This window comes from Caballeronia telluris (genome assembly GCF_001544495.1).
Lineage (GTDB): Bacteria > Pseudomonadota > Gammaproteobacteria > Burkholderiales > Burkholderiaceae > Caballeronia > Caballeronia telluris.
Genome location: NZ_FCNZ02000016.1, coordinates 1 through 53,152 on the forward strand (window position 1 = coordinate 1; position 53,152 = coordinate 53,152).

Below are 53,152 nucleotides of genomic sequence, written 5' to 3' on the forward strand. Positions count from 1 at the left end.
AGAACACGATGTTCGTGATCTTTCTCGGTGAAGGCGCGGCGTTGCTCGGCCTGATGTACTTCGGCCACAACCCGTATCTGTTCATGTTCTTCGCCGCGATGATCTTCCTGTGCTGGGGCGAGATTTTCTCGATCTTCCCGGCGACCTGCGCCGATACCTTCGGCAGCAAGTACGCCGCGGCCAACGCCGGCACGCTGTACACGGCGAAGGGCACGGCATCGATGCTGGTGCCGGTGGCGTCGCTGCTGTCGGCGGTGGGCGGCTGGAACGCGGTGTTCATCTGCGCAGCGGGCATCTCGATCGCCGCGGCGATCGCAGCCAAGTTCCTGCTCGCGCCGATGAGAAAGCGCTGGATCAACAACACGGTCGAACAGACCTCGAATTCGGTCGACGCTTCGTTCCAGGCGGCGTGGTCCGAGGCGCCGCGCAACTCGTCCGCGCGATGAGCACGCTGAGCGAACCGCGTCCGGATGTGCGCGACGCCACGCCGGACACCGCGCAGGTCGCGAAGGCGCTGAGCGTGTCGCTGCATCAGCTGCGTCTTTTCATCACGCTCGCGCGGCATCGCAGCTTCACGCGCGCGGGCGATGAATTCGGCATCACGCAGTCGGCGGTGAGCCGCAGCATCCGCGAACTGGAGGACGAAATTGCGTTGCGGCTCTTCGACCGGACGACGCGCCAGGTCGCGCTGACCGACGCCGGACGCAAGCTGATCGCGCGGGTCGCGCCGCTCGTCGAGGAACTCGAAGCGACCTTGCGGCCGCGTTCGGGCGACAGCGCGGAGCCGGGCATCGTCCAGTTCGCGAGCAGTTCCAGCCTGACGGCGAGCGTCTTGCCGGCGTGGCTGGCGTCGTGCGCGGCGAGCCATCCCGATTTGTCGATCGCGCTCGTCGACCGGCCGCAGAACCAGGTGCTGCAACTCGTGCGCGCCGGCGAGGCGGATCTGGGCGTCGTGATCGCGCCGGACAACGTGAGCGAACTCGTCGCCGAACCGCTCTTCGACGACCCGTTGTGCGCGCTGGTGCCGGCGTGTCATCCGCTCGCGTCGCAGCGCAGCGCCCACTGGCGCGCCTTGCGCGGCGCATCGCTGCTGGTGCTCGACGACGACGCCGACAGCCACGCCGCCACCGAGCGTGCGCTGATGCTGCACGACGTCGCCGGAACGACGCGCCAGCGGCTCGCGCAGGCGCAGTCCGTGGTGCAGATGGTCGAAGCGGGGCTCGGCATCGGCGTCATGCCGATGCACGCGTGCGCGGCGTGGGCCGGGCGCGGCGTGCAGGCAGTGGTGCTCACGCCCGAAGCATCGCGGTCCATCATGCTCGTGCGGCGCAAAGGCCGCGCGCTACGCGCCGGCGCGGCACACGTGTGGGCGCACGTCGTCGCGGCGTCGCTTGCGCGGCGCTCCGCATCGCCGACGCTTCGGGCCGTCCCGGCCTGATCCCTATCCGGCGAAGACGCGCGCCACGCCGCGCTGCTTCGCCGACCCGAATTCCCCGCAGCCAAGCCAGCATTGACTTCATCGACACGCGCGCGAACCCTTCGCGAGCGCGGGTTTGCGCTTGTCTGCGAGGACACAAATCGCCTTGTTTAGTGGCATTGTGGAATGTAGTATGTTGTATATCAGAAGGCAAATAATCACCTTAGGAGACGAGCATGAAGATCTGCGTGTACGGAGCGGGAGCAATCGGTGGCTATATGGGCGCGCAACTCGCGCGCGCGGGCGCGGACGTGAGTTTCGTCGCGCGCGGACCGCACCTCGCGGCGATGCAGGCGAACGGCGTGCGCCTGCAAATCGACGGCCAGGAGCACACGGTCAAGGTCCGCTGCACCAACAATCCGGCGGAACTCGGCCCGCAGGATTACGTGATCATCGCGTTGAAGGCGCATTCGGTGCCGGGCGTCGTCGATCTGATCGCGCCTCTGCTCGGGCCGGATACGGCGGTCGTCACCGCGGTGAACGGCTTGCCCTACTGGTATTTCTACAATCACGGCGGCGAGCTGGCCGGCACGACGTTGCAGTCGATCGACCCGGGCGGCAAGCAGTGGAAAGTGCTCGGACCGGAACGCGCGATCGGCTGCGTGCTGCTGCCGGCGGCCGAAATCGCGGAGCCGGGCGTCATCAAGCATGTATACGGCAAGAAATTCCCGATCGGCGAGCCGAGCGGCGAAGTCACGCCGCGTCTGCAGGCGTTCCACGACATCATGGCCGCCGCCGACATGGAAGCGCCGATGCGCAACAATATCCGCGATGAAATCTGGCTCAAGCTCTGGGGCAACCTGTGCTTCAACCCGATCAGCGCGCTGACGGGCGCCACACTCGACGTGCTGACGAGCGATCCGGGCACGCGCGCGCTGTCGAAGTCGATGATGCTGGAAGCGAAGGCGATCGGCGACAAGATCGGCGTGAATTTTCGCGTCGACGTGGAAAAGCGCATCAACGGTGCGGGCGCGGTGGGCGCGCACAAGACCTCGATGCTGATGGACTGCGAGGCCGGCCGGCCGATGGAAATCGATCCGCTGATGACCGTCGTGCAGGAAATCGGGCGGCTGGTTCACGTCGAAACGCCGATGCTCGATGCGGTCCTCGCATTGATCAAATTGCGCGAGGGCGTCAATCAGGGCACGGCGGTCGCGCAACCGCCGACGGAAACGCAAAAAGCCGCCTAAACTGCTTGTAAGCGGACGCTGTTGTTTCTGATATACAAGATGCAAAATATGTTGCGTCGTGATGCGACGCAACATATACTGGAGGCTCCTAAGTACTTACCCGGAGCATTCAAATGAGCATCGCATTAGTCGTCGTGTTGGGAATCGCTTTGATGGCCATTGGCGTGAGCGTTACGTTTATGATTGCATCGTCGGTGCCGCAGTCCATGTTGCAGCGCGCATCGGATCACGGTCGGTTTGCCGGCTTGGCGGCGGACGATCAGAACGGCGGATCGGGCAAGCGTGTGTCGACCGGCCAGCCGCAATTGGGAAATCGAACCATCAATGCCATCTGATACTCAATCTGTAGACAGACCCGAGCTTCGTCCCGCAGGACTGACGCTCTCGCTAGAACCGATCAATGCCACGGTTTCGCTGCGCGATCAGGCGTACGCGAAACTGCGGCAAGCGATCGCGGAGGCGGATATCTATCGCTCGCGCGAAGAAATCCGGCTCGACGAAAAAGAATTGACGGAGGCGCTCGGCGTAAGCCGCACGCCCATCCGCGAAGCGATGACGCTGCTCGAGCAGGAAGGCTTCCTGCGCACGGTGCCGCGTCGTGGCGTATACATATTGCGCAAGACGAAGCGTGAAATCGTCGAAATGATTCACATGTGGGCGGCGCTCGAGAGCATGGCCGCGCGCCTCGCCACGCAGCGCGCGACGGACGCGGAAATCGCCGGGTTGCGCCACATGTTCGACAATTTTCGCGACGCGACGCCCGCCGAACACATCGACGAGTATTCGGAGGCGAACATCGCCTTTCACCAGGCGATCGTTCAGCTGGGCAAGTCGCAGATCATCTTCGACACCATCAAGAACATCTTCGTGCACGTGCGCGCGATCCGGAAGATGACGATTTCGCAGAGCGACCGCGCGTCGCGCTCGATCGTCGATCACATGCGGATCATCGAAGCGCTTGAAAAGCGCGATACCGAACTGGTCGAGCGGCTGGTTCGCCAGCATTCGCTCGATCTGGCCGCGTTCGTCGAGGCGAATTGCGACTTTCTCGACTGAAAGCCGAGCGTTACGTAGAAATGGAAAGCCGTCCGGCCTCGCGCCGGACGGCTTTTTTGTTTAGCGCATCGCGTGCAGCATCGTTTCGCCCAGTGCGGCGGGCGAATCGGCGACGTAAATGCCGGCCGATTTCATCGCGTCGATCTTCGCGCCCGCCGTGCCCGCGCCGCCGGAAATGATCGCGCCCGCGTGGCCCATGCGCCGGCCGGGCGGCGCCGTCTTCCCGGCGATAAAGCCGACCACCGGCTTCTTCGTGCCCGATTCCTTCAGGAACTGCGCCGCTTCCTCCTCCGCCGATCCGCCAATTTCGCCGATCATAATGATGCCTTCGGTGGCGTCGTCGGCGAGGAAGAGCGCGAGGCAATCGATGAAATTCGTCCCGTTGACCGGATCGCCGCCGATGCCGATGCACGTCGTCTGGCCGAGGCGGGCTGCCGTCGTCTGTGCGACCGCCTCATAAGTGAGCGTGCCGGAACGCGACACCACGCCGATTTTCCCGGGCAGGTGAATGTGTCCCGGCATGATGCCGATCTTGCATTCGCCCGGCGTGATGACGCCCGGGCAGTTCGGCCCGACGAGCCGGCTCGCCGACCCCGCGAGCGCCCGCTTCACGCGCAGCATGTCGAGCACCGGAATGCCCTCGGTGATGCAGACGATCAGCGGCACTTCGGCATCGACGGCTTCGAGGATCGCGTCGGCCGCGAACGGCGGCGGCACGTAGATCACGGACGCGTCCGCGCCCGTCTTGTGGACGGCCTGCGCGACGGTATCGAAAACCGGCAGGTCGAGATGCGTCGTGCCGCCCTTGCCGGGCGTCACGCCGCCGACCATGCGCGTGCCGTAGGCGATCGCCTGCTCGGAGTGAAACGTGCCCTGCGCGCCGGTGAAGCCCTGGCAAATCACCTTCGTGTTCTTGTCGATCAATACGCTCATGATTTTTCCCCTTATTGGCGTGCGGCGGCGACGGCGCTGACGATCTTGTCGGCGGCGTCGGCCAGGTTTTCTGCGGGAATGATCGTGAGGCCGGACGTGCGCAGGATGTCGCGGCCGGCGTCGACGTTCGTCCCGGCGAGCCGCACGACGAGCGGCACGTGCAGGTTCACCTCGCGCGCCGCCGCGACCACGCCTTGCGCGATCACGTCGCAGCGCATGATGCCGCCGAAGATGTTGACCAGAATTCCTTCGACTTTCGGATCGCGCAGGATCAGCTTGAACGCCGTCGAGACGCGTTCCTGCGTCGCGCCGCCGCCGACGTCGAGAAAATTCGCCGGTTCGCCGCCATAGAGCTTGATGATGTCCATCGTCGCCATCGCGAGGCCGGCGCCGTTCACCATGCAGCCGATATTGCCGTCGAGTTTCACGTAGTTCAGGCCGTGCTTCGCCGCTTCGATTTCGGCCGGTTCTTCTTCGTCTTCGTCGCGCAGCGCTTCGATGTCGGGATGGCGGAAGAGGGCGTTGTCGTCGAAATTGAGCTTGGCGTCGAGCGCGATCACGCTGCCTTCGCCCGTCACGACGAGCGGGTTGACCTCGACGATGGACGCGTCCAGATCGACGAACGCCTGATAGAGCGCCGCAATAAACTTCGACGCCGCGCCGACCTGCTTGCCCGACAGGCCGAGTCCGAACGCGATCTGACGCGCGTGGAACGGCTGTAGCCCGGTGGCCGGATCGATAGCGACCTTGAGAATTTTCTCGGGCGTCCGATGCGCGACTTCCTCGATTTCCATGCCGCCTTCGGTCGACGCCATGATCGTGATGCGCGATGACGCGCGATCGACGAGCATGCCGAGATACAGTTCGCGCGCGATGTCGCAGCCTTCTTCGACATAAAGCCGCTTCACTTCCTTGCCGGCGGGCCCGGTTTGCTTCGTCACGAGCACCGACGACAGCATCTGCTGCGCGTTCGACCTCACGTCCTCGACCGACTTCAGCACGCGCACGCCGCCTTTGCCCTCGGGATCGTTGGTGAAACGGCCGGCGCCGCGTCCGCCCGCGTGAATCTGCGATTTCACGACCCACACCGGCCCGCCGAGCGCGTTCGCCGCATCGGCGGCTTCCTGCGCCGAAAACGCGACTCGCCCCTCTGGCACCGCCACGCCGTACTGCCGCAACAGGGCCTTCGCCTGATACTCATGGATGTTCATTGCGTCTCCTGATGTTCTGAACAGAATGAAGCGCCAGGCGATGATGGGCCAAAGTCGAGCGCTGAAATATGATATATCACATTTCACAGAGACCAAAAGGACGATTTGACCGAAAGCGACGATGCCGGAAGTAAGCAGCAGTTTAACGACCAATCGATGCGGATTACGCGCAAGCGGCTTTTGCTGCGACGCAGGATGCTTGTGCCTAAGAACGAAGCCTGATAAGCGTTGCAAACGATGTTGCACCGCACTACAGGGTTTCGGAGATGGCCCGAACGCTTGACTAATACTGTGTGTGGAATATTGTATATCACAACGGATCGACGGCTGGCGCAGCGCGCTGCTGTCCCCAGCGCCCAAAAAACGACGGGCACGCGCGATCGACACATATATAGAACGGATACGAAACGAAAGGGAGACGGCAATGGGCAAGGCACTGGATGGTGTGCGCATCCTCGATTTCACGCACGTTCAATCGGGTCCGACCTGCACGCAGTTGCTCGCGTGGTTCGGGGCGGACGTGATCAAGGTCGAGCGCGCGGGTACGGGCGACATCACGCGGGAGCAACTGCGCGACATTCCCGACGCGGACAGCCTCTACTTCACGATGCTCAACCACAACAAGCGCTCGGTCACGATCGACACCAAGAACCCGGAAGGCAAGAAGGTTCTCGAAGCGCTGATCAAGAAATGCGACGTGATGGTCGAAAACTTCGCGCCCGGCGCGCTCGATCGCATGGGCTTCACGTGGGAGCGCATCCAGGAACTGAATCCGGCGATGATCGTCGCGTCGGTGAAGGGTTTCGGCCCCGGGCCTTACGAAGACTGCAAGGTCTACGAGAACGTCGCGCAATGCGCCGGCGGCGCGGCCTCGACGACCGGTTTCGACGACGGCCCGCCCGTCGTGTCCGGCGCGCAGATCGGCGACTCGGGCACGGGGCTGCATCTGGCGCTTGGCATCGTCGCGGCGCTTTATCAGCGCAAAACCACCGGACGCGGCCAGAAAGTGCTCGCCGCGATGCAGGACGGCGTGCTCAACCTGTGCCGCGTGAAGCTGCGCGATCAGCAGCGGCTCGAACGCACCGGCGTCATGAAGGAATATCCGCAATATCCGAACGGCACTTTCGGCGACGCCGTGCCGCGCGCGGGCAACGCCTCGGGCGGCGGCCAGCCGGGCTGGATTTTGAAGTGCAAGGGCTGGGAAACCGATCCGAACGCGTACATCTACTTCATCACGCAGGCGCCGGTCTGGGGCGAAATTTGCAAGGTGATCGGCCGCGAAGAGTGGATTGATCATCCCGATTACAAGACGGCCGCCGCGCGCCTGCCGCACCTGAAGGACATTTTCGCTGAAGTCGAGCGCTGGACGATGTCGAAGACCAAGTTCCAGGCGATGGAAATCCTCAACAAGCACGACATTCCGTGCGGCCCGATCCTGTCGATGAAGGAAATTGCCGAAGACGAGTCGCTGCGCAAGACCGGGACGATCGTCGAAGTCGATCATCCGGTGCGCGGCAAGTACCTGACGGTCGGCAACCCGATCAAGCTCTCCGACAGCCCGACCGACGTTACGCGCTCGCCGCTGCTCGGCGAGCACACCGACGAAGTGATGGCGGAACTCGGCTACAACGCCGACCAGATCGCGACGCTTAAAAGCCTCGGCGCGATCTGAGCGCGAAAGCCTGAACGTCCCAACCAACACTTTCAAGGAAAGCTTCGTGACCAACTGGATCCGCTTTCGCGATGCCGAGGGCCGCATCGGCTTCGGCACGCTCGATCAGCATGCACTTCGCGTCCTTCAATACGACGGCTCGCTCTTCGAAAAGCCCAAGCCCACCAACCATTCGTTTGCGCTCAGTGAAGTGACGCTGCTCGCGCCTTGCCAGCCGAGCAAGTGCGTGGCGCTCTGGAACAACTTCTATGCGCTGTCGCAGAAACTCGACAAGGCGCCGCCGAAACATCCGCTCTTCCTCATCAAGCCGCCGATGTCGGTGATCGGGCCGGACGCGGACATTCGCCGCCCGAAGAGCTATCAGGGCAAGATCGCCTATGAAGGCGAACTCGGCATCGTGATCGGCAAGACGTGCAGCAACGCGAGCGTCGAGGAAGCGGAAAGCGCGATCTTCGGCTACACGTGCGTGAACGACGTCACCGCGATCGAATTGCTGCAGGAAGATCCGAACTTCGCGCAATGGTGCCGCGCGAAGGGCTTCGACACGTTCAGCTGCCTCGGACCGACCATCGCCACCGGCTTCGACTGGCGCGCCGCGCACGTCGTGACAACGCTCGACGGCGTGGAGCGCCAGAACTATCCGCTCGACGACATGATCTTCTCGCCCGCCGAGCAGGTCGCGATGGTTTCCGCCGACATGACCCTCGTGCCCGGCGACGTCATCATGTGCGGCACGTCGATCGGCGTCGGCTCGATCAAGGACGGCTCGACCGTCGATGTGACGATCGCAGGAATCGGCAAGCTCTCGAACCGGCTCGCGGCATAGCGCAGGCAGACGCGCCATGTTCGATGCCCTCGACGGCGCGCTCTGCGTGCTGGCTGTCGTCGCGACGATGGAGGCGCTCCGCGCGAGCGGCGGCATCTCCGCGGCGCGGCGGCGCGTGCTGTGGGAAATCGGCGCGATGGGCGCGCTCGTCGTGCTCGCGCATGCGGCCGGCGGCGGCACATCAGCCGTGTTGTCGATGATCGTCGCGCTCGGCATCGCGGGCGGTGCGGCGGCGGTGTGCGCGCGCTTCGGGATCGATCGCGCGCCGCGCCTCTCGCGCCTGCCCGGCATGATCGCGGCGGCGGCGCTCGCGTCGACGCTCTTCGCCAAGCCGGACGAGCCGGTTGCCGCGTTGATCGGCGCGAGCGTTGCGGTCGCCGGCGCCGCGCTGCTGTCGCGGCTGCGCTTCGCGATAAAAGACGCGTCGCTCGCCAGCTCGCTGCACTTCGCCTGCGCGGGCGCGTGCGCCGTGATCGGCTATGCGGCGGGGCAGGAGGCGGGCGCGCTGGCGGTGGTGATCGTGAGCGCGATGGGCGCGCTGATCTTCTCCCACCTGACGATGGCGCTCGCCGGGCCGGTGTGGCCCGGGCTCGTCTCGACGCTCGATGGCTTTGCGGCGTGTTCGGTGGTCGCGGTCGGCATCGTCGCGGGCAGCGGCGCGTTGCTCGTGACGGGCATCGCGCTCGCGATCGGCTGCGCGGCGTCGCATGCGAGCGCGATGCAGTCGCGCGCGAGCTATTCGAAGTAGGCGAGCCTCGCCAGCAAACAAAACGGCGGTTCGCCTTGCAGCGGACCGCCGTTTTTACATGCGACGCGCGACTTCCACGCGCCCGAGTTGCTCAGCGATCGCGGTTCCACAACGCGCCGAGCACGAAGCCGACGGCGGCCGCGATCAGCACACCGTTGATCGGCTGGCTGACGACGGCGGTTCGCACGTTGTCGATGGTCTGGCCGTAGCTCTGCTGGAGCGACCCCAACGCCTGGCGTGCCTTGCCTTCCGCTTGCGTCGAGGCATCACCGGTAATCGCGCCGACTGCGTCCTGCACCTTGCCCGCGACGGTCTGCGCCGCGCCTTCTACCTGATCCTGCACCATGGTGCCTCCCGTTGGAATGAATCGTGTGAATCGAATCCTCAGAGGACTCGACCGAAGATTCCGGCGTGACCGGAACGCTTGTTACAGCACGCTTCGTGCCTAGAAAGCTGCCTGCAATCAAGCCTCGCCGATCAGCCGTACGACCGCGGCGAGCAGATCGTCGATGGAAAACGGCTTGCGATGAAATTCGAGCGCCGCGTGCTCGATCTGCGGCGCCCGCGCGGCCGCGCTCATCAGTACCACGGGCACGTGCGCGAGCGCGCGGTCGCGGGAAAGCTCGCGGATCAGCGCGACGCCGTCCATCTTCGGCATCATCCAGTCGGTGATGATCAGATCGGGCACGCGGTGGCGCGCGCTTTCGAGCGCCGCCAGACCGTTGGAAGCCGTGACGACTTCGTAGCCTTCCATCTGGAGCACGAGGCGCCAGGTGGTCAGGATGTCGAATTCGTCGTCGACGACAAGAATGTTCTTCATGTCCGCGTGCCGGCATCGGACACCGAAAGCGACGGACCGATCGAACCGCGCCCCGACAAAAGCCCGGTCGCGCCGATGAAGCTTTCGCTCACGCGCAGCCCGTGCTCGTCGATGATCAAGCGGCGGATCGCCGAATCGTGCGCGCTCTCGCGCTGCTTGACGACCGAGAGCATCCGGTAGAGCCCGGAATTCGCCTCGACATAGCGCAGCAGCACGATGTTCTCGGTCATCGCGGAGGCGCGCATCGCCTGCGTGTGGACCGCGTCGGTGTAGAGCGGCAGTTCCTCGGTCAGGAGCGCCGTGACGCCCGCCTGCCGCAGCCGGTGCGTGAGCGCGTTCAGGAACAGGCCGAAGCGCTCGACGCGGTTCGCCGAATCGTGGAAGCCCTCGATGCCGTCCACGACGAGCCGCGACGCGTTCGTCCGCGTCACGACCGCGATCAGTTCGGCGGCGAGTTCGTCGATCGCGAGTTCCACCGCCGGCTGCCACTGGATCGTGAGGCGGCCGTCCTGCGCGGCGTCCGCGAGCCTGATCGACACGGCCTCGGCCTTCGCGATCAGCCGCTCCGGCGATTCATAGAAGCCGAAATACACGCAGCGCTCGCCGCGCTCGACCCCCGCTTCGAGAAACTTGAGCGCGAGCAGCGTCTTGCCGACGCCGGACGGCCCGATCAGCGTCGTCGTCGAGCCCTTCACGACGCCGCCGCCCAACATCGCGTCGAATTCGGGCATGCCGAAGGCGAGCTTCGTCTTCAAATCCGGCGCGCTTTCCATCAGCGACGGACGCGCTTCGAGGCGCGGGAACGTCACGAGCCCGTCGCCCGTGATCTTGAAAAAATGCTTGCCGAGCAGATGATCGCGGGCGCGCAGCTTGTGGACCTCGATCTCGCGGGCGCGCCGCATGCCGGTGCTGAAGCGGTTCAGTTCGATCAGGCCGTCGACGAGCGTGTGTTCCGGATGCGGCTCGTTGCCGGAGAGCGGCGCGAGGATCACGGTGGTGCAGCGCGCGGCCGTGACGAACGCGCTCAGTTCGTGGATGAACTGCGAGAGTTCGAGTTCCGTCGTGCTGAATTCGCGAGCGCTGCGAAAGCCGTCGATCACCATGAAGCGCGGGCGGTTCGCCTTGATCGTCGCGGCGATTAGCGCGAGAAAGCCCGACAGGCCGTCGCGCATCAGTTCGTGATAGCCGGAGACGAAGAGCATGCGGTCGGAGATCGCGTCGGCGTCGTAGAAGGAGAGCGCGCGCAGGTGGCCGAGGAGTTTCGTGTGCGACTCGGCGATCAGCGTGACGTACAGCACCATGTCGCCTTCGGAGACGCGGTGAAAGCCGATTTGCGACGAAAGAATCGTCTTGCCCGCGCCGGCCATGCCTTCGATCAGGTACAGGCCGCCTTCGACCAGCCCGCCGCCGAGGATGTCGTCGAGGCCCGGAATGCCGGTCGTGATGTTGGTCGCATCGGTCGCGGGCTGGTGAGCCGGCTCCTTCGATGCCGTTTCGTCTTTGATCATTGAATGTGTCTTTGTGTGGCAAAAGCGCCGTGCGAAGGCGAATTATGGCCGAGCAAGCGCCCGGTGTCGCATGGCAATGCGCTTTTGGCGACCAACGCGCAGGCAGAAGCGGTTTGCGCGTTTTCGTTTCCGGTCGACGGCGGTTTGTGCCTCGAGCACGTCCAATCTTGCGGTGGACGCAGCATTTTCTGCGCCCGGCGGGCTCGGCGCCCGTCGATGTCGCACCCGGCGGCGAAGCCGGCAGAGCAGGCAAAGCGATTTGGGACGGCTCCGATGCCCCGGACGCGCCGCGGATGGTCTCATTACGATCCGCCGCGCCAGAACCAAACGGTCCGCGCTTCGCCCACCTTGCCCGCTCATGCACCGGAGACTCGCGCCGAACGCATGCGGTTGCCCAGCCGATCCGATCCATGTCCCCGTCACACCTTGCCGTTGTCGCCGCGATGCTCGTTTCCGGCGCGCTCATCAATATGCCGTCATGCGGGGCGGCCTCGATCGCGGACCCGGACGACATCGTCGATACCGGGATCTTTGCCAAAACCACGCGTTCGGCGGAGCTCGACCGGCACATCGTGGCGAGTCCGCGGGACCTATCGGCAAGTGTGCGGTTCTATTCGCGTCTCGATCGCTGGCGTCACACGGAATCGGAAGATTCCATGCGGACCGATGGGGTCGCGGCCAATCGCTTTAAGGTCCCCAATTAATTCGGGCATTGCGTTAAAACGAGTCGGCAAACTCGTGCCACGCGGTAAAATCTGGAATTCGACGTTTCAAGTCGCCATATCTGAAAAGACCGGGCATTGCTCTCTGAATAGACGGACGCTACATGAATTACAAATCGATCTGCGCAAGCGCCCTGCTGATGACGGGTTTCCTGCTTGCCACCACCGAAGCAACGGCCGCGGGGCCGGCCGGCAATGCGGTCGCCGACATGGGCGGTCGTCGCGACGTTCTTTCGGGCAATACGGACGACGCGCAGCAACAGCCGGCCAGCGGGGATATCGCCGAATTGCAGCAAATGATTCGCGACGGAAAAGTGCGCGAATTGCGCACCACGTATAACGGCAGTTACGGCGCCAGCCTGCTCTACTACCCGGACGAAATGCTTTATTACGTCGCAATGTTTCAACAAAAGAAATTCTGGCGCGTAATCAAGACTCAAAACGATGCCCGCGCGGAATCGGTTTATGCGGATTTTGCGAAGTCGACCATTCAGCTTTCGGACACGGAATTGCGCCGCGTCAAACTGGAAGCAGAAAAGTCTTACGCCGACCGCCTGATCGCCACGCAGCAAAACCGCGCGAGCCGTCTGCAGGCGGACCTCGACGTCGCGCGTGCGCAGCAGAGCCAGGTGGCGGACCGTCAGCAGCAGCAACAGGAGGCGATCCGCGAACTGCGCAACGAGCAGGCGGCGGCGCAGGCGCAACTGCGCGCGTTGCAGGCCCGCGTGCAGGATCTGCAAAAACAGCAGGAAGGCGATCTGCCGACACCAGCGAAGTGAAGCAGATGGGTTTTTCCGGATGACATCCGGGCAGACGAGCGGCCGCCATTGCGGCCGCTCGTCATTTGTGCGCCCGCATCGCTCACATCCGCGCCGTGAGCAAAAAATGCTCGGCAATGAGCTTCGCGGTTTAAGAGTTTTCGCGTGAAAAGGGGCCGATACCCCATGCTAAGATTTCGCGCGATTTTCGGATTCCCGACTAATTCGGTGGTTCGGATCGTCGACAAGAGGCGAATAAGGTGGCTGTGAAGATCGGGTTGCTTTCAAGCGCCCAAGCAGTGCGCATTTGTCTCGATTTTTCAGTCAAGAAATAAGTTCAGAACGGTACCCGAGATGTCCAAAAAACTAGTCATAGCAAGTCTTCTTTCGATCGGCGTGATTGCCGGTTGCACCACCGTCGCCCAAGGACCCAAGTTCAACGTGTATCAGATTCAGACGGCGAACGGCACGAAGGCCTATCGCGCGGAATGCCACGGCGTGTTCGAAGGCGTGGCCGCGTGCGTCGAGGCAGCGCAGCGCGTCTGCGGCGACCAGCCCGCGTACAAGCTCGACACGATGGAGCGCCTGCGCGCCATCAATGAAGATGCCAACGACCCGCGCATCGTCACGTTCCAGTGCGGCGCGCCGCAAGTCGCCACGCCGGCGCCGGTGGCAGCACCCGAACCGGCTGCGCAGCCCGCGCCGGAAGTGCCGCGCCAGATCAACCTGAGCGGCGACGCCAACTTCGCCACCGACAGCGCAACGCTCACGCCGAAAGCCACGGGCACGCTCGACCAGTTCATCCAGGCCGGTCAGAACGTCACGTTCAAGTCGGTGCAGGTCGCGGGCTACACGGACTCGACGGGTTCGGCTGCACATAACCAGCAGCTTTCCGAGCGCCGCGCGCAATCCGTGCTGTCGTATCTGAAGACCCACGGTCTGCGTTCGCAGAACTACGCAGCGCAAGGCTTCGGTGCAGCGAATCCGGTTGCGTCGAACGCGACGTCGGCTGGCCGTGCACAGAACCGCCGCGTCGAGATTCGCGTCAGCACGCAGCAGTAAAGCGCAAGACGCGGTTCGTTAAAAACCCCCGCAAGCCGGTAGGCTTGCGGGGGTTTTTAACATGCGCGTGAGGCGCGATTCAGAACAGGTCGAGTTGCGCGCGTCCCGGGCCGCCTTCGAGGGTGAGCAGATGTTGCTTGCGCTGCACGCCGCCCGCATAACCGGTCAAGGCGCCATCGCCGCCGATCACCCGGTGACACGGCACGATGATCGCCACCGGATTGCGTCCGTTCGCGCCGCCCACCGCCCGCGACGCACCCGGCGGCAAGCCGAGCCGCCGCGCGAGATCGCCGTAGGTCCAGGCGTCGCCGAAAGGAATCTCCTGCAACGCGCTCCACACGCGCAACTGGAACGCCGTGCCGTCGAGTCGCAGCCTCATCGAGAATGCGCGCCGCTCGCCCGCGAAATACGCGTCGATCTGTTCGCGCGCTTCGGCGATCACGCGCGCAGCCGGCGCGTCGTCGGACAAGGTCGGCGCGGCTACGCCCGCCGGGAAATGCTTTTGTCCGATGAAGAAGAGCCCCGTCAGGCTGTCGCCTTCGGCCCGGTACAGGATGTGTCCGAGCGGACTCGGGGCAACATGGCATTCGATCATTTCGCGTCCCCGCGTGCGTTTCAGAGCCGCGCGTCAGATGAACGGATTGTCGGTCTTGCCCGCCGGCGCGGGCGGCTCGTCGGCGATTCGGGCCGGCAGCGACGCGTCCTTCTGCAACGCATCGACGATCGCATTGAGCGCCTTCTGCAACGCGAGCGCCGTCGCGAGCCCGGTTTTGTCGCGCGCGATGCCGATGTCGGCGGCAATCGCGATGTGCGTCTCGCCGTTGGTCACGGTGAATGCGTCGCCGTTGACGTTGAGTACGTCGGTATCGTTGGCAAATGGCTTAAACACCTTTCAGTCCTCCAATTCGTTTGTCCTTCAGCGTGTCGGGGATGCCCGGAAACTGCAGTCCGCTCATCGTCTCCAGTTCGCGCACGGTCTTCATGGTGTACGCGTCGGTCGCCGTATTGTCGACCACCACCGCGAACGCCAGGTTGCGCGCCGGCAGATAGACGACCTTGTACAACTGAGTCGGCACGAACACCCGCGATTCGCCGATCGTCTGCAATTCGCGGCCGGAGAAGAGCGGGCCGGTCACGACATAGGCGTCGCCCGATTCCTCCGCGAGCCGCCGCACCGATTCCTCGATGCGCGCCCAGACGCGCCGGTTGTTCGACGGATTTTGCGGCACGATGTTCGCCAGCGAGAACGACTCGGCCATGCCTTTTTTGCTCCAGCGGTCGCCGGCCGGGCTCATGTGGCCGCGATCGTAGCCGCTCCTCTTGTAGTCGTCGAGTTGCGCGCCTGCGCCGGGCTGGAGCTGTTTCTCGGCGAAAAAGCGGTTGGTGCGCGTGTTGTTCTTCGCGTCGTCGACGTGTTGCGCCGTCAGGTGTTCCGCCGACCACAGCGGACCTTTCGTGATGCCGGAATGCAGTACCGCGAAGTCGGAATAGCAGAGCGTTTGCGTCGACGCGCGCAGCTTCGCGTTGACGACGACCGGCGCGCGCCCGTTCGGGCTGAACTGCGAGCAGTCGTTCGAGGTGATCCACGAAAGCGGCGAAGCCGATGCGACGGCCGGAACGATGGCCGGAAGGAAACAGGAAGCGCCGAGCAGCGCGGCGAAGACTGCCTTGATGCGGATTGTCATGCTTTTGGAATCTCGAACGCGATATCGATACGCGGCGCGAGAGACGCGCCAGGGTGGGGGAAAGGCCGCAAAGTATAAGACGAGTTCAGACGCGCGGAGGCGCTTTCACGCCGAAAAACCTCGCGCGATAGAATCTCCCGCATCATCCCTGTCCGAATCGAACCGATACGCCTCCATGACCCTCACGAGCCGCTCGCTGTCCGCATTCCTTTCGCTCGCGACGCTGTGTCTCGCGATGCACGCATCCGCGCAGGAACCGTCGTCTTCGTCGACCGCCGGGAGCGCGCCTGTCTACAGCAACGATGGTCCCGCGTACGGCGCCGAGTTGCAGGGCTTCGACTATCCGTATCCGGTCGCGCAGTTTTCGATCACGTCGCAGCGGCAAGTGGTGCGAATGGCCTACATGGACGTGCATCCGCCGCGTCCCAACGGCCGCACCGCCGTGCTGCTGCACGGCAAGAATTTCTGCTCCGCGACCTGGCGGCAAACGATCGAGACGCTGACCGAAGCCGGCTATCGCGTGATCGCGCCGGATCAGATCGGCTTCTGCAAATCGACCAAGCCGGCGCGCTACCAGTACAGCTTCCAGCAGCTCGCGCGCAACACGCACGCGCTGTTGCAGGCGTTGAACGTGAAGCAGGCGACGCTCATCGCGCATTCGACGGGCGGCATGCTCGCGGTGCGCTATGCGCTGATGTATCCGCGCGAGACCGAGCAGCTCGTGCTCGTCAACCCGATCGGGCTGGAGGACTGGAAGGCGAAAGGCGTGCCGTCGATCTCCGTCGACGACTGGTACGCGCGCGAGCTGAAGACCAGCGCGGACGGCATTCGCCGCTACGAACAGAGCACCTACTACGCGGGCCACTGGCGCGCCGACTACGAGCCGTGGGTGCAGATGCTCGCGGGCATGTATCGCGGATCGGGCAAGGAAGTGGTCGCGTGGAACTCGGCGTTGCTCTACGACATGATCTACACCCAGCCCGTCGTCTACGAATTCGACGCGCTGCACGTGCCGACGCTGCTGCTCATCGGCGACAAGGACACGACTGCCATCGGCAAGGATTTGGCGCCGCCTGAGATTCGTCCGACGCTCGGCCGTTATCCCGATCTCGCGAAGCTCGCGGCGGAGCGTATCGCGGGGGCGAAGCTCGTCGAGTTTCCGGAACTCGGGCATGCGCCGCAGATGCAGGACCCGGCCGCGTTTCACAAGGCGCTGTTGGATGGGCTGGCAGCGAAGGATGTGAAAGCCCACTGATGGTCAGCGCGTAGCCATCCCGGGTTCGATGGACGGCAGTTGCACCAGCAACGTCACGCCGCGCGCGATCATGAAGATCGTCAGCGCGAGCCACAGTCCGTGATTGCCGAGCGGCCCGGCAAGCGCCCACGCCGCCAGCACGAAGACGGCGAACGAGACGGCCATCGCTTTCATGAGTTCGCGCGTGCGCGTCGCGCCGATGAACACGCCGTCGAGCTGAAAACCCGCCGCCGACGCGACCGGCAGCGCGGCCGCCCAGGGCAGATAGTGCAGGGCGGCGGCACGCACGGCGGGCTGGTCGGTGAGCCGTCCGATGATCCACGCGCCGCCCGCCCAGTAGACGAGCGTGAAGCCCGCCGCGCCGATCGCCGACCACAGCATCGTCACCCTCACGGCCTGCCGGAACGCGTGGCGGTCGCGCGCGCCCGTCGCCGCGCCGACCAGCGCTTCGGCCGCGTGCGCGAAGCCGTCGAGACCGAACGCCATGAACGTCTGGAAATTGAGCAACAGCGCGTTGGCCGCGAGAATCGCGTCGCCTTGCCGCGCGCCGAGATGCGCGAACCACGCAAACGAGCCGACGAGGCAGAGCGTGCGTACGAAGATATCGCGGTTGATCGCGACGAGGCGCCTCATCGCGCGGGCGTCGAGAAGCTGCGTCCACGCGGGCGGCGGCAGACCGCGCGTGCGCACGTGCCACAGGATCGCGATGCCGAGCACGAAGCCGCAAGCGTCGGCGACGGCGGTCGCGGCGCCGATGCCCGCGATTCCCCAGTCGAGCCGGTAGACAAACGCGAGCACCGCGACGATGTTCACCGCGTTGATGAAGACCTGCGTGACGAGCGCGAGCCGCACGCGCTGCGTGCCGAGCAGATAGCCGAGCACGACGTAGTTCGCGAGCACGAAGGGCGCCGCCCAGATGCGCGCGTGGCAGTAAAGGCGCGCGCTCGCCTGCACGGCGTCGCTGCCGCCGAGCGCGGCGACGCCGAAGCCGATCAGCGGCACCTGCAACGCGAGTACGGCCGCGCCGATCGCGGCGGCGAGCAGCAATGCGCGCAGGAGGCTCGCGCAGAGCGCGGCGTCGTCGCGGGCGCCGTATGCCTGCGCGACGATACCGGTCGTGCCCATGCGCAAAAAGCCGAAGCCCCAGAACACGAAGTTGAAGACGAGCCCGCCGAGCGCGACGCCGCCGAGATACTGCGGGCCGTCGAGATGGCCGGCGACGGCGGTATCGACCGCGCCGAGGATCGGCTGCGTGAGATTCGCGAGGACGATCGGAAACGCGAGCGTCAGCACGCGGCGATGCCAGCGCACCGGAACGGGCGACGAGGTAGGGGAGGGGCTCAATGTCGATTGGATGACGGCGGCGAAGGCGTCATTGTCCCGAGCGAAGTGCGTCGACGCAACCGTTCGCGCGCCCGATAATGTGCAGCCTCGACCGACACGTCATCGCTCATGAAAACCTTTCTGCTTTACGTGATCACCGCCGTCGCCGAGATTGCCGGCTGCTACTTTCCGTACCGATGGCTGAAGGCCGGCGGATCGCCGTGGCTGCTCGTGCCGGGCGCGCTGTCGCTCGCCCTGTTCGCATGGCTGCTCACGCTGCACGACGCCGCTGCCGGGCGCGTCTACGCGGCTTACGGCGGCGTGTATATCGGCGTGGCAATTGCGTGGCTGTGGGCCGTCGACCGCATTCGGCCGAGCGCGTGGGATGTCGCCGGAGCGGCGATCGCGCTCGTCGGGATGGGCGTGATCGCGTTTCAGCCGCGCGTCTGACGCGCGATGCCCGACGGCTACGGCTTCTTTTCCATGATCCGCTCCGGGTTCGCGGGCGCGGTGAAGCCGAATCGGGCGTAGAGGCCGTGCGCATCGGACGTGACGAGCATCAGGCGGCGCAGGTCATGCAGGTCGTCGTGGGCGAGGACGCATTCCATCAGCCAGATGCCGAGGCCTTTGCCCTGATGCTCCGGCAGTACGAAAACATCGGCGAGATAGGCGAACGTCGTCGCGTCCGTGATCATGCGCGCGTAGCCGATCTGCGCATCGCGCTCGAAGAGGCCGAACGCGAGCGAATGGCGCGCCGCGCGCTCCACCTTCTCGCGCGCGATGCCCGGCGACCAGTACGCCACCTCGCTCAGATAACGGTGCACGACGTCGAACTGGAATGCGTCGACGTCGGTTGTGACGCGGTATGCGTCTTTCGTCCACTGCATCGGCTTGGCTCAATGCACCTTGTACACGCGTCCGGTTTCGGCGCCCTCGACGCTGCGGCTGTACGCCAGCGCCACGCGCGCGCCCGGCGCCGCTTCGAAGCCGCGGAAGTACGGGCCGAAACTCTCGCTTGCCTCTTCCAGCATCGTCGGCGATACCGCGTTGATGCGCAATCCGCGCGGCAATTCGATCGCCGCGCCGCGCACGAAACCCTCGATAGCGCCGTTCACGGCTGCCGCAGCCGCGCCCAGCCGGATCACCTCCGCGCCGACGATGCCGCTCGTGAGCGTGAACGAGCCGCCGTCGTTCAGATAGTCGCGCGCGCCGAGCACGAGGTTGACCTGGCCCATCAGCTTGTCGTCGAGGCCGATGCGGAATTGTTCGGGCGTCATCTTCACGAGTTCGCCGAAGTGAACGTGGCCCGCGGCCGCGACGATCGCGTCGACCTGGCCGATGGAATCGAACAGGCGGCGGATGCTGTCGGGATCTTTCAGGTCCACGCGATGTGCGCCGCGCGTGGCGCCGATTTCGAGGGTCTCGTGACGCTTCGCGAGTTCGGCGAAGACGGCGCGTCCGACGGTGCCGTGGCACCGATCACGGCAATTTTCATGGCTGGCTCATCCGTAAAAGGAGAAGGCCACCATTGTGCACCGGGGTTTTGCGTTCAGGCGATTCCGGCCGTTTTCGAGGCCGCGACATCCGCTGACGGCGCGAGCAGGAAGAGCGAAGCGGTGAGCCTGCACACGAGCGCCACGCCGGACAAGACCGCCGCCGCCGGGAACGTCTCCCACTGAAGCGCGAGCGTCGGCGCGACGAGCGCAACCGATGCGAACCCGAGCGTCACCGTGACCCAGCGCGCCCATTGCAGCCGCGCGGCGACGCACAGATACAGCAAGCCGACGAGCACGCGCGCGACCACCGACGCCGCGAGCGGGTGGCTACCGGCGTCGCCGGGAAGACCGATCGTCGCGGCGAGGCCAAGTTCTGCCCACGAGAGGGCGTAGGCGAGCGCCAGACTCGTCAGCGCGGCGGCATGCGGCGAATCGCGCTCGATCCGCGTGGTCCGGACGCGGTTGCGCGTCTCGGTGGATGCGTCGCTCGCGTCGAGGGAATGCGCGGTGTTGCCTGAATACGCGTTGACAGTGCTCATGTCCGGCTCCGTGTCAGTGCGGGGTTGATCGGCGCGGGACGTTATCGCAGGAGTCGTGCCCGATCGCTGCGCGCCATCTCTGGAACGACGGTTGCTCTCTCGAATGACCGTAAGACACTACGACCAAGGGAGTCAGCGATGAGCAACGTGAAAGAACAGAACCCGCATTCGGAACGCGACGAGGAGGACGTGGATAAAGCCGTCGAGGACACTTTCCCGGCGAGCGATCCCCCGGCGACGGGCGGCGTGACGCGCATCGAGCCGGAGGACGAAAAGGACAAGAAGGATTGATTCGTCGGCGCAACTGGCACGCTGCAATTGAAAAGGGCCGCTGACTCTTCAGCGGCCCTTTTCGCGGTGGGATGGATGGAAGCGATTATTTGTCGCGTCGCTGCAATTCAATCAGCCGCGACGGACGCATGTGGTTGAGCGCATAGTGCTTGCGCCCGCGCAGCGTGTGGCCATGAGGGTCGCGCGCTTCGAATTGCTGCCGGTGTTCGACTTCGGTCACTTGCGGCGCCACCATGCCCTTGTCGATCATCCGGTAGCCGTGCTCCAGTGCAAGCAGCAGGCCATTGCGGCCAGGCCGGCTGTCGAAACCGCCGAGGCCATCGCCGGGCTCGCCCACGTAGTTCACGAGCGTCGCGTTCGACGTGATCACCGAGTCGGGTTCGCGCTCGCGCATTTCCATGTCGCGCTTCGCATCGCGGTTCTTGCCGTCGGTGTCGACGGTGTCGTCGAGCGATTCGTCGTTCAGCACGTCCTGTCCGACCGGATGCCGCGTCGTGAGGCCGAGCGGTCCGCCGGACACGCCCGCGTCGCCGGACTTCGATGCACCCGAGCCGCGCGCCTGACCAAGCCCCGCTTCCTGCCCGCTGGCCGCTTTCGCGGCGTCCTCGACCTTGAGGTGGGCCGTCTCGGTTTCGGGCACCTTCACAGGGCTTTCGCCCGCGCGTTGTGCCTGCTTGTCCTTCGGTTCGTTGCTTTCCGCGTTGTTCATGATGTGCTCCGTTCTGCAAATGAGAACTTGCGCCCGCAAGACTCGTTCCGGGTTTTTGGCGCCGGAACCGCAAGCCTTGTCGGAGCGGCCACTTGACCGACCATCGAATTTTCACGCACGTTTTTCAACCCAAGGCGCGTTTTCTACAGAGTATGATTTGAAACCTGCCAGCCCGTAAGCCGAGATTCGATCGAGCCTCACCAAGCCACGCAACCGATGCGTGGTTCGCGGCCGGGCTTCGCGCTGGCGCGTTGCCGAATCGAATTAGCAGGGCACTTTCACACAGGTGACTCATGCAACACGATGCTGCTTTTTCACATCGCGGCTATCTACTCAATTGTGCGCCCGCGCGGGCCGGAGATGGCAGCTTCCATCCGTACGTCGTGATCTCGCGAACGAGCGATGGCGAACTCGTCGCGAACCGGTTCTTTCCCTCGGAGCTGCGCTTCCGAAACGCGGACGAGGCCATCGCGCACGCCCGCGACTGGGCCGTGCGATGGATCGACGCGAGCAACATCACGGTCTGAACGAGCGGAAACGATGCATGCACGGCCGAGCCCGACAGCCCGTTCCGCCAGTCAAACTCCGATCCGCAAAAGCGGTTAATCTTGGATAATCGTTCCATTTTGTCCGCTCGTGGCGGCCGTTCCCCTCGTTCATCGTGACCATGCCGAACAAACTGCCCCCGCCTCCCGACGATCCGACCACCGAATGGGGACTTGCCGATATCGTCTCCGGACTGCGCGCGTCGCGCGAGGAGTTGCATCGGACGCGCCATCCGCTCGGTATCCGCGAGTTGCCTTCGCGCGATGCGATCGTGAAGATCGTCAACGGCCTGCGGGCCGCGCTTTTTCCGACGCATTACGGCGCTCCCGATCTGACTGACGAAAGCGTCGACTACTACGTCGGCCATACGCTCGAAAGCACGCTGCGACTGTTGTTCGAACAGGTGCGTCGCGCGCTGCGCTTCCTGCCCGAGTCGCACGACATGCGCGACGCCGACCTGACCAAGCGCGCCTTCGACATCTCGCGCGAATTCGGCGCGCAGTTGCCCGCTATTCGCGCGCTGCTCGTTTCCGATATTCAGGCGGCGTTCACCGGCGACCCGGCCGCGCAGCACATCACGGAAATCCTGCTGTGCTATCCCGGCGTGGGCGCGATGACGCACCACCGCCTCGCGCATGCGCTGCATCGGCTCGGCGTGCCGCTGCTCGCGCGCTTCATCAACGAGATCGCGCATTCGGCGACTGGCATCGACATCCACCCGGGCGCGACGATCGGCCCGAGTTTCTTCATCGACCACGGCACGGGCGTCGTGATCGGCGAGACGGCGGTGATCGGCGAGCGGGTTCGCGTGTATCAGGCCGTGACGCTCGGCGCGAAGAGCTTTCCGTCGGGCAGCGACGGCGCGCTGGTGAAGGGCAATGCGCGGCATCCGATCGTCGAGGACGATGTGGTGATCTACGCGGGCGCGACGATTCTCGGCCGCGTGACGATCGGGCGCGGTTCGGTGATCGGCGGCAACGTGTGGCTTACGCACAGTGTGCCGCCGGGGAGCAGTGTGTCACAGGGCAAGGTGCGCGAAGGCAGCGGTACCGAGCCGCCGGACAACGGCCACAGCTACGGCGCGTAAATGCGCTGTACGTGTGCGTTACGTGCGTTACGTATTCGACACGCTATAAGCGTTCTGATTGCCGACGATCGCGAGAAATTCGCGGCGCGTGGAAGGGTCGTCGCGGAACGAGCCGAGCATGCGCGACGTGACCATCGACGCGCCCGCCTTGTGCACGCCGCGCGTCGACATGCACTGGTGCGCCGCCTCCAGAATCACGCCGACGCCGAGCGGTTGCAGCACTTCATCGAGCGTATCGGCGATCTGCGCGGTCATCTTTTCCTGAATCTGCAGGCGTTTGGCGAATGCGTCGACGAGCCGCGCCAGCTTCGAAATGCCGACGACGCGCTTGCTCGGCAGATAGGCCACGTGTGCGCGCCCGATGATCGGCACCATGTGATGCTCGCAATAGCTCTCGAAGCGGATGTCCTTGAGCACGATCATCTCGTCATAGCCTTGCACTTCCGAGAACGTGCGCGCGAGAATTTCACGCGGGTCTTGCTCGTAGCCGCGAAAAAATTCCTCGTACGCGCGGATCACCCGCGCCGGCGTATCGCGCAGGCCTTCGCGGCGCGGATCGTCGCCGGCCCAGCGCAACAGCACGCGGACGGCGGCTTCGGCCTCTTCGCGGCTTGGACGATCGACGGAACCCGCCGGCATGTCCGAAGCGGAAGTGTTGGATTGACGCGGGGCGCTCATCGATGACTCCTCTGGCTTTCTCTTGGGAAATCCATTGTTCCACGTTTTGGAATTCCAGGAAGCCCGCAGAGGCGCTAGGTCTTGCCGCCCCCGTCGATGCCCGAGCCGGTGCGCCAGACTTCCTTGCCTTTCTCGGACAACTCGCCGCTGCTGCGCTCCTTGTCCGGGTGCGTGCCTTCCCGGGCCATCGCGCCGCCCGGCTGTTCCTGCGCCTTCGGCTTCTCTTCCTTGCGTTGGGCGATGCGGTCTTCCTGTGAACGTCCGGCATAGTTGCTCATGGCGCTTCTCCTTCGGTTTGGACAGGGGAAAAGCGCGCAAGAGACGTTCCAAGGCTTCGTGACGGCGCGCTCCGGATCATGCACGAAGCGCGCCAGCGCGCGAGCGTGACAGTGTGTTCAAGAAGCGCGCGGGGCCGATGGCCGCGCGCGCCGGGCGCTTATTGCGGCGCGCCTTTGTGCAGGCCGCCGAGGATCATCCACGATACGCCGAACTTGTCCGCGACCATGCCGAAGCGTTCGGCGAAGAACGTCGGCGTGAGCGCCATCTGCACCTGGCCGCCTTCGGCCAGCGCGTTGAAGCACTGCTCGGCCTTCGCCACGTCCTCGACTGTGAGCGAAAGCGACACGCCCTGGAAATTCGGTTTGCCGCTGCACATGCCGTCGGAGGCCATCACCTCGGTGTCGCCGATGCGAATCGACGCGTGCATGATCTTTTCCGCCATCTCCGGGCGGCTCGTGCAGGCGTTGTTCTCCTGCGGCCCTTCCTTGTAGCGCATCATCATCTGCGACTGCGCGCCGAGTTTCTCCGAATAGAACTTCAGCGCTTCCTCGCAACGTCCTTCGAAAAACAGATACGGCTGAACTAGCATGACTGCTCCTTGAGTTATGACTCGTCGTCGGGGTCCATGTCCATCATGAGCGGCACCGACGCGTGCTCATGCACGACGCGCCAGTCGCCGCCAATCCTGCGAAAGCCCACGGTAGCGCGCACCAGATTGTCCTGCCCGTCGACGACGACACGATTGACGCTGTGCGCAAACGCGACGTCGCCATCCGCGACCACCTGGATGTCGTTCATCTCGAAGCCGATCGGTCCCTTCATGGAATCGAACCAGCGCTGCCAGTGCTCGCGGTAGCGCTCCGATCCCGTGAAGGATGCGGGCGGCACGACGTCGAACACAACGACGTCGCTTGCGTAATGACGGATCAACGCATTGGCATCCTTGGCGATCACCGCGCGCTGCCATGCGGCGATGAGTTCGCGGATGCGGGCTTCGTCGCTCGCGCGACCATTCGATTCGACCATGCTCGCCTCCTTGACTCGATGCACGACGATAAAGAAAGTCCCTTGAAAACAGGGATTTTTTGTTTGTGTACACCGTCCACAAAAAATACCAGAGATAATGGACGGCGTCCACATTGCAGCGCTTTAAAAGAACAATATGACAAAACCGAAGCCGCGCACGACCTATCGTCATGGCGACCTGCGACGCGCCTTGCTCAATGCGGGCATCGAACTTGCACGCGATGGCGGCCCGGATGCGGTCGTGCTGCGTGAAGCCACGCGGCGCGCGGGTGTCGTGCCGAATGCGGCTTACCGGCACTTCGCGAGCCGTCACGAATTGCTGGCGGCGGTGCGCGCGGCGGCGCTGTCGGCGGTGGCGATGGCGATGGAGGCCGAGCTTGCCGCGCTGCCGAAGAAGCGGCGGCGCGCGGACGCGGCGCGCGCGAGCCTGCGCGCGGTCGGCACCGGCTATTTGCGTTTCGCGCAAACCGAGACGGGACTCTTTCGCACCGCATTCGTCGCGCCGAAATCCGATTGGGAAAGCCACGACCCCGACAGCGCGGGAAAGAGCGGCCTCGATCCGTTTCAGTTGCTGAGCGCGGCGCTGGACCGGATGGTCGAGTCGGAAGTGTTGCCTGCCGCGCGCCGGCCCGACGCGGAATACCTCGCGTGGTCGGCGGTGCATGGCTTCGCGCTGCTGTTGATCGAAGGGCCTTTGCAGCGCCTCGATCGCCGCGCGGCCGAGGCTTTAGGCGAGCGCCTTCTCGACATGGTCGAGAAGGGCATCTGACCGGCGCTCCGCGTCATGAGAGGCCGAGCGCGCGTGCAGTGGCATCGATCGCGGATCTGGCCTTCGCGACCAGTTCGTCGATCTCCGCGTGCGAGATGACGAGCGGCGGCGACAGCAGCATGCGGTCGTCGCTTGCGCGCATCACGAGATTGCCTTCGAAGCAAAAGTCGCGGCATAGCGTGCCGACTTCGTCGCCGTTCGCAAAGCCCTTACGTGTGCGCGGTTCCTGCGCGAGCTGAATGCCCGCGACGAGCCCGGCGCCCGCAATCTCGCCGACGATGGGATGCGCTCTCAACGCTTCGCGCAGGCGCTGCTGGAAATACGGGCCGGTATCGTGCTTCACGCGCTCGACGATCCGTTCGTCGCGCAAGAGCTTCAGGTTCGCCACGGCGACAGCCGCCGCCACGGGATGCCCGGAGTACGTGAATCCATGACTGAACTCGTCATTGCCGACGATGACGTCCGCCACGCGATCATGCAGACCCACGGCGCCCATCGGTACGTAGCCGCTCGTCAGGCCCTTCGCCAGCGTGATGATGTCCGGCTCGAAGCCGAAGTGCTGGTGAGCGAACCATTCGCCCGTGCGGCCGAATCCGCCGATGACTTCATCGGCGGCGAGCAGCACGTCGTATTTCCGGCAGATGCGCTGGATTTCCGGCCAGTAGGTGGGAGGCGGAAAGATTACGCCGCCCGCGCCCTGGAACGGCTCGCCGACGAATGCCGCCACCTGATCGGCGCCGAGTTCGAGGATCTTTGCTTCGAGTTGCCGGGCGCGCTCGAGCCCGAACGCTTCGGGCGTCATGTCGCCGCCTTCGCCGAACCAGTACGGCTGGTCGATATGCACGATGTTTTCGACTTTGGACGGCATCTGCTCGTGCATGAAGTCCATGCCGCCGAGCGTGCCGCCCGCGATCGTCGAGCCGTGGTAGCCGTTTCTGCGCGCAATCACGAACTTTTTCTGCGGCTTGGCCGCAGCCGCCCAATATCGATGGACGACGCGCAGCATCGTGTCGTTCGCTTCCGAGCCGCTGCTGCAATAGAAGAAGCGGTTGAACGGCGCGGGCGCGAGTTCGGCCAGCAGCGCCGAGAGTTCGATGACAGGCGGATGCGTCGTCTTGAAGAACGTGTTGTAGAAGGGCAGTTCCTGCATCTGTCGATACGCCGCCTCGGCAAGTTCGCGGCGTCCGTAGCCGACGTTCACGCACCAGAGGCCGGCCATGCCGTCGATCATGCGCCTGCCGTCCGAGTCGACGAGATGGACGCCCTCCGCCTTGACGATCACGCGGCTGCCGGCGCGGTTGAGCGCGGCCATGTCCGAGAACGGATGGAGGTGATGCGCGGCGTCGAGCGCGCGGTATTCGGCGGTGGTGCGGTCCTGCTTCGATGCGATGGCTTCGATTCGATCGTTCATCGTCTTGCTCCTTTGATTCGCGTTCATACGTGCAGCAGAAGATGCTTGCGTTCCCACGAACTGATCACGCGAAAGAACGCTTCGTACTCGGTTTCCTTCAGCGCGAGATACGCTCGCACGAACTTCTCGCCGAGCATCTCGGCGAGCGGCTCGCATGTGGCCATCGTCGTGATGCCTTCTTCGAGATTGCGCGGCAGTTGATACGCGAGTGCGTAGCCGTCGCTCGCGAGCGGGTCGGTGGGTTCGAGGTGTTGCGTCATGCCGAGATAGCCGGCGGCGAGCGTCGCGGCGATCGCCAGATACGGATTGCAGTCGACGCCCGGTATGCGGTTCTCGATGCGCCGTGCGGCCGGTTCGGAATGCGGCACTCGAAAGCCGACGGTGCGGTTGTCGTAGCCCCACTGAACGTTGATCGGAGCGGCCATAAAGCGCGAGAGCCGCCGGTACGAGTTGATGTACGGCGCGAAGATCGGCATCAGCGCGGGTGTGTACTTTTGCAGTCCCGCGAGATATCCGTAGAAGAGCGAAGTCGGTTCTCCGTCGCGTCCGGTGAAGAGATTGCGCCCGCTTTCTCCATCGACGAGACTCTGGTGCACATGCATCGCCGAGCCCGGTTCGTTCTCCATCGGCTTCGCCATGAAGGTCGCGTACATCTTGTGGCGCAGCGCGGCCTCGCGCACGGTGCGCTTGAAGAGAAACACGCGGTCCGCGAGCTTGAGCGGATCGCCGTGCAGGAAGTTGATCTCCATCTGCGCTGCGCCCACTTCGTGAATCAGCGTGTCGACTTCCAGTTCCTGCACCTCGCAGTACTCGTAGATGTCTTCGAAGAGCGGATCGAACTCGTTGACGGCTTCAATCGAATACGCCTGACGGCCCGTCTCGGGACGGCCGGTCCGGCCTATCGGCGGCTGCAACGGCAGGTCCGGGTCGCGGTTCATGTCGACGAGAAAAAACTCCAGTTCGGGCGCGACGACCGGCTTCCAGCCCTTCGCCGCGTACTTGTCGAGCACCTGGCGCAGCACGCGGCGCGGCGAGATGGCGACGGGCGTGCCGTCGAAGTGCACGCAGTCGTGAATCACCTGCGCGGTCGGATCGACGGCCCACGGAATCAGGCGGATCGTCGAAGGATCGGGCACGCAGACCATGTCGGGATCGGTGACGCCCGTGAGCGTGCCGTCGCCGGGATACTCGCCCGTGACGGTCTGGATCATCACGGCTTGCGGCAGGCGCATCGTTTCGCCCGACTCGAACTTGCTGCGCGGCATGATCTTGCCGCGCGCGATGCCGGCCATGTCGGGAATGATGGCCTCGATCTCGGTGATGCGATGCTGCTTAAGAAATTCGTCGATGCGTTGCATGGTGCGAGTCCTTGAGTTGCCGCATGAACGCGGAGCAGCACTACGCCCCGGCGTCTGCGCGCGGCAAAACCGTTGGATCCGATTCGGGGTCGTCAGCGGCAAAAGAAAACGCAAACGCAAACGCCACCCGCGCTCATGCGCGATGAACGAATCGGATTGAAAGAGGAAGGAGCGGCGAGAGAGGCGCTACGGCAGCAGCGACGACACGCCGACGCAATGAACCGCGATGAACGCGCGTGCAGCCACAGAGTTGTGACGTCGCACCGAGCGGCGCGACAGAACGGTGAACGCAGACTGGAAGCGGCGATCGAAAAGACTGCCGCAGCGACAGGTCATGGAGCGCTCGGCGCGCGAAGGCCCGGTGTACAGGCTTCTGCTCCATATGACCAGAGGGCTTCGGACTCTCACGATTTCACTCGATTGTTGAGGTTTGAGGGAGCCGTGGCGCGGGTCGGCGAAGGCAGCAAATGCTTGACGAAAAGCCGCTCGCGAAGTTGACGATTCCCTGTCGTCGAGGATATACGAGCCAAAATCGGCGTCAATACGTTTTTCCACGGGCGGATGCCGCGCGGGCAAGCCTGCAACGAAACGAAGGACATCGAGACCGGCTGCGGCAATTCATTGATAATTACGCCTCATTCGCCAATCCGCCGCCGAGCCGATGCTTTCGAACCTGCTGGTACAACTCGTCAACGGACTCGCCGACGCCTGCGCGCTCTTTCTCGTCGCCTCCGGCCTGTCGCTGATCTTCGGCGTGACGCGCATCGTCAACTTCGCGCACGGATCGTTCTACATGCTCGGCGTGTATGTCGCCTACAGCCTGACGAGCCGCTTCGGCTCGACGATCGCAGGCTTCTGGCTCTCGGTGCTCGCGGCTGCGCTCGTGATCGCGGTACTCGGCGCGCTGGTCGAAGTGATCGTGATGCGCCGCATCTACAAGGCGCCCGAGCTCTTCAATCTGGTCGCCACGTTCGCGCTCGTGCTGATCTTCCACGATGCCGCGCTGTATCTGTGGGGACCGGAAGATCTCTTCGGCCCGCGCGCGCCGCATCTGGCGGGCGCCGTCGAGTTGCTCGGCCATCAACTGCCTGCTTATAACGTCGCGCTGGTGGTCATCGGTCCGCTCGTGCTCGCCGCGCTCTGGTATGCGCTCACGCGCACGCGCTGGGGCACGCTCGTGCGCGCCGCAACGGGCGATCGCGAGATGCTCGGCGCGCTCGGCGTCAATCAGTCGTGGCTCTTCACCGGCGTGTTCTTCGCCGGCGCGTTTCTCGCGGGACTCGGCGGCGCGTTGCAGGTGCCGCGCATGTCGGCGAACCTGTCGCTCGATCTGGACACGATCGGCAATGCGTTCGTGGTCGTCGTGGTCGGCGGCATGGGTTCGATTCCGGGCGCGTTCATCGCGGCGCTCCTGATCGCGGAGATCAAGGCGCTGTGCATCGGCATCGGACACGTGTCGATCTTCGGGATCGACTTCTCGCTCAGCAAGTTCACGCTCGTCGCTGAGTTCGTCGTGATGGCGATCGTGCTCGTGTTGCGTCCGTGGGGCCTGCTCGGCCGCGCGCAGACCGCGGTGCGGTCGATGAGCCTGCCCGAGCGGCCGCTGCGTCCCGCAGGCAAACGGCTTCGGGTCGTCGCTGCAATCGTCGTCGCGATGCTGGCGGTCGCGCCGCTTCTGGCCGGCTGGTTTCCGTACCTGCCCGTGCTCCTGGTCGAGATCATGATCGCGACGCTCTTCGCGGCGAGCCTGCATTTCATCATGGGCCCGGGCGGCATGCATTCGTTCGGTCATGCCGCGTATTTCGGACTCGGAGCGTATGGCGCGGCGCTGTTCCTCAAGGTGTTCGCGTGGCCGATGGAAGTGGCGCTCGTCCTCGGCCCGTTGCTTGCGGCACTCGGCGCCATCGTGTTCGGCTGGTTCAGCGTGCGCCTCTCCGGCGTCTATCTGGCGATGCTCACTTTGGCGTTCGCGCAGATCGTGTGGTCCGTCGTCTTCCAGTGGGACGCGGTGACGGGCGGCAGTAACGGCATCCTCGGCCTGTGGCCTTCGCCGTGGCTGAGTTCGCCCATCGCGTACTACTACGTGACGCTCATCTTCACGACAGGCGGCGTGTGGCTGATGCGCCGCATGCTGTTCGCGCCGATGGGCGCCGCGATGCGCGCCGCGCGTGATTCGTCGTTGCGCGCCGAGGCGATCGGCATCGACGTGCAGCGCATCCAGTGGGCCGCGTTCGTGATTTCGTCGCTCTTTTGCGGGCTCGCGGGGTCGCTCTATGCGTTCTCGAAGGGCAACATCTCGCCGGAAGTGATCAGCGTCGGGCGTTCCGTCGACGGCCTCGTGATGGTGTTGATCGGCGGCGTGCAGACGCTCGCGGGACCGCTCGTCGGCGCCCCGGTCTTCACCTGGCTGCAGGACACCGTCGCGCGTCAGACCGACTACTGGCAGGCCTTGCTCGGCGCGGCGATCCTGCTGCTCGTGATCGCGTTTCCGCAGGGCATCGCCGGATTCGTGCGCGAGCGGTTCGCGGAGGCCGAGTGATGCTGTTGCGCGTGACGAATCTCTCGAAGTCGTTCGATGGCGTCAAGGCCGTCGACGCCGTTTCCTTCGATGTCGCCGCCGGACGCCTGCTCGCGCTGATCGGTCCGAACGGCGCGGGCAAATCGACGTGCTTCAACATGGTCAACGGCCAGTTGAAGCCGTCGGCGGGATCGATCATCTTTAAGGGCAACGACATCGCCGGCATGCGTTCGCGCGACATCTGGCGGCTCGGCGTCGGGCGCACGTTCCAGATCGCGGCCACCTTTAATTCGATGACGGTCCTCGAGAACGTGCAGATGGCGCTCGCATCGCGTGAACGGCGCCTCTTCGGCTTGTGGAAGCCCGCGGCCTCGTCGCATGCCGACGAGGCCATGGCGCTGCTCGACGAAGTCGGCATGGCGGGACATGCGCGGCGCGCATGCGGCGTGCTCGCTTATGGGGACGTGAAGCGCGTCGAACTGGCGATTGCGTTGTCGAACCGGCCGCAGCTCCTCTTGATGGACGAGCCGACTGCCGGCATGGCGCCGGGCGAGCGCAACGCGCTGATGGCATTGACGCGACGCCTCGTCACGGAGCGCAACATCGGCGTGCTGTTCACGGAGCACAGCATGGACGTGGTGTTCGAATACGCCGACAGACTGATCGTGCTCGCGCGCGGCAAGGTGATCGCCGAGGGCGATGCGAACAGCGTGCGCAACAATCCGCGCGTGCAGGAGGTTTATCTCGGCACGGGCAAGTCGTTTGCACCGCGCGCGACGTTCGCTGGCGGAGTCAGGCGATGAGCGCGCGCGAACCCATGCTCGAAGTCGCCGGCCTGAACGCGTTCTATGGCCGGGCGCAGGTTCTGTTCGATGTGAGCTTCGAGGTCGGACGCGGCGAAGTGGTCGCGTTGATGGGCCGCAACGGCGCGGGCAAGTCGACGGCGATGAAGGCGGTCATGGGGCTTCTCCCGGGCACATCGGGTTCGCTCACGTTCAGAGGACACGGTATCGCCGCGCTGCCGCCGTATCGCATCGCGCGGCTCGGGCTCGGCTATGTGCCCGAGGACCGGCGCGTGTTCGGCGACCTGACGGTGATGGAGAATCTCGACGCCGGCCGTCAGCCGCCGCGCGAGGGCGCGCCGCTCTGGACGCCCGAGCGCCTCTTTCGCCTCTTTCCGAATCTCGGTGAAATGCGCCAGCGTCTCGCGAGCCGCATGAGCGGTGGCGAGCAGCAAATGCTTACCGTCGCGCGCACATTGATGGGCAACCCGCATCTCGTGCTGCTCGACGAGCCTTCGGAAGGCGTCGCGCCTGTCATCGTCGAACAGATGGCGAACATGATTCTCCAGTTGAAGCGCGAAGGCCTTTCCGTGCTGCTCTCGGAACAGAACCTGCACTTTGCGGAACTCGTGAGCGATCGCGCGTTTGTGCTCGAGCGCGGGCAGGTGCGCTTCGAAGGCACGCTAGACGAACTCGCGCGCGACGAAACCGTGCGGCGGGACTATCTCGCTGTCTAGCGTTCGGCAGCGCGGCGGTCCGCTGGCACAATGACGTCTTAACCGAACATTCAACCCGGAGTCATCTTCATGAAGCGCGCGGCAACGCTCTCTCGTCTGACGGTCATTGCAGTAACGCTTGGCGCCACGTTCGCCGCATGCGGCGCGCGGGCCGAGACGATACGGATCGGCGAGATCAACAGTTACAAAGCGCAGCCGGCGTTCCTGGGTCCATACAAGAACGGCTGGAATCTCGCGCTCGACGAGATCAACGCGGCGGGCGGCGTGAACGGCAACAAGCTCGAAGTCGTCTCGCGCGACGACAACGGAAACCCTGGCGACACGATTTGCGTCGCGCAGGAACTCGTTGCGCGCGAGCAGGTGAAGCTGCTGTTCGGCGGGTATCTGTCGAACACGGGCCTGGCGCTCGCCGACTACGCGAAGCAGCGCCGCATCTTTTTCCTGGCTGCCGAGCCGCTCACCGACAAGATCGTCTGGCAGGACGGCAACAAGTATACGTACCGCCTGCGGCCGTCCACATACATGCAGGTCGCGATGCTGGTGCCGGAAGCGGCGAAGCTCAAGAAGAAGCGCTGGGCGCTGGTGTATCCGAACTACGAGTACGGCCAGTCCGCCGTGGCGACGTTCAAGCGGCTCATGAAGGCGGCGCAACCGGATGTCGAGTTCGTGACGGAGCAGGCGACGCCGCTTGGCAATGTCGATGCGGGCGCGGTGGCGCAGGCGTTGGCTGATGCGAAGCCCGATGCGATCTTCAACGTGCTGTTCAGCGCCGACCTGGGCAAGTTCGTTCGCGAGGGCAACACGCGTGGCCTCTTCAAGGATCGTGCGGTGGTGTCGCTGCTGACGGGCGAGCCGGAGTATCTCGATCCGCTCGGCGCGGAGGCGCCCGTGGGCTGGATCGTGACGGGCTATCCGTGGTATTCCGTCGATACGGCCGCCAACAAGAAGTTCGTCGCCGACTATCGCGCGAAGTATCACGACTATCCGCGGCTTGGATCGGTGGTGGGGTATAGCGCGATGATGTCGCTTGCCAATGGACTGAAAAAAGCCGGGTCGGCCGATTCGGACAAGCTGGCCGCGGCGTTCAAAGGGCTGGCGGTGAACACGCCGTTCGGGCCCATTTCGTATCGGGCCATCGACAACCAGTCGACCATGGGAGCGTATGTCGGCGTGACTGCGCTAAAGGACGGAAAAGGAATCATGGCTTCGTATCGGTACATCGATGGAGCCAGTGTCCAGCCTTCCGACGATGAGGTCCGGAAGTTGAGGGCCGCGGAGTAAGGAGGGAGCGTGAGCCGACGAAACCGTATCGAGGCGGCGATCACTCTTTAAAGGGCTTGCTGACGAATTTGGACCCGGCGAGTCCAAACCTCCACGGCACGTCGACAGCCTTGGAGATTCCGATTCGCGGACCGCAGACGATCTCGACCGCTTCGCCGGCCGGCGCCGGCTCCACGGAAAACGGCGCTTCGAGCACCGACATCCCGTTGTTCCGATGCGTCACGCCAAGCGCCTGAGCGACGCGTCCCGGCCCGGAGCACAACAGTCTGAGTGGTTCGAGCCCGCGCCGTTCGCGCATGACGTCGATGCCATGAAGCGGCTCGATCGCGCGAATCAGCACGCCCGCGCCATGACCCGCCTCGCGGCACACGAAATTCAGGCACCAGTGGATTCCGTAGGAGCGGTAGACGTACGCATGCGCGGGCGGGCCGAACATCACCGCATTGCGTGGCGTGGGCCCGGAAAAACTATGCGACGCCGGATCCTCGCGGTCATAGGCCTCGGTCTCGACGATGCGTCCGCCGACGCCGTCGACCGTCAGCACGGCGCCGATCAATAGCCTCGCGACGACGTCCGAGGAAGCGAAAAAGTCGATGGTGGAAGTCACAGGCATTATTCTAGCCGGGCTTGCCCATCCGACCGTCGCGGAGAATGAACATGAAAAAATCCTGGTTCCTCAAGTTCTCGAACTCGCTTGCGCAGATTTCCGGACATGCATCGACGTTCGTGATCGCGGTGCTGCTCGTGCTCGCGTGGGCCATTTCCGGGCCGCTCTTTCACTTCAGCGATACCTGGCAACTCGTCATCAACACGTCGACCACCATCGTCACGTTCCTGATGGTCTTCCTTATCCAGAACACGCAGAACCGAGACACCGCCGCGATGCAGATCAAGCTCGACGAACTGATCCGCGCCGTCGACAAGGCGCACAACGCGCTGCTCGATCTGGAAGAACTCGACGAGAAGGATTTGGGACGTTTTCGCGAGCGTTATGAAAAGCTCGCTAGAGAGGCGCGCGACGATTTGCGCGACGCCAGCAGGGAGATCGATCTGCCTTCGGTGGATCGGGCGCACAAGAATTGACTAACCGGCAAAGGGTTTTCCCGATATTTATGACGCGCCGACTTGCCAACTGCGGGGGGGTACGGGATAAAATGCCGATACTGCATCACCCGTCTTTAGCCGTCCCTCGGCAAAGCAACGGACGCTGCGCTCCACTAGCCATGGCGCTAAACGCTCTCTAAAGAGCGCAAAGCATGATCGACGCGATCTTAGGCCTCGCGAAACGTCGCGTTTAATGCGCCAGGCGCGCAAACGTTTAGCGGCAAATCCTACCTTCATTGCAACCGCATGATTGCGGGCGTCCTGCACGAAAATAAGCGGTTTCTCCCCCCTAAAGATTTTTGATTTTCTGCCGATTAGCGGCGATTCCAACGCGTTTCCAAATGCCCGAAATGAGGCCATTAAGGGCTTCATTTGGCGAGATTATTTCTTTGAACAGTCGCTAGGATGTGTCGTACTCGGTCCGTGTTCTCGTACCGGGTCCACACCTACCTTCTCGTAAAAGGAAATCAAAATGCGCAATTTCTTCAAAGCGTTCGTCCGCGATGAACGTGGCGTGAGCGCCATGGAGTATGCAATTCTGGCGGGCATCGTCGTCGTAGCGCTCACGGCGGTGGGCACGCAATTCAACACCGGCATGGGCACGTTGTTCACGAATCTGTTCAACAACATCCAGGCCGCGTCCAAGCCTTAAGCAACGGTCCGGTGACGCCGAAGATCCGGGCGCCGCTCGCCTGGATCTTTCTTATTCACGTTTCACACGCTCGACCATCGTGCAGACCCTGTCCCTTGCCATTCGCCTTGTCGTACTGTGCGCGCTTCTGTGGCTCGCGGTCATCGACGTTCGTTCGCGGCGCCTGCCGACGAAGATCGTCCTCGCGATCGGTGCTCTCTTTTTCGCGGACGCGCTGCTCTCCGGCATGTCCGCCGACGACGTCCTCGCGCATCTGCTTCTCGCGCTCGGCGTCTTTCTCGTCTGCGCAGCGCTCTTCGCGGCGCGGATGCTGGGCGGCGGCGACGCGAAGCTCGCCTCCGTCATCTTTCTGTGGGCGGGCCTCGGTCTCTCGCTGCCCGCATTGACGCTCATTTCGGTGATCGGGACCTTGGTGTCCCTGGTCAGTCTTGCCACGCGAAAGATGAATCCTTCGCAGCGTTCCCACCCGATGCGGGCGCTCGCGATGTTTTCCGGCGCACGCGGTGTGCCTTACGGTGTGGCGCTTGCACTCGGTGGCGGTGTCGTCATCGTGCTGCCCGCGCTGCTCCCCCTGCTTTCCACGCGATAGGTCGACGTCAGCATGTCCAACATCATCAAATTTGCCGTGTTGCTCGTCGGTGCGATCCTGATTGCCCTGATCGTGCGGGTGGTCATCGCAAGCGCCTCGCGTCCTTCCGCGCCGCCCGTCGTCTCGACCCAGAAGGTGCAGGTCAGCGCCGCCGATCTTCCGCAAGGCCTTCTCTTGCGCGACGAAGACCTCATCTGGAAGCAGCTGCCCGCGACCGCTGTTCCGGTCAATGCCATCGTCGACGGCGCGCCGAATGCGCCCGATCTGAAAGGCGCGCTCTTGCGCCATCCGGTCGCAAGCGGCGCGGTGCTCGTCGCCGACGACGTGATCCTGCCGAGCGCGCCCGGCTTCCTCGCGGCGACGCTCAAGCCGGAGATGCGCGCGGTCTCGGTTGCGGTCGACGACGTCTCCGGCAACGCGGGCCTGATCCAGCCGGGCGACTACGTCGACCTGCTGCTGACCCAGCAGATGGAGCGCCGCACGGACTCGCCGGATCTCGCGGTGTCGAGCGAAACGGTCGTCGAGCATGTGCGCGTGCTGGCGGTCGGCTCGGAGATCAAGCGCCCGAAGAACAACGGCGATGCGCCCGAAACGACCAGCCGCGCCCGCACCGTCACGCTGGAAGTGACGCCGCGGATGGGCGAGGTCGTCGCCGTCGCCGCGCGTCTCGGCAGCCTGTCGCTCGCGCTGCGCAGCTTCGCGACGGTCACGCGCGATCCGGCTGCGTCGGCGGCGGCGTCGTCGACCGAGCGCGCGCCGATCTGGGCCGGCGACATCTCGCGCGCGGTGCGCGATCTGCCGCGTTCGCACACGCCGCATGCCAGCACGGGCAGCGTCGCGCCGCCCATGCCGCGCACGGTGACCATCTATCGCGGCTCCGACAAAGCCGACGGGTCGAGCGTCGCGCAAGTGAGCGGCGCAGCCGACACGGCGCCGCCGCTGCCGACCGTTCCCACTCCGCGCTGAGAGCCGTGTCCACCGGTCGCCGCAGCGTCATATCGCCAGGATTCAAAGTCATGAAAACGCAGTTCAGTTCGAGTTGCACCGATGCAAGGCTCGTCGCGCCCGTCTTGGCGTGCGCGATGCTCGTGCTCGGGGCGGTGTCGGCGGCCGAGGCCGCCCAGCCCGGCGTCGCTGCCGGGAGGACGGTCGCCAGTCCGTTCGCCACGGCGGCCGCCGAGCAGCCGGCGCTCCAGCAAGGCCCGCTTTCGATGGATGCCGGCAAGGGCACGATGCTGCGTCTGAGCGAGGACGCCGTGTCGGTGTTCGTCGCCGATCCGACGATCGCGGACGTGCACGTGCCTTCGCCGAAGACGCTGTTCGTGCTCGGCAAGAAAACCGGCACCACGACGCTCTACGTGCTCGGGCCGAACAACAAGACGCTGTTGCAACGCACGATCGTCGTCGCGCGCGACATGATCACGGTGCGCAATACGATCGCCGGCCGCTTTCCGAATCTCAACGTGCAGGTGAGCACGGGCCAGGGCTCGCTTCTTCTGACCGGCCAGGTTCCGAATTCTTTGGACGCGGATGCCATCGTGCAGGCGGTCACGCCTTACCTCGCCGACAAGGAAGTGCTGATCAACCGCATGACCATCGACCGGCCGTTGCAGGTGCAGTTGCGCGTGCGCATCACCGAAGTGGACCGCAACGTCACGCAGCAGCTCGGTATCAACTGGCAGGCGATGGGCAGCGCGGTCGGCAACTTCTATGGCGGCATCTTCAGCGGCCGCCCGATCTACAACCTGAGCCAGCCAATCGCAAACGGCGCGGGCGGCGTCACCTATCCGGTGAACCTGCCGACCAACAACGCGTACTCGCTGCTCGGCGCATTCAAGACGGGCAACGTGGACATCCGCGCGCTCGTTGATGCGCTGAATCAGGAGGGTCTGCTCACCGTGCTCGCCGAGCCGAACCTGGTCGCGCTGTCGGGCCAGACCGCGAGCTTCCTCGCGGGCGGCGAATTTCCGATCCCGGTCTCGCAGACCAATGGCGCGATCTCGGTCGAATTCAAGCAGTTCGGCGTCAAGCTCGACTTCACGCCGACTGTCCTCAACGAGCGCCGCATCAGCCTGAAGGTGCGCCCGGAAGTGAGCCAGATCGATTCGACCGCGAGCGTGACAACGGGCGGCGTCACCGTGCCGGGCCTCTCGGTGCGGCGCGCGGACACCACGGTCGAACTCGCGAGCGGGCAAAGCTTTGCGATCGGCGGCCTGTTGCAGAGCAATACGTCCGACATCGTGTCGCAAGTGCCGGGCATCGGTTCGATACCGGTGCTGGGCAAGCTCTTCTCATCCTCGAACTACCAGAACAACAAGACGGAACTCGTGATCATGGTCACGCCGTATCTCGTCGAACCGACCGATCCGGCGAAGCTGCGCTCGCCGCTCGACTCGCTGATCTCGCCGTCGAGCGACGTCGAATACAGCTTCAAACGCCAGTCCGGCGACGAGCCGCAGCCGGGCCAGCCGCGTCTGGTCGGCGCGGCCGGCTATGTCTATTGAGCGCGATGCCATGAACCACTCACGACTTCTCATTCTTGCCCTCGTCTGCGCGTTCGCCGCGACCGCGAGCGGCTGCTTCAAGCCGCCGCGCAACATGCCCAACGAATCGGTGATCGGCTACGACGGCCAGTCGGCCGTGCCGCCCGACTGCGCGAAGCTCGCGCGTCCGTCGCTCCTGACCGACGCGGGCTTGCGCCGTCCGAGCATGCAATGGGGCTGCGCAACCTACACGAATCTCGCGGCGCAGCTCGCGCACCCCGAGGACGCCGTCAAACCGCAGACGCTCGGCCCCGCCGATGCAGCGGTGGCGGCGAGCGCGGTGCGCCGCTACGAGTCGGGCCGCGTGATCCCGCTCGACACCACGACGTCGCGCGATTCCAAGTAGCGCGCCACTCTCGAAGAAGAAGACCATGAGCACGACAGAACTGAGTTTCCTGAAGCCGAAGAGCGGTGTGCGCGTCGCGGATTTCATCGCGTTCGTCTCCGATCGCAAGACCGAGCAGGTCCTGAAGAGCTTCGTTCTCGAACAGGCGATGCCGCACGTGCATATCGCGATGGGCGGCGTCGACGATGCCATCGCGTACCTGTCGAAGATCGAACGCTCGCCGCTCTTTTTGCTCGTCGACTTGCAGAATTCGGTGATGCCGTTGTCGGATCTCGGGCGCCTCGCGGAAGTGTGCGAGCCGTCGGTGCAGGTAGTCGCACTGGGCGAGCGCAACGACGTCGGCCTGTTTCGCAGCCTCCTGAAGATCGGCGTGCGCGACTATCTGGTGAAACCGCTGACGGTCGAGCTGCTCAAGCGCACGGTCAATGTCTCCGAGGGCAAGGTGAGCCCGGTGACGCTCGCTCGCGCAGGCAAGACGATCGCGTTCGCCGGCACGCGCGGCGGCGTCGGCGTGACCACGCTGGCGCTCAATCTCGCGCGCCACCTCGCGGAAGACACGCACCGGCGCGTCGCCTACGTCGACCTCAACCTGTGCGGCGGCGCGGCGAACGGCATGCTTGGCCTCACGAGCAACAACGGTCTGATCGACGTGCTGCAGAACGTGCGCCGGCTCGACCCGCAGTACGTCGAGCGCACGCTGGTCGCGAAGGGTAGCCGGCTCTACGTGCTGTCCGCCGATCTCGATTACGGCACGGAGAAGCAATTCGAACCGGGCGCCCTGAAGCGCGTAGTCGAACTGCTGTGCGACAGCTTTCACTACGTGATCCTCGATGTCGGCAACCCGGGCGGGTCGCTTGCGCAAGAGGCCTTCGACCAGGCGTCGCGCGTGTATCTGGTCGTCGACCGCTCGGTGCATTCGACGCGCGAGACGATTCGCCTTCTGCGCTTCATCGAGGATCGCGACAATAATCCGCCCACCTCGCTGCTGCTGAACAACCCGAATGCGGCGAGCTCCGGCAAGGTGCAGGTCGCCGACTTCATGTCGGCGGTCGGTCGCACGGTGCTGCACGAGGTGCAGTTCGAAACCAAGGCGATCGCGACGGCCGAGAACCTCGGCGAGGCGCCGCTCGAAAAGTCGCAGACCGGTTTCAACCAGGCCGTCGCGCGTATCGCGAGCGATCTGACTGGGCAGCATACGGCCGTCGAGCGCAAGTTCCTCCGCAAGTTCAGGCTGGGGAGGAAGTAATGTTCGGGCAGAAGCAGATTTCGCGGAATGCCTTCGACGACGCAGCACCGCCGGCCGCCGAATCCGCCACGGTGACGACGCTCGCGCCGAAGCCGGCGGAGCCTGCGCCGGTACGCGCACCGGCACCGGAAGGCGGCGAGACGCTGGTCCGCTCCGATCTCTTCAAGCTGATCCGCAACGGCGTGTTCACGGCGATGAACGCGTCGGCGGCGGTCGGCAAGACGCGCGAGCAGATGAAGCCGGGCGTCGAGCAACTCGTGCTGGAAGTCGCGGAACGCGAGCGCCTGAACGTCACGCTCGCGGAGCAGGGGCAGATCGTCGGCGAACTGCTGAACGACATGTTCGGGCTCGGCCCGATCGAACCGCTGCTCGCCGACGAAACCATCACCGACGTCCTCGTGAACGGTCCCGATCAGGTCTATGTGGAACGGCACGGCCGGCTCGAACTGACGCAATGCAAGTTCCGCGACAACGCGCACGTGATCAACGTGGCGCAGCGGATCGCGGCGGGCGTCGGACGGCGCGTGGACGAAAGCAGCCCGATGGTCGACGCGCGTCTCGCGGACGGCAGCCGCGTCAACGTCGTGCTCCCGCCGCTTGCGATTCACGGCGCGTCGATCTCGATCCGGAAGTTTTCGAAGCGCAACATCACGCTGCACCGGATGGCGCAGCAAGGCAACATGTCGCAAGCGATGGCGAACGTGCTCAAGCTCGCCAGCACCTGCCGGCTCAACGTGATCGTGTCGGGCGGCACGGGCTCCGGCAAGACGACGCTGCTCAACGCGCTCTCGCACTTCATCGGGCTCGGCGAGCGCACGGTCACCATCGAAGATGCGGCCGAACTGCAACTCGTGCAGCCGCATGTCGTGAGCCTGGAAACGCGCCCCGAAAACGCCGAGGGACTCGGCGCCGTGACGCAGCGCGACCTCGTGCGCAACGCGCTGCGGATGCGCCCGGACCGCATCATCCTCGGCGAAACGCGGGGCGCCGAAGCCTTCGACGTGTTGCAGGCGATGAACACGGGCCACGACGGCTCGATGACGACCATCCACGCGAACACGCCGCGCGACGGTATCACGCGTCTGGAAAGTATGGTGATGATGGCGAACGGCAACCTGCCGCTGCTCTCGATCCGTCGTCAGATATCAAGCGCGGTGCACCTGATCGTGCAGATCGAACGGATGCGCGACGGCATGCGGCGCGTCACGCGCATCACCGAACTTGTCGGCATGGAAGGCGACGTGATCATCACGCAGGACCTCTTCACGTTCCGCTATGACGCGAGCGCGTACAGCGAGGAAGTGAAGGGCACGTATGAATCGGCGGCGGTGCGGCCGGCGTTCGCGCAGCGCGCGGCGTACTACGGCCTCGAAGACGCGCTCCTCGAAGCGATGACGCCATGAACATGGTCAACCTCATCACCCTCTGTTCGTTTGTCGTCGTGCTGCTCATCGGCGTGATGGTGCTGACCGTGCAGGACATGCGCAATCATCAGCCGCACGCGCGCATTCACGCGCGCATGCAACAGTCGTTTTCGCAGCAGGTCGTGCGCGTCAAGGACGGCGCGCGGCGCGACGCCGACCTGTTCAAGATCAGCCGCCACGATAACGTCTTGAGCCGCTGGTTCGGCCCGAAGATGGTGCGGCTCAAGACAGTGGCGTCGACTCAGGGACTAAAGGTCGTGGTCGGCGTGGCGCTGGCAGGCGAGATCGTCGCGCTGCTGATGACGCATTTCATGCCGCTGCCTGCCTTCGCGGGACCGCTGCTGATCTTCGGACTGCCGGTTTTCGGAGCGATGCAGGCCTACCGTTTCCTCGTCGAGCGCTTTCGCAAGCGCTTTCTCGATGGCTTCCCCGATGTGATCGACCTGATCGTGCGCGCCGTGCGCGCCGGTGTGCCGGTGACGCAAGTGATCAGCACGGCCGCGAGCGAATGTCCGGAACCGCTGCGCACCGAGTTCAAGCTGATGGGCGATTCGCTGCAGGTCGGTCTCGATCTCGAAGAAGTGCTCGCGGTGGCCGTGAAGCGCATCGAAATCGCGGACTTTTCGTTCTTCAGCGTCTGTCTGTTGTTGCAGCGCGAAACCGGCGGACAGTTGGGCGAGACGCTCGAAAACCTCGCGGGCATCGTGCGTACGCGCCGCGAAATCCGCCTGAAGACGAAGGCGCTCACCGGCGAAGCGCGCATCACGACCAAGATTCTCGCCGCGATTCCGATCGTCATCATGCTGTCGATGTATGCGACCAACCGCGACTATCTGATGGTGCTCTTCGATACCGAGGCAGGCCGCAAGCTGCTCACGTTCGGCGTGATCTCGATCGTCAGCGGCCTCTTCGTGATCAAGAAGATGTCGAAGCTGGATACCTCGCGATGACTCCGGAAAACGTCGAAACGCTGATCAACCTGCTGATGCTGCTGGCGCTGTTCGCGGTGCTCGCGATCTGGTGGGCGACCAAGCACGGCGGCCGGCGCGGCCGCATCGCCGAGCGCGCGCGTCTCGCCGCGCTCACGCATCGCAACGACCGGTCCGAAGCCGCCGACGCGGACGAACAAGCGGGCTTCCGCACGCGGCTCCTGCGCCGGCTCGCAAGAATCGGCGACAAGATTCCGCTCTTCGACGCCGGCTATCGCCTCAAGCTGCAAAAGGAAATGGTGCGCAGCGGCTATCGCAGCAGCGTCGCGGTGTCGATCCTGCTCGCGGTCAAGTTCTGCGTGGGCCTCGTGTGCGCCGCGCTGACCGTGATGCTCGGCTCGCACATTCCGGTCGTCGGCGAATATCCGGCGGGACGCGGCATCGCGATGCTGATGGTGTTCGTGGTCGGCATGATCCTGCCCGAGTACGTGGTCGCGTTTCAAGCGTCGCGGCGGCGCAAGGCGATGGCCGGCTGCCTGCCCGATGCGCTCGACCTGCTCGTGATCTGCACGAACGCGGGCAACAGCCTCGGCGTGAGCATCCGGCGCGTCGCGGACGAAATGAAGTCCATCTGTCCGCCGCTCTCCGACGAGTTCTCGCTGACCGCAGACGAACTGAAGCTCTCCGGCGACAGCGCGCGCGCATTGCATGGTCTCGCCGAACGCATCGACCTGCCTTCGATCCGCGCGCTCATCTCGACGCTCACGCAATCGATGCGCTACGGCACGCCGATCACGCAGGCGCTGCGCACGCTTTCGCGCACGGAACGGCTCGCGCACATCGTGTCGCTGGAGGAAAAGGCCGCGAAGCTCGCACCCAAGATGGTCGTGCCGATGATGCTCTTCATTCTTCCCGCGATCATCGCGATCGCAGCCGGCCCGGCCGTCATTCAACTTCTCGCCTTTATCGCAGGGCAATCGAAATGAACTCAACCGAAGCAATCCGCCGCATCGTGATGACGGCCTGCGGCGCGGCATTGATGCTCGCGGCCGCGGCGTGCACGACGACGACGCGCCAGGTCACCGACACGCGTCCCGTCATGCGCAACACGGCGCCCAGCACGATGAGCGAGCTGCGCATTGCGGACACCGCGCTCGATTCCGGCAACTTCGAACTCGCGACGAGCCTCTATGAAAAGGCCGTGCAGGCCGACCCGAAATCGGTTCCGGGATTGACGGGGCTCGGCAACACGCTCTACGCAGTCGGCGACTTCACGCGCGCGAACGTCTACTACCAGCGCGCGAGCCAGGGCGATCCGAACGCAACGGCACCGCTCATCGGCATCGCGCGAGTGGCGATCCATCAGCGCCGCTTCGACGATGCGACCGCCACTTACCGGCGCGTGCTTGCCCTGGCGCCGAACGATCCGCTCGCGTCCGCGGGACTCGGCGCGGCGCTCGACCTGAGCGGCGATCACGCCGGTGCGCAGGCGCTGCTGCGTCAGGCGCTGAACGCCAATCCGGGCGATCCGCTTCTGTCGGTCAATCTCGGCCTCTCGCTGATTCTCGCGGGCAATCCACGCGAAGGCGCGAACGTGCTGCTCGACGTGACGCGCTATCCGGCCGCGCCGCCGCAGGCGCGCCAGAATCTCGCGCTGGCCTACGGCCTCCTCGGCAATACGGAAGCGGCGGCGGAAATCCTCTCGCGCGATCTGCCGAAGGCATCGGTACAGGACAACCTGCGCTACTACGAGATCCAGCGCGCGTATCTGAACAGGCCGGCCGGCAACGCGGCGAACGCGGTATCGTCGGCGGCGCCGCCCGCCCGCGTCGCACCGGTGCAAGCCACGCCGATCCAGGCAGCGAGCCTGCGATGACGCAGCGCTTCGTCGCGCGCCTCTGGCGTGACATCCGCGGGGTGTCCGCGATCGAATTCGCGCTCGTCGCGCCGGTCGTGTTCATCCTCGTGCTCGGCACGCTCGAGATGGCGCTCGACATGATCGTCGATGCATCGGTGCAGATCGCGGCACAGCAGGCGTCGCGCATCGGGCTGACGACGGCCAATCCCGCGAGCGGCACGCGCGCCGATCAGGCGCAGACGGTCGTGAACAACGTGCTCGGCCGCTGGCGCAGCATCGGCGGTACCGTGACCATCACGACGCTGAACTACGGCAGCTATAACAACGTGGGCAGCACCAACTATCAGGCCAACATGGGCAATTTCGGCGACGTCGTGTCCTACAACATCGCCGTGACGATTCCGGGCTTCTCGGGCATTCCCCAGCTCTTCGGCGTGAAGTCGATGACGTTCCAACGCAACTACATCGTGCAGAACGAAAAATGAAACGCACGCCTGACGCAAAGCTTGGCCGGCGCGGACGACCTCCCGGAGCCGGAGGGGCGCTTGAACGACTGTGGCGTTCCGAGCGCGGCAGCGTGACGATCGAATTCGTGGTGATCGTGCCGCTGATGCTGCTCGTGCTGCTCGGCTTCACCGAACTCTATCTGTACATGCGCACGGTGAGCATCGTCGAGCATACGGCGTTCACGCTCGCCGATTCGATCGGCCAGATGCAGCAGGTCATCGACGACAACACGACCAGCAATTCGAACAACCTCGGTTCGATCTGGAACGCGGCGGCCGTGCTCGCGATGCCGAACGCGCTGCAGGCCAAGGGCGGTGTGATCGTGACCTCGGTGTGCGACCAGAGCACCGCCTGCACCACGCCGATCCTGCCGCCGAGCCAGACCTGGGGCGCGGGCACGGCCCAGATCGCCTGGCAGCGCAAGGCGCCGTGGACCGCTTCGGGCATGACCTCGTTCGTCACGAAGACGAGCGTCCTGCCGAAGACCTGGCCGTTTCGCAGCGGCGACTCGGCGGTCGTCGTCGAGGTGTTCTATTCGTACACGCCGTTCGCGATGACCGCGCCGTTCTGGACCAACGCACCCGGCAAGCAGACGATCTATCAGCGCGTCTACGTGCGTCAGCGCGACGGGCAGCCGCTCCTGCTCAAGGCCGCCTCATGATGCGAAGCACCGACATGACATCCCGGCGCCGCTTTAAGCCCGAAGGACGCGGCGCCGCTGCGCTCGTGAAGGGCGAAGAAGGCGCGGTCACGATGATCCTCGCGGTCTGCGCGAGCATGATGATCGGCGCGATGTGCACCGCGCTCGACACGATCCACTACGAGATGACGCAGGCGCGCATGCAGATGGCGCTCGACGTCGCGACGCTTTCGGCCGGCGCCGATCTCTCGCACTACGCGAGCACTTCGGGCAGCGATCTCGCGAACTGGCAGAAGGACGCCCGCGCGTACTACGACGCCAACATGCCGAAGGGCTATCTCGACCTCGTGATGCCCGACAACAAGTTCTCCGCGACCGTGAGCGGCACGCCCGCCGCCGGCCAGACGATCAAGCTCTCGGCTTCGGGTTCGATGCCGCTGCTCGCACCGGTCTTCTTCGGCACCAATACGACGGGCAGCGGCTCCGGCTCCGGTTCAGGGTCAGGCAACACGCCGGATGTCTCGACCGTCACGGCGTCCAACGCGGCGCTACGCCTGCCGAAGAGCACGCTCGAACTCGTGCTGGTGCTCGACAACACCGGCTCGATGGCGGACTACGCCAGCAGCGACAAGACGCAGGGCACGAAGATCGCCGGGCTGAGGACGGCGGCGGCACGGCTCGTCGCGAACATCCTCGGCCAGTCGGGCCATGATTCGTACATCGGGCTCGTGCCGTTCACGACGTTGGTGAACGTCAAAGGTGCATTGCAGTCGGGCGGAACCTGGATGACGCCGAAGTTCGCCTACAACCCCAAGAACGTCTCGATGGCGCCGGATTCGTCCATCACGCAGTCGGGGTGGGGCGGCTGTGCCGTCGAGCCGCGCGACGCGTCGGGCAATCTTTATCCGAAGGCTTATGCGCCGAAGGACATCCCGGCCTTCACTCCGTTTTACTACAACGTGCCGAAAGCGGGCTTCACGGTCACGACCTACGACAACAGCACGAAGTGCAACGTGACCGGTACGACGTCGTTCATGGGCGGTCCGCTCAGCTACCAGACCAACGGCTCGCTGACCTACTGCGGCACGAAGAACGGCGCCACGGTCGCGAACCTGTGGGGCCAGCCGAAGACGGACAAGCCCACGATCACGACGCTCTACCAGAACGGCAACACGAATTCGACCGGCACGATGAACGGACCGTGCGGCATCCAGCCCGCGAAGTTCCTCACGCAGGATTCGACCGCGCTCACCACCGCGATCAACAAGATGCAGGCGAGCGGCTCGACGATCATTCCGACCGGACTGCTCTGGGGATGGCGGATGCTGTCGTCGGACTGGTCGGGCAACGTGGCGGGCGCCGGCAACGGCTGGATCTCCACCGACACGAGCATGCCGCGGCCGGAAACCACGCAGGCGTTACAGCGCGTCGCGATCGTGCTGACCGACGGCCAGAACGATCCCGGCACCGCGAGCGGCATCATGCCGATGCCATCGTTCAACGGGCTCTCGGGCGTCGGCAACAACGTCCTGCAGGCGCCGACGCTCAAGCGGACCAACGGCACGTCGCTCGTCAACGGGTCGATGTCGTCGGTGACGGACATCAACGCATTCCAGCTCGGCGTGTGCACGGCGATGAAGAACGCGGGCATCGTGGTGTATGCGATCACCTTCGGCGCCGACGCGTCGAGCGGCGTCGCGCAGCAGGTGATGCAGAGTTGCGCGTCGCCGGGCGACTACTTCCATGCGCCGACCAACGACGACCTCGACGCGATCTTCCAGCAGATCGCCGGCAACCTCGGCGTGCTTCGCCTGACGCAGTGAAAGCCGTGCCCGCGATACACGCGCATCGCGGGCACGTCCATTGCTAAAAACGCTCTGCAAGTCCACTTGAACTCTTGAAGGAGAGTCGACATGCCAGAGAAGAAAACCGTCGAGCGCGCGCAGGCCGCAAAGCGCGCGGGAAAGTCGCCGAGCACCCAGGCCGGCGCGTTCGTGAAGGAACAGATCGACCACGTCCGCGAAGGCAAGCACGGCGCGAAGTCCGCGAAGCAGGCGATCGCGATCGGCTTGTCCGAGGCGCGTCGCGCGGGCGTCAAGACCAAGGCGCCGAAGAAGGGCGCCACGTCCGAAGCCACGCGCAAGAAGGCGGCGCAGGACACGGCCGCGGGCCAGCACAAGACGAAGAAGAGCGCGAGCACGGAGTCGAAGAGCAAGCGCTCGGCCGTCTCCACTCGCGTGCTCAAGCGCGAGAGCACGAAGGCGGCGTCGCATACGGCGTTGTCGCGGCAGTCGCACGCGAGCGCGAGCCGGCGTTCGGCCGCCGACCGCTCGGCCGCCGCAAAGAAGGGCTGGGCGACCCGTCGCAAGGCCGCGGCCGGACGTCACGCGACGCGCTGAGTCGTCGGGTTCCTAGCGGTCGCTTCGCGCGGAATCGGGCAGCATCCGGGCGAATGAGACGGCCATCGTCGCGAGTTCCTGCGCAGCGGGCGTGAGCGGCACGCCCGCGCGGCGCACGAGGCACACCGGCGTGATGGCCGCGTGTTCCGCGATCCGCACGACGGCGAGCGAATCGCGGAAAAACGCGTGGTCCGCGAGCCGCGACGGTTCGAGCGCGAGATAGTCGGAGTGCGCGACGCAGTGCAGCGTATCGAACACGGCCTCGGTCGTGGCGGCGATGCGCGGCGGTTCGAGACCGGCGGCATCGAAGAGCATCGAGAGGCGGTTCGTCGCCGATACGGCCCGGCGCGGTCGCGTACTCACCCATTCACACGTCCGCAGATCGGCGAGCGCGCGCGCCCGTGCGAGCGGGTGATCGCGCCGCGCGATCACCGAGACTTCCGAATCGAAGAGGCGCGTCGTCTCCAGGTCGTGAACATCGGCTTCCTGCGACACCAGCGCGAGCGCGAAATCCAGACTGCCGTCGCGAACCCATGACGTCAGCACGCGCGAAGTCGCGCTCGTCAGATGCACCTCGATGCGCGGACATCGCTCGCGATAGCTCGCGAGCAGCGCGGGGAACAGGCGCATCGTGGCCTCGGCCGCGAGCCCGAGCGCGACGTGTCCCGTCGATTCGCCGCGCAATTGCCGCATTTCCTCTTCGGTGCGCGCGCACTCGCCGAGGATGACGTCGGCGCGCAAACGCAGGCGTTCACCGACCGACGTAAGCCGCGCGCCGCGATGCCCGCGCTCGAAAAGCGCTCCGCCGACGCTCGCTTCGAGCTTGCGCAGTTGTTGCGTCACGCCGCTCTGCGCGACGTTCAGACGCCGCGCCGCCGCACGCAGGCTGCCGCTTTCGGCAACCGCGATGAACATGCGCAACTGGGTGAGAGTCAAATCCACGGGCTGTCCGGTGATCTTGAAAAGTGATCATGATAAGCAAATCGCCCCTTATTGGTAGCGTTTTGCGCCCGTACCATCGTCAGGCGTTTTCTCGAAAAGAACCTTCCCGCCTGCCATGAAAAGACTCGCTTCGCTTCTCACGATCGCTGCGGCGCTGGCCGCTTCGCCTGCCCTTGCCCGCGATGCCAGCGCGCTGCGCCTCGGCATCGACCCGGGTTATCCGCCGATGGACGTCAAGACGCCGGACGGCCACGTCGCCGGCTTCGACGTCGATCTGGGCGACGAAATCTGCCGCCGCATCGCGATGCATTGCGAGTGGATCGAACTCGAATTCTCCGGCATGATCCCGGCGCTGCAGGCGCGCAAGATCGACGGGATCATGTCGTCGATGGCGATCACCGACAAGCGCATGAAGCAGATCGCGTTCTCCACTAAGCTCTTCCAGTTCAAGTCGCGGCTGATCGCGAAGAACGGCGCGCCGCTCACCGCTAGCGCGCAGGGCCTGCGCGGCAAGCGCATCGGCGTGCAGAGCGGCAGTCAGTTCGAAACCTATGCGCTCAAGAACTGGCAACCGGGCGGCGTCGAAGTGGTCGCGTATCAGAGCCAGGAGGGCGTGTTCAACGATCTCATGGCAGGCCGCATCGATGCCGCGTTGCTCGGCTCGGTGGAAGCGGAGCACGGTTTCCTGAAGACGCCGCGCGGCGCGGGCTTCGCCTTCGTCGGCGAGCCGCTCTCGATGGGCGATCACGGCGTCGGCATGGGTCTGCGGCAGGACGACACGGCGCTCAAGGCCAAGGTCGATCGCGCGGTCGCGGATATGCGCGCCGATGGCACCTATCAGAAGATCGCGCGCAAGTATTTCGACTTCGACGTATACGGCGACTGAACGCCTCGACTCAAGGATCATCGGATGCAAACCCAACGCACGCCGCTCGTCTCGACGACGCTCGGCACGAACCGCGAACTCGTCAGCTTTCACTTCGGCACGCCGGGCGCGGGCGAAAAAGTATATGTGCAGGCGTCGCTCCATGCGGACGAAACGCCCGCGATGCTCACTGCGTGGCAACTCAAGCGCCGCCTCGCGACGCTCGAAGCCGAAGGACGTCTGCGCGGCGAGGTTGTCCTCGTGCCGGTGGCGAATCCGGTCGGACTGTCGCAGCATGTTTTCGGCCAGTTTCTGGGGCGCTTCGAAGCGAATAGCGGACACAACTTCAATCGCAGTTTTCCGATGCCGGCGGCCGAGGCGCTGATCGCGCGCGTCGGCACGGCCTGGACCGGCGACGCGCAGACGAACACGCGCCTGTTGCAGCGCGCCGTGCGCGAGATGCTTGCCGAAAGCGTCGCTACGAACGAATTCGAATCGCTGCGGCTGACGCTCGTCACGCTCGCCGCCGATGCCGACGTCGTCCTCGATTTGCACTGCTCGCTCGAAGCCACGATGCATCTGTATACGAGCCCGGCGAGCTGGCCCGACGTCGAACCGCTCGCGCGCTATATCGGCGCGAACGGCGTGCTGCTCGCGACCGATTCGGGCGGACAGTCGTTCGATGAGATCCACACGCTGCTCTGGAACGAAGTGCGCGCGCTGCTCGGCACGACGCCGCTGGCGGCGCCGAACATCGCGGTGACGCTGGAGCATCGCGGACAGCGCGACGTCTCGTACGACGCGGCGCAGCAGGACGCGGATGCGATCGTCGAGTTTCTGGTGCGGCGCGGGGTGATCGAAGGCGAGGCGCGCGCGTTGCCGCCGTTGCTGCATCCGGCGACGCCGCTTGCGGGCAGCGAGCAGTTCGTCGCGCCGGCGGCGGGCGTGGTGGTGTATCGGGCGAACGTCGGCGCTTTCTTGAAGGCGGGCGATCCCGTGTTCGATATCGTCGATCCGTTGACGGACGCCGTCACGACCGTGACCACGAAGAACGACGGCGTGTTCTATATGCGGCGTGCGATTCGCTTTGCCTACGCGGGCGCGCCGATGGGACGCGTGTCGGGCGAGCGGGCGTTCAGGACGGGGGTGTTGATCGGAGCGTGATGGCTGGTGCTCGCCCGCAAACAAAAAAGCCGTTCAGCGCAACGCTGAACGGCATTCGTTTTTACAACCCCAACGCGTCACTTCACGCTTTCGAGCACCTTGCGAACCGTACCGAAGATCTGATCGATCTGATCGTCCTCGACGATCAGCGGCGGCGAAAACGCGAGGATGTCGCCGGTATAGCGCACGAGCACGCCCGCCTCGAAGCACTTGACGAACACTTCATAAGCGCGCGCGCCCGGCGCGCCTTCGCGCGATTCCAGCTCGACACCCGCGACGAGCCCGAGGTTGCGCACGTCCTTCACGTAAGGCGCGCCGCGCAACGCATGCACCGCCGATTCGAACTTCTCCGCCTTCGACGCCGCGCGCTCGAACAGGCGATCGCGTGCGTATAAATCGAGCGTCGCGACGGTCGCCGCTGTCGCGACCGGGTGCGCCGAGTACGTGTAACCGTGGAACAGCTCAATCGCGTTCTGCGCGCCCGCGCCGACGACCGTGTCGTGCACGTTGCGATGCGCGGCGACGGCGCCCATCGGAATGGTCGCGTTGTTGATGGCCTTCGCCATCGTGATGAGGTCGGGCGTGACGCCGAAATACTCGCTCGCCGTCGCCTTTCCAAGACGGCCGAACGCGGTGATGACTTCGTCGAAAATCAGCAGGATGCCGTGCTTCGTGCAGATCTCGCGCAGCTTTTGCAGATAGCCTTGCGGCGGCACCAGCACGCCCGTCGATCCCGCGAGCGGCTCGACGATCACGGCGGCGATCGTCGAAGGATCGTGCAGCGTGACGATGCGTTCGAGTTCGTCGGCGAGATGCGCGCCCCACGCCGGCTGGCCCTTCGAGAACGCGTTGTGTTCGAGGTCGTGCGTGTGCGGCAGGTGATCGACCGAAGGCAGCAGCGCGCCCGAGAACGTCTTGCGGTTCGGCGCGATGCCGCCGACCGAAATTCCGCCGAAGCCGACGCCGTGATAGCCGCGCTCGCGGCCGATCAGGCGCGTGCGCTGGCCTTCGCCGCGCGCGCGGTGATAGGCAAGCGCGATCTTCAGCGCGGTATCGACGGATTCGGAGCCCGAGTTCGTGAAGAAGATTCGGTCGAGCCCTTCGGGCATCAGATTCGCCACGCGCGACGCCGCCTCGAACGCCAGCGGATGGCCCATCTGGAAGGTCGGCGCGAAGTCGAGTGTGGCAAGCGCCTTTTGCGTCGCTTCGACGATCTCGTCGCGGCAGTGTCCCGCGTTCACGCACCAGAGGCCGGCGCAGCCGTCGAGAATCTCGCGACCGTCGGTCGACCGGTAGTACATGCCCTTCGCGCTTTCCAGCAGGCGCGGCGCGGCCTTGAACTGGCGGTTGGCGGTGAAGGGCATCCAGAAGGACGAGAGGTCGTCGATGACGGGGCGGGCGTTCATGGTGCAGGTCTCCTCGTAGGAAAGAACGCTCACTCTAGTCCGCGACAATTCCGCGCGGCATAGACAGTTCAGCGACTGCGCTGTTAACTGTGCTGGCAAAATGCGGCAAACTGTACTGGCGCGTCGCATTGGGCGACGCTATTCTCGATTCCATGATCGAACTTTCGCTGGAACGCGACCGCGCGCAGGCGCCGACGCTGGTCGAACAGATCGTGCAGGCATTCGCCGCCGCCATCGAGGCCGAGACGCTGCGCCCGGGCGCGCTCTTGCCGTCCGTGCGGCGCTTTGCCGAGGCGCAGCAACTGAGCACGTTTACCGTCACCGAGGCCTACGGGCGGCTGGTGTCGATGGGGCTCGTGGTCGCGCGGCGCGGCTCCGGGTATCGCGTGGCGGCGCGCTTGCAGGCGGAGCGCGCGCGGGCCGTCGAATGGCAGCCGCCGAGCCTGAACGCGACCTGGCTGCTCTCGGACGTCTTCGCCGATCATTCAGTGCCGATCAAGGCCGGGTGCGGCTGGCTGCCGAACGAGTGGGTCAACGAAAGCGGGCTGCATCACGCGCTGCGCGCGGTCAGCCGCGTGCCGGCCGCGCGCATGGCCGACTACGGGCATCCCTATGGCTTCGCGCCGTTGCGCGAGCGGATCGCCGAGCATCTCGACCGCCACGGCCTGCCGATCGATGCCGCATCGAACGTGCTGCTCACCGCGGGCGCCACGCAGGCGCTCGACCTCGTCGTGCGCACGCTGCTGCGCGCGGGCGATGCGGTCGTCGTCGAAGATCCGTGCTAC

General features: G+C 64.8%; 61 protein-coding genes and 1 pseudogene (1 of these 62 cut by a window edge). 39 read left to right on the plus strand and 23 right to left on the minus strand.

Translation table 11 applies throughout. The annotated features are described in order from the left end of the window. From AWB66_RS20330 to AWB66_RS20350, 5 genes are all read left to right on the plus strand, one after another. The coding region (locus AWB66_RS20330; RefSeq protein WP_125469758.1) for an MFS transporter at positions 1–446 on the plus strand (446 nt) is incomplete at its 5' end. Continuing rightward, positions 443–1,438 carry a LysR family transcriptional regulator gene (locus AWB66_RS20335; RefSeq protein WP_087632112.1) on the plus strand — a complete coding sequence of 332 codons (996 nt, stop codon included), beginning with the start codon at positions 443–445 and terminating at the stop codon, positions 1,436–1,438. The genes AWB66_RS20330 and AWB66_RS20335, both read left to right, overlap by 4 nt. A 215-nt stretch (positions 1,439–1,653) precedes the next feature. Beyond that, positions 1,654–2,667 carry a 2-dehydropantoate 2-reductase gene (locus AWB66_RS20340; protein ID WP_087631985.1) on the plus strand — a complete coding sequence of 338 codons (1,014 nt, stop codon included), beginning with the start codon at positions 1,654–1,656 and terminating at the stop codon, positions 2,665–2,667. 113 nt (positions 2,668–2,780) lie between these two features. After that, the gene (locus AWB66_RS20345) at positions 2,781–3,002 is read left to right on the plus strand and encodes a hypothetical protein (protein ID WP_087631986.1); all 222 of its coding nucleotides are present in this window, start codon (positions 2,781–2,783) and stop codon (positions 3,000–3,002) included. Continuing rightward, complete coding sequence (locus AWB66_RS20350; protein ID WP_087631987.1) at positions 2,992–3,723, plus strand: GntR family transcriptional regulator; 732 nt, start codon at positions 2,992–2,994, stop codon at positions 3,721–3,723. Before AWB66_RS20345 ends, AWB66_RS20350 begins: the two co-directional genes overlap by 11 nt. 60 nt (positions 3,724–3,783) lie before the next feature. On the opposite strand, the gene sucD is transcribed toward AWB66_RS20350, so the two are convergent. Continuing rightward, complete coding sequence (gene sucD, locus AWB66_RS20355) at positions 3,784–4,656, minus strand: succinate--CoA ligase subunit alpha (protein ID WP_087631988.1); 873 nt, start codon at positions 4,654–4,656, stop codon at positions 3,784–3,786. An 11-nt stretch (positions 4,657–4,667) separates the two neighbouring features. Beyond that, positions 4,668–5,867 carry an ADP-forming succinate--CoA ligase subunit beta gene (sucC, locus tag AWB66_RS20360; RefSeq protein ID WP_087631989.1) on the minus strand — a complete coding sequence of 400 codons (1,200 nt, stop codon included), beginning with the start codon at positions 5,865–5,867 and terminating at the stop codon, positions 4,668–4,670. 424 nt (positions 5,868–6,291) lie between these two features. Between sucC and frc the strand changes: the two genes are divergently transcribed. The 3 genes from frc to AWB66_RS20375 are packed head-to-tail and all read left to right on the plus strand — an operon-like array spanning position 6,292 to position 9,113. Next, positions 6,292–7,539, plus strand: a complete 1,248-nt coding sequence (gene frc, locus AWB66_RS20365) for a formyl-CoA transferase (RefSeq protein ID WP_087631990.1) — start codon at positions 6,292–6,294, stop codon at positions 7,537–7,539. Between the two features lie 46 nt (positions 7,540–7,585). Then, positions 7,586–8,365 carry a fumarylacetoacetate hydrolase family protein gene (locus AWB66_RS20370; RefSeq protein WP_087631991.1) on the plus strand — a complete coding sequence of 260 codons (780 nt, stop codon included), beginning with the start codon at positions 7,586–7,588 and terminating at the stop codon, positions 8,363–8,365. 16 nt (positions 8,366–8,381) lie between these two features. Continuing rightward, complete coding sequence (locus tag AWB66_RS20375) at positions 8,382–9,113, plus strand: hypothetical protein (RefSeq protein ID WP_087631992.1); 732 nt, start codon at positions 8,382–8,384, stop codon at positions 9,111–9,113. A 91-nt stretch (positions 9,114–9,204) separates the two neighbouring features. Here AWB66_RS20375 and AWB66_RS20380 read toward each other — a convergent pair whose 3' ends face one another. From AWB66_RS20380 to AWB66_RS20390, 3 genes are all read right to left on the minus strand, one after another. Next, a complete protein-coding gene (locus AWB66_RS20380; protein WP_087631993.1) occupies positions 9,205–9,459 on the minus strand; it encodes a CsbD family protein in 255 nt (84 codons plus the stop codon). Positions 9,460–9,576: 117 nt separating this feature from the next. Then, positions 9,577–9,933, minus strand: a complete 357-nt coding sequence (locus tag AWB66_RS20385) for a response regulator (protein WP_087631994.1) — start codon at positions 9,931–9,933, stop codon at positions 9,577–9,579. Further along, entirely contained in the window at positions 9,930–11,441 is a 1,512-nt protein-coding gene (locus AWB66_RS20390; protein WP_087631995.1) for an ATPase domain-containing protein, read from the minus strand. The genes AWB66_RS20385 and AWB66_RS20390 overlap by 4 nt, the downstream gene beginning before the upstream one ends. 410 nt (positions 11,442–11,851) lie before the next feature. Between AWB66_RS20390 and AWB66_RS20395 the strand changes: the two genes are divergently transcribed. The 3 genes from AWB66_RS20395 (at position 11,852) to AWB66_RS20405 (ending at position 13,983) form a co-directional block, all read left to right on the plus strand. Beyond that, positions 11,852–12,145, plus strand: a complete 294-nt coding sequence (locus tag AWB66_RS20395; RefSeq protein WP_125469759.1) for a hypothetical protein — start codon at positions 11,852–11,854, stop codon at positions 12,143–12,145. A 122-nt stretch (positions 12,146–12,267) separates the two neighbouring features. Next, positions 12,268–12,942 carry a DUF2968 domain-containing protein gene (locus AWB66_RS20400; protein ID WP_087631997.1) on the plus strand — a complete coding sequence of 225 codons (675 nt, stop codon included), beginning with the start codon at positions 12,268–12,270 and terminating at the stop codon, positions 12,940–12,942. Between the two features lie 333 nt (positions 12,943–13,275). After that, the gene (locus tag AWB66_RS20405; protein WP_087631998.1) at positions 13,276–13,983 is read left to right on the plus strand and encodes an OmpA family protein; all 708 of its coding nucleotides are present in this window, start codon (positions 13,276–13,278) and stop codon (positions 13,981–13,983) included. Positions 13,984–14,062: 79 nt separating this feature from the next. On the opposite strand, the gene AWB66_RS20410 is transcribed toward AWB66_RS20405, so the two are convergent. From AWB66_RS20410 to AWB66_RS20420, 3 genes are read right to left on the minus strand one after another with little or no spacing between them, the layout of a single operon-like run. Further along, positions 14,063–14,578, minus strand: a complete 516-nt coding sequence (locus AWB66_RS20410; protein ID WP_087631999.1) for a methylated-DNA--[protein]-cysteine S-methyltransferase — start codon at positions 14,576–14,578, stop codon at positions 14,063–14,065. Between the two features lie 33 nt (positions 14,579–14,611). Next, on the minus strand, positions 14,612–14,872 hold the full coding sequence (locus AWB66_RS20415) for a hypothetical protein (protein ID WP_087632000.1): 261 nt from the start codon (positions 14,870–14,872) through the stop codon (positions 14,612–14,614). Next, the gene (locus AWB66_RS20420; RefSeq protein ID WP_407642303.1) at positions 14,865–15,656 is read right to left on the minus strand and encodes a DNA/RNA non-specific endonuclease; all 792 of its coding nucleotides are present in this window, start codon (positions 15,654–15,656) and stop codon (positions 14,865–14,867) included. Before AWB66_RS20420 ends, AWB66_RS20415 begins: the two co-directional genes overlap by 8 nt. A 187-nt stretch (positions 15,657–15,843) precedes the next feature. Between AWB66_RS20420 and AWB66_RS20425 the strand changes: the two genes are divergently transcribed. Continuing rightward, positions 15,844–16,923: an alpha/beta fold hydrolase gene (locus AWB66_RS20425; RefSeq protein WP_087632002.1), complete on the plus strand. Its 1,080-nt coding sequence runs from the start codon at positions 15,844–15,846 to the stop codon at positions 16,921–16,923. Positions 16,924–16,926: 3 nt separating this feature from the next. Here AWB66_RS20425 and AWB66_RS20430 read toward each other — a convergent pair whose 3' ends face one another. Continuing rightward, positions 16,927–18,267: an MATE family efflux transporter gene (locus AWB66_RS20430; RefSeq protein ID WP_235021179.1), complete on the minus strand. Its 1,341-nt coding sequence runs from the start codon at positions 18,265–18,267 to the stop codon at positions 16,927–16,929. A gap of 108 nt (positions 18,268–18,375) precedes the next feature. Between AWB66_RS20430 and AWB66_RS20435 the strand changes: the two genes are divergently transcribed. Next, complete coding sequence (locus tag AWB66_RS20435) at positions 18,376–18,696, plus strand: YnfA family protein (protein WP_087632004.1); 321 nt, start codon at positions 18,376–18,378, stop codon at positions 18,694–18,696. 17 nt (positions 18,697–18,713) lie between these two features. On the opposite strand, the gene AWB66_RS20440 is transcribed toward AWB66_RS20435, so the two are convergent. The 3 genes and pseudogenes from AWB66_RS20440 to AWB66_RS20450 all read right to left on the minus strand — a co-directional run bounded on the left by AWB66_RS20440 (position 18,714) and on the right by AWB66_RS20450 (position 20,281). Continuing rightward, positions 18,714–19,133: a GNAT family N-acetyltransferase gene (locus AWB66_RS20440; RefSeq protein WP_087632005.1), complete on the minus strand. Its 420-nt coding sequence runs from the start codon at positions 19,131–19,133 to the stop codon at positions 18,714–18,716. A gap of 9 nt (positions 19,134–19,142) precedes the next feature. Continuing rightward, positions 19,143–19,741, minus strand: a pseudogene (locus AWB66_RS20445) (short chain dehydrogenase). Between the two features lie 54 nt (positions 19,742–19,795). Then, on the minus strand, positions 19,796–20,281 hold the full coding sequence (locus AWB66_RS20450; RefSeq protein WP_200819027.1) for a hypothetical protein: 486 nt from the start codon (positions 20,279–20,281) through the stop codon (positions 19,796–19,798). A gap of 138 nt (positions 20,282–20,419) precedes the next feature. Between AWB66_RS20450 and AWB66_RS34065 the strand changes: the two genes are divergently transcribed. Next, positions 20,420–20,572: a hypothetical protein gene (locus AWB66_RS34065; protein ID WP_200819028.1), complete on the plus strand. Its 153-nt coding sequence runs from the start codon at positions 20,420–20,422 to the stop codon at positions 20,570–20,572. Positions 20,573–20,657: 85 nt separating this feature from the next. On the opposite strand, the gene AWB66_RS20455 is transcribed toward AWB66_RS34065, so the two are convergent. Then, positions 20,658–21,281 carry a DUF3005 domain-containing protein gene (locus AWB66_RS20455; protein ID WP_087632006.1) on the minus strand — a complete coding sequence of 208 codons (624 nt, stop codon included), beginning with the start codon at positions 21,279–21,281 and terminating at the stop codon, positions 20,658–20,660. Between the two features lie 293 nt (positions 21,282–21,574). On the opposite strand from AWB66_RS20455, the gene AWB66_RS20460 reads away from it, so the two are divergent. Then, positions 21,575–21,808 (plus strand): hypothetical protein, encoded by a 234-nt coding sequence (locus AWB66_RS20460; protein WP_087632007.1) that lies wholly within the window; start codon positions 21,575–21,577, stop codon positions 21,806–21,808. Between the two features lie 140 nt (positions 21,809–21,948). Next, positions 21,949–22,914, plus strand: coding sequence for a serine O-acetyltransferase EpsC (gene epsC / locus AWB66_RS20465; protein ID WP_087632008.1), 966 nt, complete (start codon positions 21,949–21,951; stop codon positions 22,912–22,914). A gap of 27 nt (positions 22,915–22,941) precedes the next feature. On the opposite strand, the gene folE is transcribed toward epsC, so the two are convergent. From folE to AWB66_RS20485, 4 genes are all read right to left on the minus strand, one after another. Then, positions 22,942–23,592 carry a GTP cyclohydrolase I FolE gene (folE, locus tag AWB66_RS20470; RefSeq protein ID WP_087632009.1) on the minus strand — a complete coding sequence of 217 codons (651 nt, stop codon included), beginning with the start codon at positions 23,590–23,592 and terminating at the stop codon, positions 22,942–22,944. Positions 23,593–23,666: 74 nt separating this feature from the next. Then, positions 23,667–23,870: a hypothetical protein gene (locus AWB66_RS20475; protein ID WP_087632010.1), complete on the minus strand. Its 204-nt coding sequence runs from the start codon at positions 23,868–23,870 to the stop codon at positions 23,667–23,669. A gap of 158 nt (positions 23,871–24,028) precedes the next feature. Beyond that, positions 24,029–24,460, minus strand: a complete 432-nt coding sequence (locus AWB66_RS20480; RefSeq protein WP_087632011.1) for a VOC family protein — start codon at positions 24,458–24,460, stop codon at positions 24,029–24,031. A 14-nt stretch (positions 24,461–24,474) separates the two neighbouring features. After that, the gene (locus AWB66_RS20485) at positions 24,475–24,897 is read right to left on the minus strand and encodes a YybH family protein (RefSeq protein ID WP_087632012.1); all 423 of its coding nucleotides are present in this window, start codon (positions 24,895–24,897) and stop codon (positions 24,475–24,477) included. Positions 24,898–25,033: 136 nt separating this feature from the next. Between AWB66_RS20485 and AWB66_RS20490 the strand changes: the two genes are divergently transcribed. Further along, a complete protein-coding gene (locus tag AWB66_RS20490; protein ID WP_087632013.1) occupies positions 25,034–25,666 on the plus strand; it encodes a TetR/AcrR family transcriptional regulator in 633 nt (210 codons plus the stop codon). Positions 25,667–25,679: 13 nt separating this feature from the next. On the opposite strand, the gene AWB66_RS20495 is transcribed toward AWB66_RS20490, so the two are convergent. From AWB66_RS20495 to AWB66_RS33015, 3 genes are all read right to left on the minus strand, one after another. After that, complete coding sequence (locus AWB66_RS20495; RefSeq protein WP_087632113.1) at positions 25,680–27,077, minus strand: aspartate aminotransferase family protein; 1,398 nt, start codon at positions 27,075–27,077, stop codon at positions 25,680–25,682. 23 nt (positions 27,078–27,100) lie between these two features. Beyond that, entirely contained in the window at positions 27,101–28,435 is a 1,335-nt protein-coding gene (locus AWB66_RS20500; protein WP_087632014.1) for a glutamine synthetase family protein, read from the minus strand. A gap of 186 nt (positions 28,436–28,621) precedes the next feature. Next, a complete protein-coding gene (locus AWB66_RS33015) occupies positions 28,622–28,990 on the minus strand; it encodes a hypothetical protein (protein ID WP_125469760.1) in 369 nt (122 codons plus the stop codon). 106 nt (positions 28,991–29,096) lie between these two features. Here AWB66_RS33015 and AWB66_RS20505 point away from each other — a divergent pair, with 106 nt between their 5' ends. The 4 genes from AWB66_RS20505 to AWB66_RS20520 all read left to right on the plus strand — a co-directional run bounded on the left by AWB66_RS20505 (position 29,097) and on the right by AWB66_RS20520 (position 33,753). Next, on the plus strand, positions 29,097–30,974 hold the full coding sequence (locus AWB66_RS20505; RefSeq protein ID WP_087632015.1) for an ABC transporter permease: 1,878 nt from the start codon (positions 29,097–29,099) through the stop codon (positions 30,972–30,974). Beyond that, complete coding sequence (locus AWB66_RS20510; protein WP_087632016.1) at positions 30,971–31,756, plus strand: ABC transporter ATP-binding protein; 786 nt, start codon at positions 30,971–30,973, stop codon at positions 31,754–31,756. Before AWB66_RS20505 ends, AWB66_RS20510 begins: the two co-directional genes overlap by 4 nt. Next, on the plus strand, positions 31,753–32,472 hold the full coding sequence (locus AWB66_RS20515; RefSeq protein ID WP_087632017.1) for an ABC transporter ATP-binding protein: 720 nt from the start codon (positions 31,753–31,755) through the stop codon (positions 32,470–32,472). Before AWB66_RS20510 ends, AWB66_RS20515 begins: the two co-directional genes overlap by 4 nt. A gap of 69 nt (positions 32,473–32,541) precedes the next feature. Continuing rightward, positions 32,542–33,753 carry an ABC transporter substrate-binding protein gene (locus AWB66_RS20520; RefSeq protein WP_087632018.1) on the plus strand — a complete coding sequence of 404 codons (1,212 nt, stop codon included), beginning with the start codon at positions 32,542–32,544 and terminating at the stop codon, positions 33,751–33,753. A 40-nt stretch (positions 33,754–33,793) separates the two neighbouring features. On the opposite strand, the gene AWB66_RS20525 is transcribed toward AWB66_RS20520, so the two are convergent. After that, positions 33,794–34,366 (minus strand): DNA-3-methyladenine glycosylase, encoded by a 573-nt coding sequence (locus AWB66_RS20525; RefSeq protein ID WP_087632019.1) that lies wholly within the window; start codon positions 34,364–34,366, stop codon positions 33,794–33,796. Positions 34,367–34,410: 44 nt separating this feature from the next. Here AWB66_RS20525 and AWB66_RS20530 point away from each other — a divergent pair, with 44 nt between their 5' ends. The 15 genes from AWB66_RS20530 (at position 34,411) to AWB66_RS20600 (ending at position 47,990) form a co-directional block, all read left to right on the plus strand. Next, positions 34,411–34,836, plus strand: a complete 426-nt coding sequence (locus AWB66_RS20530) for a low affinity iron permease family protein (protein ID WP_087632114.1) — start codon at positions 34,411–34,413, stop codon at positions 34,834–34,836. A 493-nt stretch (positions 34,837–35,329) separates the two neighbouring features. Continuing rightward, entirely contained in the window at positions 35,330–35,509 is a 180-nt protein-coding gene (locus tag AWB66_RS20535; protein WP_087632020.1) for a Flp family type IVb pilin, read from the plus strand. A 79-nt stretch (positions 35,510–35,588) separates the two neighbouring features. Continuing rightward, positions 35,589–36,098, plus strand: a complete 510-nt coding sequence (locus AWB66_RS20540; protein ID WP_087632021.1) for an A24 family peptidase — start codon at positions 35,589–35,591, stop codon at positions 36,096–36,098. A gap of 12 nt (positions 36,099–36,110) precedes the next feature. Beyond that, positions 36,111–37,064, plus strand: a complete 954-nt coding sequence (gene cpaB, locus AWB66_RS20545) for a Flp pilus assembly protein CpaB (protein ID WP_087632022.1) — start codon at positions 36,111–36,113, stop codon at positions 37,062–37,064. A gap of 50 nt (positions 37,065–37,114) precedes the next feature. Then, on the plus strand, positions 37,115–38,602 hold the full coding sequence (locus AWB66_RS20550; protein WP_407642302.1) for a type II and III secretion system protein family protein: 1,488 nt from the start codon (positions 37,115–37,117) through the stop codon (positions 38,600–38,602). 10 nt (positions 38,603–38,612) lie between these two features. Further along, positions 38,613–38,987, plus strand: coding sequence for a CpaD family pilus assembly lipoprotein (locus AWB66_RS20555; protein WP_087632023.1), 375 nt, complete (start codon positions 38,613–38,615; stop codon positions 38,985–38,987). 25 nt (positions 38,988–39,012) lie between these two features. Next, positions 39,013–40,233: a CpaE/TadZ family protein gene (locus tag AWB66_RS20560; RefSeq protein WP_087632024.1), complete on the plus strand. Its 1,221-nt coding sequence runs from the start codon at positions 39,013–39,015 to the stop codon at positions 40,231–40,233. Further along, positions 40,233–41,636, plus strand: a complete 1,404-nt coding sequence (locus AWB66_RS20565; RefSeq protein WP_087632025.1) for a TadA family conjugal transfer-associated ATPase — start codon at positions 40,233–40,235, stop codon at positions 41,634–41,636. Before AWB66_RS20560 ends, AWB66_RS20565 begins: the two co-directional genes overlap by 1 nt. After that, complete coding sequence (locus tag AWB66_RS20570; protein WP_087632026.1) at positions 41,633–42,607, plus strand: type II secretion system F family protein; 975 nt, start codon at positions 41,633–41,635, stop codon at positions 42,605–42,607. Before AWB66_RS20565 ends, AWB66_RS20570 begins: the two co-directional genes overlap by 4 nt. Further along, positions 42,604–43,572: a type II secretion system F family protein gene (locus tag AWB66_RS20575; RefSeq protein WP_087632027.1), complete on the plus strand. Its 969-nt coding sequence runs from the start codon at positions 42,604–42,606 to the stop codon at positions 43,570–43,572. The genes AWB66_RS20570 and AWB66_RS20575 overlap by 4 nt, the downstream gene beginning before the upstream one ends. Continuing rightward, positions 43,569–44,462: a tetratricopeptide repeat protein gene (locus AWB66_RS20580; protein ID WP_087632028.1), complete on the plus strand. Its 894-nt coding sequence runs from the start codon at positions 43,569–43,571 to the stop codon at positions 44,460–44,462. The genes AWB66_RS20575 and AWB66_RS20580 overlap by 4 nt, the downstream gene beginning before the upstream one ends. Then, on the plus strand, positions 44,459–44,929 hold the full coding sequence (locus AWB66_RS20585; protein WP_087632029.1) for a TadE/TadG family type IV pilus assembly protein: 471 nt from the start codon (positions 44,459–44,461) through the stop codon (positions 44,927–44,929). The genes AWB66_RS20580 and AWB66_RS20585 overlap by 4 nt, the downstream gene beginning before the upstream one ends. A 92-nt stretch (positions 44,930–45,021) precedes the next feature. Continuing rightward, a complete protein-coding gene (locus AWB66_RS20590) occupies positions 45,022–45,612 on the plus strand; it encodes a TadE/TadG family type IV pilus assembly protein (RefSeq protein ID WP_235021180.1) in 591 nt (196 codons plus the stop codon). Then, positions 45,609–47,414, plus strand: a complete 1,806-nt coding sequence (locus AWB66_RS20595; protein ID WP_235021181.1) for a TadE/TadG family type IV pilus assembly protein — start codon at positions 45,609–45,611, stop codon at positions 47,412–47,414. The genes AWB66_RS20590 and AWB66_RS20595 overlap by 4 nt, the downstream gene beginning before the upstream one ends. A gap of 90 nt (positions 47,415–47,504) precedes the next feature. After that, entirely contained in the window at positions 47,505–47,990 is a 486-nt protein-coding gene (locus tag AWB66_RS20600; RefSeq protein WP_087632031.1) for a DUF6496 domain-containing protein, read from the plus strand. Between the two features lie 12 nt (positions 47,991–48,002). Here AWB66_RS20600 and AWB66_RS20605 read toward each other — a convergent pair whose 3' ends face one another. Beyond that, positions 48,003–48,932 (minus strand): LysR family transcriptional regulator, encoded by a 930-nt coding sequence (locus AWB66_RS20605; protein WP_087632032.1) that lies wholly within the window; start codon positions 48,930–48,932, stop codon positions 48,003–48,005. 115 nt (positions 48,933–49,047) lie between these two features. Here AWB66_RS20605 and AWB66_RS20610 point away from each other — a divergent pair, with 115 nt between their 5' ends. After that, positions 49,048–49,818 carry a transporter substrate-binding domain-containing protein gene (locus AWB66_RS20610; RefSeq protein ID WP_087632033.1) on the plus strand — a complete coding sequence of 257 codons (771 nt, stop codon included), beginning with the start codon at positions 49,048–49,050 and terminating at the stop codon, positions 49,816–49,818. A 24-nt stretch (positions 49,819–49,842) separates the two neighbouring features. Then, complete coding sequence (locus tag AWB66_RS20615) at positions 49,843–50,961, plus strand: succinylglutamate desuccinylase/aspartoacylase family protein (protein WP_087632034.1); 1,119 nt, start codon at positions 49,843–49,845, stop codon at positions 50,959–50,961. Between the two features lie 77 nt (positions 50,962–51,038). Here the strand turns inward: AWB66_RS20615 and AWB66_RS20620 are convergent, their stop codons facing one another. After that, positions 51,039–52,367: an omega-aminotransferase AptA gene (locus AWB66_RS20620; protein ID WP_087632035.1), complete on the minus strand. Its 1,329-nt coding sequence runs from the start codon at positions 52,365–52,367 to the stop codon at positions 51,039–51,041. 152 nt (positions 52,368–52,519) lie between these two features. On the opposite strand from AWB66_RS20620, the gene AWB66_RS20625 reads away from it, so the two are divergent. Beyond that, positions 52,520–53,152 carry the beginning of an aminotransferase-like domain-containing protein gene (locus tag AWB66_RS20625; RefSeq protein WP_087632117.1) on the plus strand. 774 nt of this gene lie beyond the right edge of the window, so only the first 633 of its 1,407 coding nucleotides appear in the window; it begins with the start codon at positions 52,520–52,522; the stop codon falls past the right edge of the window.

What these genes read in the sequence shown, in the direction of transcription:
- AWB66_RS20425 (WP_087632002.1), top strand. Translation starts at nt 15,844, where the DNA reads ATGACCCTCACGAGCCGCTCGCTGTCCGCATTCCTTTCGCTCGCGACG.
- AWB66_RS20575 (WP_087632027.1), top strand. Translation starts at nt 42,604, where the DNA reads ATGACTCCGGAAAACGTCGAAACGCTGATCAACCTGCTGATGCTGCTG.
- AWB66_RS20350 (WP_087631987.1), top strand. Translation starts at nt 2,992, where the DNA reads ATGCCATCTGATACTCAATCTGTAGACAGACCCGAGCTTCGTCCCGCA.
- AWB66_RS20560 (WP_087632024.1), top strand. Translation starts at nt 39,013, where the DNA reads ATGAGCACGACAGAACTGAGTTTCCTGAAGCCGAAGAGCGGTGTGCGC.
- AWB66_RS20530 (WP_087632114.1), top strand. Translation starts at nt 34,411, where the DNA reads ATGAAAAAATCCTGGTTCCTCAAGTTCTCGAACTCGCTTGCGCAGATT.
- AWB66_RS20570 (WP_087632026.1), top strand. Translation starts at nt 41,633, where the DNA reads ATGAACATGGTCAACCTCATCACCCTCTGTTCGTTTGTCGTCGTGCTG.
- AWB66_RS20380 (WP_087631993.1), bottom strand. Translation starts at nt 9,459, where the DNA reads ATGGTGCAGGATCAGGTAGAAGGCGCGGCGCAGACCGTCGCGGGCAAG.
- AWB66_RS20385 (WP_087631994.1), bottom strand. Translation starts at nt 9,933, where the DNA reads ATGAAGAACATTCTTGTCGTCGACGACGAATTCGACATCCTGACCACC.
- AWB66_RS20375 (WP_087631992.1), top strand. Translation starts at nt 8,382, where the DNA reads ATGTTCGATGCCCTCGACGGCGCGCTCTGCGTGCTGGCTGTCGTCGCG.
- AWB66_RS20485 (WP_087632012.1), bottom strand. Translation starts at nt 24,897, where the DNA reads ATGGTCGAATCGAATGGTCGCGCGAGCGACGAAGCCCGCATCCGCGAA.
- AWB66_RS20610 (WP_087632033.1), top strand. Translation starts at nt 49,048, where the DNA reads ATGAAAAGACTCGCTTCGCTTCTCACGATCGCTGCGGCGCTGGCCGCT.
- AWB66_RS20460 (WP_087632007.1), top strand. Translation starts at nt 21,575, where the DNA reads ATGCAACACGATGCTGCTTTTTCACATCGCGGCTATCTACTCAATTGT.
- AWB66_RS20345 (WP_087631986.1), top strand. Translation starts at nt 2,781, where the DNA reads ATGAGCATCGCATTAGTCGTCGTGTTGGGAATCGCTTTGATGGCCATT.
- frc (WP_087631990.1), top strand. Translation starts at nt 6,292, where the DNA reads ATGGGCAAGGCACTGGATGGTGTGCGCATCCTCGATTTCACGCACGTT.
- AWB66_RS20400 (WP_087631997.1), top strand. Translation starts at nt 12,268, where the DNA reads ATGAATTACAAATCGATCTGCGCAAGCGCCCTGCTGATGACGGGTTTC.
- AWB66_RS20340 (WP_087631985.1), top strand. Translation starts at nt 1,654, where the DNA reads ATGAAGATCTGCGTGTACGGAGCGGGAGCAATCGGTGGCTATATGGGC.
- AWB66_RS20480 (WP_087632011.1), bottom strand. Translation starts at nt 24,460, where the DNA reads ATGCTAGTTCAGCCGTATCTGTTTTTCGAAGGACGTTGCGAGGAAGCG.
- AWB66_RS20535 (WP_087632020.1), top strand. Translation starts at nt 35,330, where the DNA reads ATGCGCAATTTCTTCAAAGCGTTCGTCCGCGATGAACGTGGCGTGAGC.
- AWB66_RS34065 (WP_200819028.1), top strand. Translation starts at nt 20,420, where the DNA reads ATGAGCAACGTGAAAGAACAGAACCCGCATTCGGAACGCGACGAGGAG.
- AWB66_RS20520 (WP_087632018.1), top strand. Translation starts at nt 32,542, where the DNA reads ATGAAGCGCGCGGCAACGCTCTCTCGTCTGACGGTCATTGCAGTAACG.
- AWB66_RS20585 (WP_087632029.1), top strand. Translation starts at nt 44,459, where the DNA reads ATGACGCAGCGCTTCGTCGCGCGCCTCTGGCGTGACATCCGCGGGGTG.
- AWB66_RS20335 (WP_087632112.1), top strand. Translation starts at nt 443, where the DNA reads ATGAGCACGCTGAGCGAACCGCGTCCGGATGTGCGCGACGCCACGCCG.
- AWB66_RS20580 (WP_087632028.1), top strand. Translation starts at nt 43,569, where the DNA reads ATGAACTCAACCGAAGCAATCCGCCGCATCGTGATGACGGCCTGCGGC.
- AWB66_RS20455 (WP_087632006.1), bottom strand. Translation starts at nt 21,281, where the DNA reads ATGAACAACGCGGAAAGCAACGAACCGAAGGACAAGCAGGCACAACGC.
- AWB66_RS20390 (WP_087631995.1), bottom strand. Translation starts at nt 11,441, where the DNA reads ATGATCAAAGACGAAACGGCATCGAAGGAGCCGGCTCACCAGCCCGCG.
- AWB66_RS20450 (WP_200819027.1), bottom strand. Translation starts at nt 20,281, where the DNA reads ATGAGCACTGTCAACGCGTATTCAGGCAACACCGCGCATTCCCTCGAC.
- AWB66_RS20620 (WP_087632035.1), bottom strand. Translation starts at nt 52,367, where the DNA reads ATGAACGCCCGCCCCGTCATCGACGACCTCTCGTCCTTCTGGATGCCC.
- AWB66_RS20550 (WP_407642302.1), top strand. Translation starts at nt 37,115, where the DNA reads ATGAAAACGCAGTTCAGTTCGAGTTGCACCGATGCAAGGCTCGTCGCG.
- AWB66_RS20600 (WP_087632031.1), top strand. Translation starts at nt 47,505, where the DNA reads ATGCCAGAGAAGAAAACCGTCGAGCGCGCGCAGGCCGCAAAGCGCGCG.
- AWB66_RS20495 (WP_087632113.1), bottom strand. Translation starts at nt 27,077, where the DNA reads ATGAACGATCGAATCGAAGCCATCGCATCGAAGCAGGACCGCACCACC.
- AWB66_RS20395 (WP_125469759.1), top strand. Translation starts at nt 11,852, where the DNA reads ATGTCCCCGTCACACCTTGCCGTTGTCGCCGCGATGCTCGTTTCCGGC.
- AWB66_RS20555 (WP_087632023.1), top strand. Translation starts at nt 38,613, where the DNA reads ATGAACCACTCACGACTTCTCATTCTTGCCCTCGTCTGCGCGTTCGCC.
- AWB66_RS20565 (WP_087632025.1), top strand. Translation starts at nt 40,233, where the DNA reads ATGTTCGGGCAGAAGCAGATTTCGCGGAATGCCTTCGACGACGCAGCA.
- cpaB (WP_087632022.1), top strand. Translation starts at nt 36,111, where the DNA reads ATGTCCAACATCATCAAATTTGCCGTGTTGCTCGTCGGTGCGATCCTG.
- folE (WP_087632009.1), bottom strand. Translation starts at nt 23,592, where the DNA reads ATGAGCGCCCCGCGTCAATCCAACACTTCCGCTTCGGACATGCCGGCG.
- epsC (WP_087632008.1), top strand. Translation starts at nt 21,949, where the DNA reads ATGCCGAACAAACTGCCCCCGCCTCCCGACGATCCGACCACCGAATGG.
- AWB66_RS20595 (WP_235021181.1), top strand. Translation starts at nt 45,609, where the DNA reads ATGATGCGAAGCACCGACATGACATCCCGGCGCCGCTTTAAGCCCGAA.
- AWB66_RS20615 (WP_087632034.1), top strand. Translation starts at nt 49,843, where the DNA reads ATGCAAACCCAACGCACGCCGCTCGTCTCGACGACGCTCGGCACGAAC.
- AWB66_RS20410 (WP_087631999.1), bottom strand. Translation starts at nt 14,578, where the DNA reads ATGATCGAATGCCATGTTGCCCCGAGTCCGCTCGGACACATCCTGTAC.
- AWB66_RS20405 (WP_087631998.1), top strand. Translation starts at nt 13,276, where the DNA reads ATGTCCAAAAAACTAGTCATAGCAAGTCTTCTTTCGATCGGCGTGATT.
- AWB66_RS20440 (WP_087632005.1), bottom strand. Translation starts at nt 19,133, where the DNA reads ATGCAGTGGACGAAAGACGCATACCGCGTCACAACCGACGTCGACGCA.
- AWB66_RS20435 (WP_087632004.1), top strand. Translation starts at nt 18,376, where the DNA reads ATGAAAACCTTTCTGCTTTACGTGATCACCGCCGTCGCCGAGATTGCC.
- AWB66_RS20525 (WP_087632019.1), bottom strand. Translation starts at nt 34,366, where the DNA reads ATGCCTGTGACTTCCACCATCGACTTTTTCGCTTCCTCGGACGTCGTC.
- AWB66_RS20490 (WP_087632013.1), top strand. Translation starts at nt 25,034, where the DNA reads ATGACAAAACCGAAGCCGCGCACGACCTATCGTCATGGCGACCTGCGA.
- AWB66_RS20515 (WP_087632017.1), top strand. Translation starts at nt 31,753, where the DNA reads ATGAGCGCGCGCGAACCCATGCTCGAAGTCGCCGGCCTGAACGCGTTC.
- sucD (WP_087631988.1), bottom strand. Translation starts at nt 4,656, where the DNA reads ATGAGCGTATTGATCGACAAGAACACGAAGGTGATTTGCCAGGGCTTC.
- AWB66_RS20505 (WP_087632015.1), top strand. Translation starts at nt 29,097, where the DNA reads ATGCTTTCGAACCTGCTGGTACAACTCGTCAACGGACTCGCCGACGCC.
- AWB66_RS20500 (WP_087632014.1), bottom strand. Translation starts at nt 28,435, where the DNA reads ATGCAACGCATCGACGAATTTCTTAAGCAGCATCGCATCACCGAGATC.
- AWB66_RS20475 (WP_087632010.1), bottom strand. Translation starts at nt 23,870, where the DNA reads ATGAGCAACTATGCCGGACGTTCACAGGAAGACCGCATCGCCCAACGC.
- sucC (WP_087631989.1), bottom strand. Translation starts at nt 5,867, where the DNA reads ATGAACATCCATGAGTATCAGGCGAAGGCCCTGTTGCGGCAGTACGGC.